55 protein-coding genes and 1 pseudogene (1 of these 56 cut by a window edge) are annotated in these 55,368 nt (G+C 63.2%); 36 read left to right on the top strand and 20 right to left on the bottom strand.

The features are described 5' to 3' along the window. Nucleotides 1-278: 278 nt before the first annotated feature. Nucleotides 279-1,112 (top strand): hypothetical protein, encoded by an 834-nt coding sequence (locus tag HMPREF2604_RS04425; RefSeq protein WP_246818369.1) that lies wholly within the window; start codon nt 279-281, stop codon nt 1,110-1,112. 35 nt (nt 1,113-1,147) lie between these two features. Here the strand turns inward: HMPREF2604_RS04425 and HMPREF2604_RS04420 are convergent, their stop codons facing one another. After that, on the bottom strand, nt 1,148-2,200 hold the full coding sequence (locus tag HMPREF2604_RS04420; RefSeq protein WP_083299169.1) for a pseudouridine synthase: 1,053 nt from the start codon (nt 2,198-2,200) through the stop codon (nt 1,148-1,150). On the opposite strand from HMPREF2604_RS04420, the gene HMPREF2604_RS14050 reads away from it, so the two are divergent. The 4 genes from HMPREF2604_RS14050 to HMPREF2604_RS04405 all read left to right on the top strand — a co-directional run bounded on the left by HMPREF2604_RS14050 (nt 2,136) and on the right by HMPREF2604_RS04405 (nt 4,297). Further along, a complete protein-coding gene (locus HMPREF2604_RS14050; protein ID WP_167595824.1) occupies nt 2,136-2,282 on the top strand; it encodes a hypothetical protein in 147 nt (48 codons plus the stop codon). The two genes, HMPREF2604_RS04420 and HMPREF2604_RS14050, sit on opposite strands and share 65 nt — an antisense overlap. Nucleotides 2,283-2,322: 40 nt before the next feature. Next, nucleotides 2,323-3,219 carry a universal stress protein gene (locus HMPREF2604_RS04415; RefSeq protein ID WP_070563504.1) on the top strand — a complete coding sequence of 299 codons (897 nt, stop codon included), beginning with the start codon at nt 2,323-2,325 and terminating at the stop codon, nt 3,217-3,219. 140 nt (nt 3,220-3,359) lie between these two features. After that, complete coding sequence (locus HMPREF2604_RS04410) at nt 3,360-3,620, top strand: GlsB/YeaQ/YmgE family stress response membrane protein (RefSeq protein ID WP_010188457.1); 261 nt, start codon at nt 3,360-3,362, stop codon at nt 3,618-3,620. A 68-nt stretch (nt 3,621-3,688) separates the two neighbouring features. Next, a complete protein-coding gene (locus HMPREF2604_RS04405) occupies nt 3,689-4,297 on the top strand; it encodes a TetR/AcrR family transcriptional regulator (RefSeq protein WP_070563501.1) in 609 nt (202 codons plus the stop codon). On the opposite strand, the gene yidC is transcribed toward HMPREF2604_RS04405, so the two are convergent. After that, nucleotides 4,254-5,240, bottom strand: a complete 987-nt coding sequence (yidC, locus tag HMPREF2604_RS04400; RefSeq protein WP_070532600.1) for a membrane protein insertase YidC — start codon at nt 5,238-5,240, stop codon at nt 4,254-4,256. The two genes, HMPREF2604_RS04405 and yidC, sit on opposite strands and share 44 nt — an antisense overlap. Before the next feature lie 65 nt (nt 5,241-5,305). Between yidC and HMPREF2604_RS04395 the strand changes: the two genes are divergently transcribed. Together HMPREF2604_RS04395 and HMPREF2604_RS14045 are read left to right on the top strand one after the other, a co-directional pair. Further along, entirely contained in the window at nt 5,306-6,064 is a 759-nt protein-coding gene (locus HMPREF2604_RS04395; RefSeq protein WP_070563498.1) for a class E sortase, read from the top strand. Continuing rightward, nucleotides 6,064-6,216: a hypothetical protein gene (locus tag HMPREF2604_RS14045; RefSeq protein WP_168162985.1), complete on the top strand. Its 153-nt coding sequence runs from the start codon at nt 6,064-6,066 to the stop codon at nt 6,214-6,216. The genes HMPREF2604_RS04395 and HMPREF2604_RS14045 overlap by 1 nt, the downstream gene beginning before the upstream one ends. A 55-nt stretch (nt 6,217-6,271) precedes the next feature. On the opposite strand, the gene HMPREF2604_RS04390 is transcribed toward HMPREF2604_RS14045, so the two are convergent. After that, the gene (locus HMPREF2604_RS04390; RefSeq protein ID WP_070563495.1) at nt 6,272-6,826 is read right to left on the bottom strand and encodes a DUF2020 domain-containing protein; all 555 of its coding nucleotides are present in this window, start codon (nt 6,824-6,826) and stop codon (nt 6,272-6,274) included. On the opposite strand from HMPREF2604_RS04390, the gene HMPREF2604_RS04385 reads away from it, so the two are divergent. Together HMPREF2604_RS04385 and HMPREF2604_RS04380 are read left to right on the top strand one after the other, a co-directional pair. Beyond that, nucleotides 6,825-7,997, top strand: coding sequence for a sensor histidine kinase (locus tag HMPREF2604_RS04385; protein ID WP_070563491.1), 1,173 nt, complete (start codon nt 6,825-6,827; stop codon nt 7,995-7,997). The genes HMPREF2604_RS04390 and HMPREF2604_RS04385 overlap by 2 nt on opposite strands. A gap of 36 nt (nt 7,998-8,033) precedes the next feature. Continuing rightward, the gene (locus HMPREF2604_RS04380) at nt 8,034-8,672 is read left to right on the top strand and encodes a LuxR C-terminal-related transcriptional regulator (RefSeq protein ID WP_010188464.1); all 639 of its coding nucleotides are present in this window, start codon (nt 8,034-8,036) and stop codon (nt 8,670-8,672) included. Here the strand turns inward: HMPREF2604_RS04380 and HMPREF2604_RS04375 are convergent. Both HMPREF2604_RS04375 and HMPREF2604_RS04370 read right to left on the bottom strand, forming a co-directional pair. After that, the gene (locus tag HMPREF2604_RS04375) at nt 8,669-8,986 is read right to left on the bottom strand and encodes a histone-like nucleoid-structuring protein Lsr2 (protein ID WP_070563488.1); all 318 of its coding nucleotides are present in this window, start codon (nt 8,984-8,986) and stop codon (nt 8,669-8,671) included. The genes HMPREF2604_RS04380 and HMPREF2604_RS04375 overlap by 4 nt on opposite strands. A 195-nt stretch (nt 8,987-9,181) precedes the next feature. Then, nucleotides 9,182-9,814, bottom strand: a complete 633-nt coding sequence (locus HMPREF2604_RS04370) for a DUF6474 family protein (RefSeq protein ID WP_070523907.1) — start codon at nt 9,812-9,814, stop codon at nt 9,182-9,184. A gap of 75 nt (nt 9,815-9,889) precedes the next feature. On the opposite strand from HMPREF2604_RS04370, the gene HMPREF2604_RS04365 reads away from it, so the two are divergent. Continuing rightward, nucleotides 9,890-11,326, top strand: coding sequence for a TM0106 family RecB-like putative nuclease (locus tag HMPREF2604_RS04365; RefSeq protein WP_210384663.1), 1,437 nt, complete (start codon nt 9,890-9,892; stop codon nt 11,324-11,326). Between the two features lie 120 nt (nt 11,327-11,446). Here the strand turns inward: HMPREF2604_RS04365 and HMPREF2604_RS04360 are convergent, their stop codons facing one another. Further along, nucleotides 11,447-12,739 carry a copper oxidase gene (locus tag HMPREF2604_RS04360; RefSeq protein WP_070563485.1) on the bottom strand — a complete coding sequence of 431 codons (1,293 nt, stop codon included), beginning with the start codon at nt 12,737-12,739 and terminating at the stop codon, nt 11,447-11,449. An 11-nt stretch (nt 12,740-12,750) separates the two neighbouring features. Further along, the gene (locus HMPREF2604_RS04355; RefSeq protein ID WP_070563483.1) at nt 12,751-13,902 is read right to left on the bottom strand and encodes an MFS transporter; all 1,152 of its coding nucleotides are present in this window, start codon (nt 13,900-13,902) and stop codon (nt 12,751-12,753) included. 70 nt (nt 13,903-13,972) lie between these two features. On the opposite strand from HMPREF2604_RS04355, the gene HMPREF2604_RS04350 reads away from it, so the two are divergent. Further along, nucleotides 13,973-14,845 (top strand): LysR substrate-binding domain-containing protein, encoded by an 873-nt coding sequence (locus HMPREF2604_RS04350; protein WP_070563481.1) that lies wholly within the window; start codon nt 13,973-13,975, stop codon nt 14,843-14,845. Here HMPREF2604_RS04350 and HMPREF2604_RS04345 read toward each other — a convergent pair. From HMPREF2604_RS04345 to HMPREF2604_RS04330, 4 genes are all read right to left on the bottom strand, one after another. Then, nucleotides 14,842-15,816 (bottom strand): ArsA family ATPase, encoded by a 975-nt coding sequence (locus HMPREF2604_RS04345; RefSeq protein WP_070563479.1) that lies wholly within the window; start codon nt 15,814-15,816, stop codon nt 14,842-14,844. The two genes, HMPREF2604_RS04350 and HMPREF2604_RS04345, sit on opposite strands and share 4 nt — an antisense overlap. Then, nucleotides 15,807-16,064, bottom strand: coding sequence for a cory-CC-star protein (locus HMPREF2604_RS04340; protein WP_046647629.1), 258 nt, complete (start codon nt 16,062-16,064; stop codon nt 15,807-15,809). Before HMPREF2604_RS04340 ends, HMPREF2604_RS04345 begins: the two co-directional genes overlap by 10 nt. Beyond that, entirely contained in the window at nt 16,054-17,760 is a 1,707-nt protein-coding gene (locus HMPREF2604_RS04335) for a carbon starvation CstA family protein (RefSeq protein ID WP_070563477.1), read from the bottom strand. Before HMPREF2604_RS04335 ends, HMPREF2604_RS04340 begins: the two co-directional genes overlap by 11 nt. A gap of 247 nt (nt 17,761-18,007) precedes the next feature. Beyond that, nucleotides 18,008-18,610, bottom strand: coding sequence for a superoxide dismutase (locus tag HMPREF2604_RS04330; RefSeq protein ID WP_070523894.1), 603 nt, complete (start codon nt 18,608-18,610; stop codon nt 18,008-18,010). Nucleotides 18,611-18,775: 165 nt separating this feature from the next. Here HMPREF2604_RS04330 and msrA point away from each other — a divergent pair, with 165 nt between their 5' ends. After that, the gene (gene msrA / locus HMPREF2604_RS04325; RefSeq protein ID WP_070563475.1) at nt 18,776-19,426 is read left to right on the top strand and encodes a peptide-methionine (S)-S-oxide reductase MsrA; all 651 of its coding nucleotides are present in this window, start codon (nt 18,776-18,778) and stop codon (nt 19,424-19,426) included. A 24-nt stretch (nt 19,427-19,450) separates the two neighbouring features. Here msrA and HMPREF2604_RS04320 read toward each other — a convergent pair whose 3' ends face one another. Continuing rightward, on the bottom strand, nt 19,451-21,292 hold the full coding sequence (locus tag HMPREF2604_RS04320; protein WP_070563473.1) for an alpha/beta-hydrolase family protein: 1,842 nt from the start codon (nt 21,290-21,292) through the stop codon (nt 19,451-19,453). 140 nt (nt 21,293-21,432) lie between these two features. Here HMPREF2604_RS04320 and HMPREF2604_RS04315 point away from each other — a divergent pair, with 140 nt between their 5' ends. From HMPREF2604_RS04315 to HMPREF2604_RS04305, 3 genes are read left to right on the top strand one after another with little or no spacing between them, the layout of a single operon-like run. Then, nucleotides 21,433-22,380, top strand: coding sequence for an L-lactate dehydrogenase (locus tag HMPREF2604_RS04315; RefSeq protein ID WP_070523884.1), 948 nt, complete (start codon nt 21,433-21,435; stop codon nt 22,378-22,380). After that, a complete protein-coding gene (locus HMPREF2604_RS04310) occupies nt 22,380-23,084 on the top strand; it encodes a glycerophosphodiester phosphodiesterase family protein (RefSeq protein WP_070523881.1) in 705 nt (234 codons plus the stop codon). Before HMPREF2604_RS04315 ends, HMPREF2604_RS04310 begins: the two co-directional genes overlap by 1 nt. 21 nt (nt 23,085-23,105) lie before the next feature. Next, nucleotides 23,106-24,035, top strand: coding sequence for a DUF5926 family protein (locus HMPREF2604_RS04305; protein WP_070523878.1), 930 nt, complete (start codon nt 23,106-23,108; stop codon nt 24,033-24,035). A gap of 107 nt (nt 24,036-24,142) precedes the next feature. On the opposite strand, the gene HMPREF2604_RS04300 is transcribed toward HMPREF2604_RS04305, so the two are convergent. From HMPREF2604_RS04300 to HMPREF2604_RS04290, 3 genes are all read right to left on the bottom strand, one after another. Further along, nucleotides 24,143-25,432 (bottom strand): LCP family protein, encoded by a 1,290-nt coding sequence (locus HMPREF2604_RS04300; protein ID WP_070563510.1) that lies wholly within the window; start codon nt 25,430-25,432, stop codon nt 24,143-24,145. 207 nt (nt 25,433-25,639) lie between these two features. Then, nucleotides 25,640-26,338, bottom strand: a complete 699-nt coding sequence (locus HMPREF2604_RS04295) for a CPBP family intramembrane glutamic endopeptidase (protein WP_070531794.1) — start codon at nt 26,336-26,338, stop codon at nt 25,640-25,642. Beyond that, entirely contained in the window at nt 26,335-27,480 is a 1,146-nt protein-coding gene (locus HMPREF2604_RS04290) for an amidase (RefSeq protein ID WP_070563470.1), read from the bottom strand. Before HMPREF2604_RS04290 ends, HMPREF2604_RS04295 begins: the two co-directional genes overlap by 4 nt. A gap of 41 nt (nt 27,481-27,521) precedes the next feature. Here HMPREF2604_RS04290 and pheA point away from each other — a divergent pair, with 41 nt between their 5' ends. Then, a complete protein-coding gene (pheA, locus tag HMPREF2604_RS04285; RefSeq protein ID WP_070563468.1) occupies nt 27,522-28,427 on the top strand; it encodes a prephenate dehydratase in 906 nt (301 codons plus the stop codon). Between the two features lie 11 nt (nt 28,428-28,438). Beyond that, complete coding sequence (locus tag HMPREF2604_RS04280; RefSeq protein ID WP_070562211.1) at nt 28,439-29,086, top strand: histidine phosphatase family protein; 648 nt, start codon at nt 28,439-28,441, stop codon at nt 29,084-29,086. A gap of 54 nt (nt 29,087-29,140) precedes the next feature. On the opposite strand, the gene HMPREF2604_RS04275 is transcribed toward HMPREF2604_RS04280, so the two are convergent. The 3 genes from HMPREF2604_RS04275 to HMPREF2604_RS04265 all read right to left on the bottom strand — a co-directional run bounded on the left by HMPREF2604_RS04275 (nt 29,141) and on the right by HMPREF2604_RS04265 (nt 31,453). Next, on the bottom strand, nt 29,141-29,488 hold the full coding sequence (locus tag HMPREF2604_RS04275) for a metallopeptidase family protein (protein WP_070563465.1): 348 nt from the start codon (nt 29,486-29,488) through the stop codon (nt 29,141-29,143). A gap of 30 nt (nt 29,489-29,518) precedes the next feature. Continuing rightward, the gene (locus tag HMPREF2604_RS04270) at nt 29,519-30,649 is read right to left on the bottom strand and encodes a septum formation family protein (RefSeq protein ID WP_070563463.1); all 1,131 of its coding nucleotides are present in this window, start codon (nt 30,647-30,649) and stop codon (nt 29,519-29,521) included. A gap of 72 nt (nt 30,650-30,721) precedes the next feature. After that, nucleotides 30,722-31,453 (bottom strand): GntR family transcriptional regulator, encoded by a 732-nt coding sequence (locus HMPREF2604_RS04265; protein WP_210384662.1) that lies wholly within the window; start codon nt 31,451-31,453, stop codon nt 30,722-30,724. A gap of 66 nt (nt 31,454-31,519) precedes the next feature. Between HMPREF2604_RS04265 and serS the strand changes: the two genes are divergently transcribed. From serS to HMPREF2604_RS04230, 7 genes are all read left to right on the top strand, one after another. Continuing rightward, nucleotides 31,520-32,782 (top strand): serine--tRNA ligase, encoded by a 1,263-nt coding sequence (gene serS, locus HMPREF2604_RS04260; RefSeq protein ID WP_070563457.1) that lies wholly within the window; start codon nt 31,520-31,522, stop codon nt 32,780-32,782. A 94-nt stretch (nt 32,783-32,876) separates the two neighbouring features. Next, entirely contained in the window at nt 32,877-34,571 is a 1,695-nt protein-coding gene (locus tag HMPREF2604_RS04255; RefSeq protein ID WP_070563454.1) for a lysophospholipid acyltransferase family protein, read from the top strand. Nucleotides 34,572-34,903: 332 nt separating this feature from the next. Next, complete coding sequence (locus HMPREF2604_RS04250) at nt 34,904-36,628, top strand: glycerol-3-phosphate dehydrogenase/oxidase (RefSeq protein WP_070563452.1); 1,725 nt, start codon at nt 34,904-34,906, stop codon at nt 36,626-36,628. A 74-nt stretch (nt 36,629-36,702) separates the two neighbouring features. Next, on the top strand, nt 36,703-37,440 hold the full coding sequence (locus HMPREF2604_RS04245; protein ID WP_070531827.1) for an MIP/aquaporin family protein: 738 nt from the start codon (nt 36,703-36,705) through the stop codon (nt 37,438-37,440). A 24-nt stretch (nt 37,441-37,464) separates the two neighbouring features. After that, nucleotides 37,465-39,012, top strand: a complete 1,548-nt coding sequence (gene glpK / locus HMPREF2604_RS04240; RefSeq protein ID WP_070563448.1) for a glycerol kinase GlpK — start codon at nt 37,465-37,467, stop codon at nt 39,010-39,012. A 187-nt stretch (nt 39,013-39,199) separates the two neighbouring features. Then, the gene (locus HMPREF2604_RS04235; protein ID WP_070563445.1) at nt 39,200-40,045 is read left to right on the top strand and encodes a Cof-type HAD-IIB family hydrolase; all 846 of its coding nucleotides are present in this window, start codon (nt 39,200-39,202) and stop codon (nt 40,043-40,045) included. 123 nt (nt 40,046-40,168) lie between these two features. Continuing rightward, entirely contained in the window at nt 40,169-41,269 is a 1,101-nt protein-coding gene (locus HMPREF2604_RS04230; RefSeq protein WP_070563441.1) for an HNH endonuclease signature motif containing protein, read from the top strand. Between the two features lie 164 nt (nt 41,270-41,433). Here HMPREF2604_RS04230 and HMPREF2604_RS04225 read toward each other — a convergent pair whose 3' ends face one another. Continuing rightward, nucleotides 41,434-43,365: an N-acetylmuramoyl-L-alanine amidase gene (locus tag HMPREF2604_RS04225; RefSeq protein WP_070563437.1), complete on the bottom strand. Its 1,932-nt coding sequence runs from the start codon at nt 43,363-43,365 to the stop codon at nt 41,434-41,436. A 168-nt stretch (nt 43,366-43,533) separates the two neighbouring features. Here HMPREF2604_RS04225 and glf point away from each other — a divergent pair, with 168 nt between their 5' ends. The 3 genes from glf (at nt 43,534) to HMPREF2604_RS04210 (ending at nt 45,707) form a co-directional block, all read left to right on the top strand. Next, nucleotides 43,534-44,730 (top strand): UDP-galactopyranose mutase, encoded by a 1,197-nt coding sequence (gene glf / locus HMPREF2604_RS04220; RefSeq protein ID WP_070563434.1) that lies wholly within the window; start codon nt 43,534-43,536, stop codon nt 44,728-44,730. An 81-nt stretch (nt 44,731-44,811) separates the two neighbouring features. Next, nucleotides 44,812-45,048, top strand: coding sequence for a hypothetical protein (locus tag HMPREF2604_RS04215; protein WP_046647607.1), 237 nt, complete (start codon nt 44,812-44,814; stop codon nt 45,046-45,048). 50 nt (nt 45,049-45,098) lie between these two features. Continuing rightward, complete coding sequence (locus HMPREF2604_RS04210; RefSeq protein WP_046647606.1) at nt 45,099-45,707, top strand: three-helix bundle dimerization domain-containing protein; 609 nt, start codon at nt 45,099-45,101, stop codon at nt 45,705-45,707. A gap of 2 nt (nt 45,708-45,709) precedes the next feature. Here HMPREF2604_RS04210 and HMPREF2604_RS04205 read toward each other — a convergent pair. Next, a pseudogene (locus tag HMPREF2604_RS04205) lies at nt 45,710-46,096 on the bottom strand (IS110 family transposase); the annotation flags it as partial. A gap of 628 nt (nt 46,097-46,724) precedes the next feature. On the opposite strand from HMPREF2604_RS04205, the gene HMPREF2604_RS04200 reads away from it, so the two are divergent. From HMPREF2604_RS04200 to HMPREF2604_RS04160, 9 genes are all read left to right on the top strand, one after another. Further along, nucleotides 46,725-47,228, top strand: a complete 504-nt coding sequence (locus HMPREF2604_RS04200) for an ECF transporter S component (protein ID WP_230307979.1) — start codon at nt 46,725-46,727, stop codon at nt 47,226-47,228. 107 nt (nt 47,229-47,335) lie between these two features. After that, nucleotides 47,336-49,582 carry an ATP-binding cassette domain-containing protein gene (locus HMPREF2604_RS04195; RefSeq protein WP_246818368.1) on the top strand — a complete coding sequence of 749 codons (2,247 nt, stop codon included), beginning with the start codon at nt 47,336-47,338 and terminating at the stop codon, nt 49,580-49,582. Nucleotides 49,583-49,748: 166 nt separating this feature from the next. Next, nucleotides 49,749-50,288: a hypothetical protein gene (locus HMPREF2604_RS14275; protein ID WP_246818367.1), complete on the top strand. Its 540-nt coding sequence runs from the start codon at nt 49,749-49,751 to the stop codon at nt 50,286-50,288. Continuing rightward, nucleotides 50,272-51,315: an ABC transporter ATP-binding protein gene (locus HMPREF2604_RS04185; protein ID WP_070563426.1), complete on the top strand. Its 1,044-nt coding sequence runs from the start codon at nt 50,272-50,274 to the stop codon at nt 51,313-51,315. Before HMPREF2604_RS14275 ends, HMPREF2604_RS04185 begins: the two co-directional genes overlap by 17 nt. Next, nucleotides 51,312-52,064, top strand: a complete 753-nt coding sequence (locus HMPREF2604_RS04180; RefSeq protein ID WP_070517740.1) for an ABC transporter permease — start codon at nt 51,312-51,314, stop codon at nt 52,062-52,064. Before HMPREF2604_RS04185 ends, HMPREF2604_RS04180 begins: the two co-directional genes overlap by 4 nt. After that, nucleotides 52,061-52,798, top strand: coding sequence for an ABC transporter permease (locus tag HMPREF2604_RS04175; protein WP_070523826.1), 738 nt, complete (start codon nt 52,061-52,063; stop codon nt 52,796-52,798). Before HMPREF2604_RS04180 ends, HMPREF2604_RS04175 begins: the two co-directional genes overlap by 4 nt. 73 nt (nt 52,799-52,871) lie before the next feature. Next, complete coding sequence (locus HMPREF2604_RS04170) at nt 52,872-53,555, top strand: class I SAM-dependent methyltransferase (RefSeq protein ID WP_070523823.1); 684 nt, start codon at nt 52,872-52,874, stop codon at nt 53,553-53,555. After that, complete coding sequence (locus tag HMPREF2604_RS04165; protein ID WP_070531852.1) at nt 53,552-55,330, top strand: ABC transporter ATP-binding protein; 1,779 nt, start codon at nt 53,552-53,554, stop codon at nt 55,328-55,330. The genes HMPREF2604_RS04170 and HMPREF2604_RS04165 overlap by 4 nt, the downstream gene beginning before the upstream one ends. Then, nucleotides 55,327-55,368, top strand: the start of a protein-coding gene (locus HMPREF2604_RS04160) for an ABC transporter ATP-binding protein (protein ID WP_070517736.1). 1,692 nt of this gene lie beyond the right edge of the window; only the first 42 of its 1,734 coding nucleotides appear in the window; it begins with the start codon at nt 55,327-55,329; its stop codon lies beyond the right edge, outside the window. The genes HMPREF2604_RS04165 and HMPREF2604_RS04160 overlap by 4 nt, the downstream gene beginning before the upstream one ends.

Here is a 55,368-nt window from a genome sequence, read left to right as displayed (position 1 = left end):
CACCAAACAACAAACAACAACTCAATACAACGACAAGGACCGTTGAAGCACGATTGCTTCAACGGTCTCTTTTTCGTTTTGCCAGCACTACCGGCATGCGTTACCACGTCTGCACTTCCAGGTCTGAACAAATAGCTTTTTAGTGACCGAGTCATGAGGGCCCTCCTCGGCACCACGTCTGTCGATGCTGGGGTGAAGTTGTTCTGTTCGTCTTCCTTGGCAGGGTCAGTTACAGTAGAGGCTGTGGTTATTGGTGTTGTTCGCGCAGACTGTCAAAGTTGGGGGCGTTGCGTTTGACCGACAAGTTTGACCTGTGGGAACTTCCCTATGAGGGAAAGACCGTCTATGTCCTGCTTGCAGCACGGGGCAAAGTTTCTGCTCTGGCGGACTCAGAAAGTGCTGAAAGTCTTGCTACCTCGGATGAGATTCAGACGCGGGTTTCGCAGTGTCCTACACCCCGTGGATTGATGGATAAGGTGCCGGCTGCATGTCTGATACGTGAGGGACAGGTTGTCTCTCGGGTGAAAGATATTGAGCATTCTTTGGTCTTGAGGGAGAAGCCGGCCCCAGGGTGGGAAGAGGACGGTCTGAGCCACTTCTTTGCGGGCAAGACTGTAGATGTCTTTGAGCCCGATAGTCGTTCAGCGCGGGTAAGACTCGGTGATGACCTTAAGCGGATCGACTTTCTTCCGGTTGCCAACGAGTCAGCACGGAAGAGGCGCGTTGACTTAGCCACACATCCCCACCGCGCGGGCGCGTGGGAACTCAGTAAGAAGTTCGCATTGGCGGCGCTGTCCTTTGTTCTTTTGCTTTTCGGGCCGGCGATTCGTGACCGACTAGAACCAGTGATTGAACCCGTGGCTAAGCGCGTTTCGGACCTGCATAGCCGGGGTGAGTTTTACGGCATGGTGTTTGAGTTCTTCCAGATTGACCATGTGATTGATTTTGCGGCGTCGCTGTTCAGTCCGATTGGCGCTGTCGTCGTTCCGGTCGCTGGCTTGGTGGTGGCCTACGTTGCCGGGTGGAAGGGCGCGCGGGACACGGGCACCTGGTGGGAGGCGGCCGGGCGTCCGCTTGGAAATGAACGCGAGATCCCGGCCTTCGAAAGGTAGGTCGAAGGCCATTGACAATGGTTAAATGTTCCTAATTACGGGCTCAATAAATGGTGGGTTCCAAGCGGTAGTTGAGAGGAGAATTCTCGGGGTCTGGCTGTGAATGGATCAACAAAAGAAATGTGTGTCGCCGTCAGGTGCATGGGAATCCGCATGTCTTCGGCCTCTGCAGGGAAAATGACCGGGTATATGGGGTCACCAATAATAGGGATGCCCGCCTGAAGCATGTGTAGCCGGAGCTGATGAGTCTTGCCGGTCTGTGGCTTGAGAGTGTACTTCGCTATCTCGGGAAGTGAACCGTGGATGGCTTCGTACGGTGCCTTATCTACTGGTTCCACGCCGCCGACCTCGGTGATGGCGTTGACTTCGCCCTCGACGATGCGACCTTGCAATTCCCCTGGGGTCTTCTCCATACGGGAGCGCCAGACGGTGCCGGGGGAGACGTCGGCAAGCGGGGCGATGGCTTCGTAAGTCTTGGTGACGCGGCGCTCGGCGAAGAGCGTTTGGTAGGCGCCCCGAACGGTGCGGTCCTTGGTGAAGACGAGTATGCCCGAGGTAAGCCGGTCCAGGCGATGCGCGGGGGAAAGCTCGTTGTTGCCTGTCATTCGGCGAAGGCGAACGGTGGCAGTCTCCGTGATGTGGCGGGCGCGAGGCATCGTAGCCATGAAGGGCGGCTTGTCGACGACCAAGAGGTGCTCGTCTTCGTGCAGGATTGGGATGTCGTATGGGACGGGTGTTTCGGGAGCCGGCATGCGGTAGAAGTACACCATCGCGTTGGTGGCGAGGGTGCTGTCGGGACTAAGCGGGGTGCCGTCTTGGGATACAACCTCGTTCGCTGTGAAGCGGGCTTGGAGGGCCGCGTCGTTATCGTCGGGGTGGCGGTGACGTTGGGTCACGATGAGGTCGTGCACAAAGTCCCACGCGGTGATGGGGCCTTCGACAACGCGGGCGTGAGTGGGGTTTAGTCCATCGCGGATAGGAAGTGGTGTTGCGCCACGCCCTTTTTGCGATATTCTTTGCCCCATGGATTTCAACTCTATTCTCGCGCCCGTCATCGATTTCTTCTCTAATGGTATCGGTGCCGTCATTCGTGATATTGCTGTGGCTGCCTACAACATTCTTTTCCCAGCGAATGCTGATGCCGCTACCGCCCCACAGGTCGGCCAGTAGGTATTAGACTGGAGGTGTAAGCACTTCGAAAGGAAAGGTCATGGCAAAGGAAGACATTGTCGTCGTCGCCGTTGATGGTTCGGAAGCGTCGAAGAACGCCGTCCGCTGGGCTGCAAATACTGCGGTGAAACGGGGTATCCCGCTACGTATCGCATCGAGTTACACGATGCCGCAGTTCCTCTACGCCGAAGGCATGGTCCCGCCGAAGGAGCTTTTTGATGACCTCCAGGCGGAGACCCTAGAGAAGATCGAGGAGGCCCGCGCCGAGGCTCACAAGATTGCCCCGGATCTGAAGATCGGCCACACCGTGGCTGAGGGCTCCCCTATCGACATGCTGCTGGAGATGTCCAAGGACGTCACCATGATTGTCATGGGCTCCCGCGGCATGGGCGGCCTGTCCGGCATGGTCATGGGCTCGGTATCTGCATCTGTGGTCTCCCACGCATCTTGCCCGGTGGTCGTGGTCCGTGAGGATAACCACGTCACCGAATCCACGAAGTACGGTCCCGTTGTTATCGGTGTCGATGGCTCCGAGGTCTCCCAGAAGGCAACGGACTACGCCTTCAAGGAAGCAGATGCCCGCGGCGCAGAGCTGATTGCCGTTCACACTTGGATGGACATGCAGGTTCAGGCTTCCCTGGCCGGCCTCTCGGCAGCCCAGGCTGAATGGGCTGAGGTGGAGAAGGAGCAGGCGGAGCTGCTGACTGAACGCCTCGCGGAGTTCCAGGAGAAGTACCCGGAAGTGCAGGTTAAGAAGGTTATCGCCCGTGACCGCCCGGTCCGTGCGCTGTCGGAGGCCTCCGAAGGTGCGCAGCTGCTCGTTGTGGGCTCCCACGGTCGCGGTGGCTTCAAGGGCATGCTCTTGGGTTCTACCTCCCGCGCGCTGCTGCAGTCCGCGCCGTGCCCGATGATGGTGGTTCGCCCAGACTCGGAGTAACTATCGCATAACCTCGCTATAACGATTCGGGACCATCCAGTGGATATGTGGTGGGCCCGGGTCGTTTTGGTGTTTTAACGCGTACGGTGGGAGGGTACGTAGATAAACGCTATTTACTGTTATTCAAAGGAGTGAGTGTCATGGGACTCGGTCTCGGTTTCTTTGGTTCGATTGTTGTTGGCATCATTGCCGGCTGGCTCGCTGAGAAGATTATGAAGCGTGACCAGGGGCTGTTCACCAACCTCATCGTTGGTGTTATCGGCGGCCTCATCGGTGGCGGATTGCTAGCGCTCTTCAACAAGAGCGTCGGCGATAGCTGGTTCCTGATGATCATTACGGCAACGGTCGGTGCATGTATCTTGCTGTGGATCGTGGGAGCCATTACGGGCCGCAAGAAGTAAAAATTCGCATACATACCGGTTTGTCTATATTGTATAGATGAACCGGTTTTGTCATGTAAGGAGAAGAAATGGCCGAAAAGAAGTCGCGTCGCAACCGCCCGAGCCCGCGCAGCCGACTACTTGAATCCGCCACGCGGCTCTTTACCACCGAGGGCATCCGCGTCATCGGCATCGACCGTATCCTGCGCGAGGCCGACGTGGCCAAGGCCTCGCTCTACTCCCTTTTTGGCTCCAAGGATGCCCTCGTTATCGCCTACGTTGAGGCCCTCGATGAGGAATACCGCGCTGATTGGCAGAGGCGCACCGAGGACGCGACCGATCCGGAGAGCAAAATCCTGGCCTTCTTCGATAAGGCCATTGAGGAACAGCCCTCCATGGAGTTCCGGGGCTCGCACTTCCTCAACGCGGCCGGTGAATACCCGCGTCCAGAGACGGATGCCGAGCGGGGCATCGTGGCCGCCTGTGTGGAACACCGCACGTGGATTCATTCCACAATCACAGCGTTGCTCAACGCCAAGAACGGCTACCCCTCAGAGGAGCAGGCGAGCCAAATTCTCATCTTCCTCGATGGCGGCCTTGCCGGCGCTCGCCTTACCCGCGACGTCGCTCCACTAGTAACCGCGAAGCAGCTGGCTATTCAGCTTCTCTCGGCGCCTCCTGCTGACTATTCGATTTAACAATTTTGCGTGCCTCCGCCACGATGGCCGAGTGGCGTTTGCGGGCAGCAGCAACCTCCTCTTTGTGGGCAGGGTCTTCCTTAAGGCGCTGTTTAGCGGCTTTCTTCTCTTTCTTCTTTTCCTTAGCCCGCCACCGCCGGATGCTGTCGCGCCGCTGTTCGTGGACGGCCTCCGGTAGGGGATAGCGACGGTGCAGGATCAATTCATATACCAAGGTCTGTAGCAGGGTAAAGAGGTAGGAGCAGCCCCAGTAGAAGATGATGGTCACGGGGATGGGGCCATGCCAAGCCACTTTCCACAGCATCCAGGGGATGAGAACCACCATGAGCGCCATGAACCACAGCAAGCGGCGCGGAATCTTCTGATCGAAGACCGTGGTAAGAAAGCCACGGTAGAGCGTGATGAGCGTGTTGAGGGAGGTGAACACGAGTGCCGCCACGAGCATCGGTAGGACCAAGTCGTGATGCTCGCGCGCGAAATCGGTGAGGGGGACGCCGAAGACGGTGGAGGTGCGGAAGGAGGAGACGTCGCCAAGCGTGAGCATCCCCACCGGTTCATTCGCGGAGCCTGACACCCGAAGAACCACCTGGTAGAGGCCAATGAAAGCCGGGATGATGAGGAAGGCGGGGAAACAACCCACCAGCGGATTGTGCTGGAAGCGCTCCTTGAGCTCGCGTTGCTGGGTGAGGATGTCGACAGCCTCATCGACCGAATCGGCCTGCGTGAGGTGTTCATTGAGTTCGGTCATCTCCGGGCGCATGAGGGCGCCGATGCGGCCCTGTTTCACGGAGAGCCAATTCAGCGGAGCGATGATGCCGCGGACCGTGAGCACGAGGAAGACGATGGTGAGGATCCACGCCATCGAGCCGTCAAGGAAGGAACCAAAAAGCAAGTGCCACAGTTTCATGATTCCGGAGACCGGGTACATGAAGATGTTGATCATCGCCTACTCCTCTTTCTGCAGGGTGATGGGGCACTTACACGTTACCGGGAGGCTAAGGTATGGGTATGCCCCACCCCACCGCGCGCACTCGGCCGACCGTAGGGACCGTCATCGGTGAGCTTATGCTGACGGCCGGCGTGCTTCTGCTTCTCTTTGCCTTTTATGAGTCCTATTGGACAAACATCGAGTCTGGTCACAAGCAGGACCAAGCCAACGAGACGCTGCAGGAAGAATGGCACAACCCACGCGGAGCGGGCCATGCCCCGAAGCTCGGTGAGGCCTTTGCGCGCCTTTATATCCCGGCCTTCGGCTCGGACTTCGCGTTCGCGGTTCTCGAAGGAACCGACGAAGACGATTTGTTGCGCGGGCCGGGGCACTATACCGACACGCAGATGCCTGGTGAGCCGGGCAATTTCGCGGTAGCCGGGCACCGTGTGGGCAAGGGCGCTCCCTTCAATGACCTGGGAAACCTGCAGGCTTGCGATGCCATCGTCATCGAAACCGCGACGGACTGGATTACCTACCGCGTGCTGCCTATCGAGGGGGCTGCGGGGGACTGCTTCAGCCCAGAGCAGCAAGCCAAGCCGGAATACCAGGCTGTACAGGGGCGCCATATCACCCTGCCGGGTGATGTGAGCGTGCTCCAGCCTGTTCCCGGGATGGAAGGGGCTGACCCCAGCGAATCCCTGCTCACCCTCACCACCTGCCACCCGCAGTTCTCCAATGCAGAGCGCATGATCATTCACGCGATGGAGACTGACCGGGAGGCTAAAGCACCCGGAGCAGATAACAATGCCCGCCCCGCCGTCTTGGAGGAGAACTAATGTATCGCGCACTCTGGAACCTGTTGCCCGGCCCCACCGTGGTCAAGGCGGTGTTGGCGCTGGCCCTCGCCGTGGGGGTTTTCTTCCTGCTCATGGAGGTGATTTTCCCCTGGGTAGCGGCGCAGATGCCCTATAATGACGTCGCCGTTTAGGCGTTAGTCGCTGTTTAGACCATTAAATGCTTAGGTCGTTACTGTGCTTAGGTCGTTACAGACCTAAGCGGTTGATTGCTTCCTGCGCTATGAGCTGGGGCTTGAGAGTCTGCAGCTGGTTTGACCACACCACCACGGCGTGGTTGTCCTTCTGGACGGCAAAGACCGAGTGATCCTCAAAGACGCCGCGCCCGCCGGACCACCCATCGAATTCGGCGAGCTCCGTATCCTCAACCGGTGCGGCCCAATCCACGACCGCGCGCGCCTCGTCGACGCTGGGCATCTGCCGGACTAGGACGGTAACCTGTGGTTCCTCGGGGTAGGACCAGAACACGCAGGCGGGGGTGCTAAAGCGCTTGTCGACGCCCCACCGGGTCATCCTCTGCCCATTCGTATCGGCCACCCACTGCGTGTCCAGGTAGGGGCAGTCTTCCCAGTCACTGACCTCGGCGGTAGCGTCCGTGGGCAGGCCATCGCCTGAGTTTGTGTCGGACGCGGGGCTGGCGGCCTCGGTGCTGGGGGCGGGGTCGGCTGCATCCGAACACCCCACCGCGGCAAAGCCTATGCCGATCAGGCAAGCGGCGAGTGGGGGAAGTAGGCTGTGGCGCATGACGTCCACACTAGACCAGCGCTCGGTTGAATCGGATGCACTGCGCAACGGTATCCACGTCCTGACGGCGACGCTGCTGGTGGTGGCGATATTTATGACGGTGCGCCTGCCGCTGTGGCAGGGCGTGCTCAACCTGCTGCTGTTGGTCTCCTTCGCGGTGGTGTACTTCGGGGGCTCGGCCTATATGGAGGCTCTGCCGCGCATCGCGCGCTATGGCTGGATGGTTATCCTCACGGTCTTGTGGTTAGCGGATATAGCGGTGGCGCCCGCGGCCATCTACCTCGTGTTCTCTCTGTACTTTGTCTACCTCTATGTGCTGGAGATGATCCCCGGCATCATCTGCGTGCTCGCGGCCACGGCGGTGACCATCCTGGTGCAAGTACCGGGCGGGCTCTCCTTCGGCGGCATCATGGGCCCGGCGGTATCGGCCTTGGTGACGATTGCTATTACCTATGCGTTCCGGGCGTTGAGCCGCATGAACCAGGAGTTGATGAAGACCCGGTCCCAGCTCGTGGAGTCCGAGCGCACGGCCGGCATGACCGCTGAGCGCCAGCGCATCGCCCACGAAATCCACGACACGCTGGCACAAGGTTTGTCCTCCATTCAGATGCTCCTGCATGCCGCTGACCGCGATCTCGCACAGGAGGATATCCCCAAGGCGCAGGAACGCATCGAACTGGCTCGGCGAACAGCGGCGGATAACCTCCACGAAGCGCGCGCCATGATTGCGGCGTTGCAGCCGGCGGCGTTGTCCGAAACCTCCTTGGGGGCGGCAATGACAAGGATGGCTGAGAATTTTGCGGCGACCGGTGGGCTCGACGTCTCAGTGGACGTAGAAGGCGATGCGCAACAGCTACCCATGAAGGTGGAAGCAGCGTTGCTGCGGATTGCGCAGGGAGCGGTGGGGAACGTCGTCAAGCATGCCCACGCCACGAAGGCTCGGGTGACCGTGACGTATGCGCCGGACGAGGTGCGCGTGGATGTGGTGGATAACGGCCAGGGCTTTGATGTGGAAGCGGTGGAAAATAAACCGGCGGGGCTGGGCCACATTGGTCTATCCGCCATGCGCCGGCGCGCGGCGGAACTCGGCGGCGAGGTCGTGGTTGAATCCACGCCGGGAACTGGCACGGCGGTCTCAGTTAGTGTGCCCTTAAACAACGATGTAGATTAGGAAATTGTCCACACCGTACCAATGAGGAGGAAGCCCGTGATTAGGGTCTTGCTTGCCGACGACCATGAGATCGTGCGCCTAGGTTTACGCTCGGTGCTCGAGGGGGCTGAGGACATCGAGGTTGTGGGCGAAGTCGCTACGGCCGAAGCCGCTGTGTCCGCAGCCCAAGCGGGTGGCATCGATGTTCTCCTCATGGACCTGCGTTTTGGTGCGGGGATCGAGGGCACGCGCGTCATGGGTGGCGCGGAAGCGACCGCCGCTATCCGCTACTCCATGGAGAATCCCCCCAAGGTGCTCGTGGTGACCAATTACGACACCGACGCGGATATCCTCGGCGCAATTGAGGCGGGCGCGGTGGGCTACCTGCTCAAGGACGCGCCGCCGGTAGAGCTGCTCGCGGCGGTGCGCTCGGCGGCGGAAGGTGATTCGGCGCTCTCGCCCGTGGTTGCTGACAAACTGATGACCCGCGTGCGTACGCCGCGCACCTCGCTCACCCCGCGCGAGCTCGAGGTGCTGAAGCTGGTCGCGGCGGGTTCCTCAAACCGTGAGATCGGGGTGGAGCTGATGCTGTCGGAGGCGACGGTGAAGTCTCACCTGGTCCACATCTATGACAAATTGGGCGTGCGCTCCCGTACCTCCGCCGTGGCGGCAGCACGCGAGCAGGGCGTTCTTTAGAGGTTGTTGGCGTCGCGGTACGCCAAGATGACGTCGTTGGGGATCTTGCCGCGCTCGGCCACCTCGTAGCCGTGCTTGGCGGCCCATGCGCGGACATCGGCCGGCTTGTAGCGGCGAGTGTCCTTCTTGACCGGGTGGCGGGCAGCCTTCACGAAGGGCTCCATGGCGGCGTGGAACTTGTCGGCATTCTCCTGCGAGACGTCGAGGAGGTAATCCTTACCGTCAACGCTGAAGCGGATAACGATCACTTCATCTTCGTTGAGGGGCGAATTATCAATATCGTCAAAAAACTGGGTGATTTCGCGGCGTGCCATGTTTCTCCATTCGAGTTCTAAACTGATTCTCCCGCTATTAACTATAGAACGAAAACAAATTCCGTGACAGCGTTAATATGCATTGCCAAAAAGGGGTTTTGAGCGCGAAAGAATAAGCCTTCGGGTCGCTTATCCTCCACCGTCTAAAAGCGGGGAAGGCAGCGGCCCGAAGGCGTAGAGAATCCGTGCGAGCGGCTATGCGCGCAGCTTGGACTGGATCTCGTCGTTGAGCGAGTCGATCTCACCGGAGATGGAGCGGTGCGCGCGCTGGCGCTGCTGATCGGTCATGTACTCGGCATTGTCGATCGCAGAATCAAGCTCGTTGAGGCGCTCCTTGACGTCGCGCTTGAAACCGGCGGGAAGCTGCGCATCCTTCAGCGAATTGCGGATACCGGCGGTGCGGGCCTTGAGCGGTGCGCCGTGGCCGGAGAAGGAGGCCAGCTGCTCGGCGCTGACGCCGGCCTTCTGCGCGCGCTTCTTCTCAACCTCGCGCTGGGCAACGGTGATGCCGCGGTAAAGGAGAGGCAAAAGAAGGGGTGCTGCGGTGCGCAGGGCGCCGGCATAACGCTTGACATTGTTCTTATTAAAGCGGCCTTCCTTAATGCGCTCGAGTTCCTTCTTGGCCATCTTGTATTCGTGCTTGCGGCGCTTCTTTAGGCCCTTTTCCTCGGACTTGATAAGCGCCTTTTCCTGACGGGCCAATAGCTTTTGCTGGCGGTGCTTGGCCTTATCCGCGGCCTTTACCTCTGCCTTTGCGCGGGTTTTGGCAGCCTTGATCTCGGCGCGGGCCTCACGGCGGGCCTTGCGGATCTTCTTCATAATGCCCATTGAAACGTCCTTAAACAATCTATCTTTAGGGTCTCGCTACAACTCTAGCAAGGTGGTCTACTAAGCTCACCTGCTGTGAAGGATGTGCTCGTCGCCACGGACCTCGTGGGCTGCCGTTATCGCTTGGTGCAGCGCCGCGCGCATCCCGAGATCCCGCGCACCGCGGTGAGCCAAGCTCGGGCGGAGCGCCACGCCGCGGCTATCGATGCCGCGCTCGCTCGCCTTCCCAAGAAGGGGCCTGGCCGTTTCCGCCGGATCGATCTGGAGGGGGATGATTTCGAGCGGGCGCTTGCCACGCTGGAGGCCCTAGCTCACGGTTACACACACATCACCAACGCCGTCTTTTCCACGTCGGAGTGGATGGTGCGCGTGGAGCTTCTGGTTCGGGATGGTGATAAGTACAGCCCCGTTATCGTCTCGGATCACCGCGTGGCCCGCCCACACGAGGGTGCGCGAACGCTGGTTGTCCCCACGCATCGCTTGGGGCTGAGTGAGCCGCTGCCGGCGAAATACAAGATTAAGCATCACGCCGTCGATGGCTACCGTTTAGCCTTGGCCGCGCGGGGTTTGGAGGACGTCGGTCTGAATTCTGGCAGGGGTGCGGCGATTGGACAGGACCGCAGCCAAGCTTTTGTCACGGATACCTCGCGCTTCGGCATCGATGAGGCGCTCGTACAGCCGCTTCCCGCTGGGCCGCGCCGCGTCAAGGAGTGCGCCTCCTGCCGCTTTTGGCCCTTGTGTAAGCAAGAGCTGGAGGCCCGGGATGATATCTCCCTCTTCCTGCCGGGCGACCGCGCTAACCCCTACCGCGAGCGCGGCATCACGACGGTGCAGGGGCTTATCGACGCCTCCCTCGGCGCCCCCTCCGCCCTTGCTGCTGCGTGGCGTGAGGGCGTCCCTTTGCTGCGGCGCGGCCGCATCAGCGTTCCCCGCGCAGATGTGGAAGTCGACGTCGATATGGAGGCCTACCTGGATCAAGGTGCTTACCTGTGGGGCGCGCTCCTGGACGGCGAGTACCACCCCTTTGTGACCTGGGATCCGCTGGGAGGGCGGTCCGAGGCGGAGAATTTCGCCGAGTTTTGGGAGTGGCTCATGGGGGTGCGCGCTGACGCGCATGCGGCGGGCAAGACCTTCGCGGCCTATTGCTACTCCGCCCACGGCGAAAACCATTGGATGCGCAGGTCCGCCCAGCGCTTTTCCTCTCCGAACCTGGAGGAGGTCGAGGAATTCATCTCCTCAGAGGAATGGGTCGACATGTTCGTCCATGTCAAGCGCAGTTTCGCTGGCACTGCGGGCCTGGGGCTGAAAACCGTGGCGCCCGTCGCTGGCTTTGAATGGCCGGAAGAGTTCGACGGCGAGGAATCCGTCAATGCCCGCCGCGCAGCCCTCGCCGGTGACGCGGACGCGCGTGCGCAGATTCTGCGCTATAACGCCGGCGATGTGCGCGCTACCCACGTGGTCCGCGAGTGGATGTCTCACGGCGCGCCGGGAGTGCCATCCCTCGAGCCCTAGATTCTCTCTGCCTTCCCGTGTGCAAGTCCCCAGACCTCGATCCCGCAACCTGCAGGGCGTCGCCAAGCGCTTGCCGACGCCCCACCACCCCGCAGCGTTGCGGGTTTCAGGTCTGGGGATCTACAGGATGAGGCTGAGTCCGCCGAGGATGATGAGCACCGCAAGGGCCACCCACACCTGGTCCCAGTCCGTGGTGGTCATGGGTGCTGGGCCTTCGGCCTTCTTGAGCAGCACGGCTTTCTGAGCCTTGACCGCGCGAGCGGTAAGTACGGGGATGATGGCCATGGAACCAAGACAGAGCAGGGAGGCGGCAACCATGGTGAGGGAACTGGAGGTGGCCAGCCACAGGGCAAGCCCGCCGTTGATGAAGACCGAGCGCCCCAGCCCCCAGCGGTTGTATTCGCGCAGGCCAGCCCGCACCGCTGAAGGGCCGCCGCCCATCGTGGTGGGCAGCATATAGCCCATGACGCCGATGAGCAGTTGGGCGCCAAACCCTACGACGAGCGCGAGCATGGGAATCTGTGGCTCGCTGGAGAAGAAGTGCTGGGTGGTGTAATACACCAGGCTGCCGAGCAGCCAGAAGCAGGAAAAGAGCACAGAAAGCGCCGGGAAGGTGATGCGCCCGCGTGGCTCTCGGAACACGGTGAGGGCATTGAGCAGCCAGCTCTGCAGGCTGAGCACCCAGCCGACGCAGTAGACGATCAGGCCCGCTTGCGGTACATTCCACGCGCTGCCGATCACGGTGGTCACCACGCCCAGCGCCAGCAGCGTGAAGCTCAGGCTCATGTGTGGGTTGATTCCCTTGGTGCGCCAGATAGATGGGAACAAGATGGTGAGTGAACCGGCGGCTGCGAGGCCGACGAAACCGCCGATGTTGGCGGCAACGTGTGCAATGAGCAGGCGCGGATGGGAGGGGTGTGTGGCGAGGAATGCACCAAGAGTAGCGCCCACGGCAAGGAAGAAGGCCGAGGCCACATAAGCTGCGACGACGGGGCGGAATCGTTTGGATTCCGCGCGGCGCCACAAAGCAAAGAGGGCCAAACCATGCCAGGACACCGCAAGAGCGACAAGCGTGGCGCCTATCTGTGTGAGCACCCAGTGGTGGCCCCAATATTCACTGAGGATTTGGCCCGCGAGGGTGAGGATAACGCCGGCATTCTGCAGATAAATCCGCGCGAGCTGGCGAGGGCGGGCCGACATCGGAACTTTGAGCTGCACGAATTTTTCGGTGAGGTGCTGGGACCACACCACGATGCTGTTGCTGAGGATGCCGAGCGTGAAAAGGTGGATGAGGACCCACCGGTAATTCGGGATAAAGGTATGGATTGCGCCCGCGAGGAGAAAGACCATCATCCACAGGCTGACCGGGCGGGATGCTTTCCTGTGCCATGTGCGCGGTGACCATTTGTCCATAAAACACGATTTTATCCGGTTTTTCTCACAACCCAACTCAACACCGCGATGCCCGCGGCGAGGGCGGTGTAGACGGCGATGAAGCCGGTCCACGACAGGGAATCAAAGAGCACGCCGGCCAGTGCACCCAGGATGGAACTGCCCAAGTAGTAGAAGAAGACATAGAGGCTGGAGGCCTCCGCGCGGTCGTGAGTAGCGATATGCCCCACCCACCCCGAGGCCGTGGAGTGCGCGGCAAAGAAGCCGATGGTGAATAACACGATGCCGAGCAGGGTGGGGATTAAAGAGCCCATGCATAGCGCGATGCCCACGGCAAAAAGCAGGCACGATAGGAGCAGCGTGTTGGCGTGGCCTACTTGTGAGACCAGCCGGCCGGCGCGCGCCGAGGACCACGTGCCGGTGAGGTAGAAGAGGAAGACCAAGCCAGCCAAACCGGGCGCGAGGTGGAAGTGGTTGATGAGCCTAAATGCCAGGAAGTTATAGAGGGACACGAAGGTGCCCATGGCCACGAAGGCCACGATGAATAAGGGGATGAGGCGGGTATCCCGGGCATGGCGGAAGATGGCTCGCAGCTCCGAGCGGAAGTGGATTTCCTTGCGCGTGAAATTCTGCTGGTAGGGCAGCAAAATAGCGGCGATGATGGCGAGGATGAGTGTGACCAAGCTGGAGCCGGCCAGGGCCCAGCGCCAGGAGGTGAGCTCGAGAAGCCCGGTGGGGATGAGGCGGCCAGTCAGCCCACCGATGGTGGTGCCGGCGATGTACAGCCCCATTGCCCGGGCGACGTAGGAGCTTTCGAGCTCCTCCGAAATCCAGGCCATGGCGGTAGCGGGTGCGCCGGCGATGACCGCTCCCTGGAGCGCGCGGGTGGCGATGAGGATCTCTGGATTGGGGGCAAGCGGCACGAGCATGCCGATGAGCGTGGCCGCGATGGTGGAAACAAGCAGCAGTTTTCCGCGACCGATGCGCTCGGAGATGATGGACACGGGGATGACACAAATGGCCAGCGCACCGGTGGCCGCGGAGATGGTCATGGCGGCTTCGGTGGGGGACATGCCCATGTCCTCCACCAAGGTGGGCAGCATGGCTTGGGTGGGGTAGAGGCAAGAAAAAATTGCCAGGCCCACGAAGAGCATGGCAATGGTGGCGCGCTGCGTTCTGGTCATGCATCAAGCATGGTCTAGCACGGATTATGTGTAAAATGTCCGAAAGTTACTTAAAGCATGCGAGGTGTGCATGAATCTGGAAGATGTGCGCGGCGTGGTCGCCGTGGCGGACCATGGACTCGTCGGCGCGGCTGCCGACGCCCTCGGGCTCTCCCAATCCGCGCTGACCCGCCGCGTGCAGCGCATCGAGGCGGAGGTGGGGGCCAGCCTCTTCGAGCGCAGCGGCCGGCGCCTGCGGCTGAATGCCCGCGGCCAGGCATTCGTGGAACACGCTCGGCGGATGTTGATGTCCGAAGCTGCCGCGCGCGATGCCGTTTCCCGCCTCATGGATCCGGAGCGCGGCACCGTGCGCCTTGATTTCATGCATTCCTTGGGCACGTGGATGGTCCCGGAGCTGCTCAAGGCCTATCGAGCTCAGCATCCCCACGTGGATATCCGTCTGCACCAGGGTGCGGCGCGCGAGCTCGTGGAGAGGGTAGCCGCCGGTGAGTCCGACTTGGCGTTGGTCGGCCCCCGTCCTACCGACCCCGGCCCGCTAGGGTGGCACCAGCTCAAACTGCAACGCCTAGGTCTAGCGGTTCCGGAAGGCCATTGGGCCGCAGGGCGAGACGGGGTGCGCATGGAAGACTTCCGCGATGAACCCTTCATTGGCATGCTGCCGGGCTATGGAACGCGCATGCTGCTCGACACCCTAGCGAGCGAGGCCGGCTTCACCCCGCGCCTCGTCTTCGAATCCATGGAGCTCACCACCGTGGCGGGCCTCGTGGCCGCCGGGCTGGGATCGGCTCTGTTGCCGCTCGATGACCCCTACCTCAAAGCCCGCAACCCCGTGCCCCTGCAGCCCGCGGCTTACCGCGAGCTAGGGTTGGTGTGGCGCGAAGGCGATGATGCCCCGCCGGTCGAGCATTTTAAGGACTTCGTCGTGGCACGCAGCGCCGACTAGATATCGAAGGGAAGCTCGGCGGCCAGAGCTGCGAGCGCCTCCGGGGTGGAGACCTCGTGGGGCAGCCAGGGGATGGTGTGCACCGGTTGGCCCGGCAGCTTCTCCGCGAGCAACTCGAGGGCCGCGTCCTCCGAAGCGCGGCGCTGCTGAAGGAACTGCTCTGCGCTGTCCGGGGTGCGGCGGTTGACCAGCAGCCCACCGCAGTGCACGCCATGGGAACTCAGGTCCGCGAAGAACTCGGCGGTTTCCAGCACCGGGGTGCGATCAGCGGTGAGGACGAGGAAGAAGGACGTGGTGGTTTCGTCGGAAAGCACGGCGCGCAAACGCTCGAAGCGGCGGCGGCGCTTGAGCAGCGTGGAGCGGATCTCCTGGTTGCGGCGGTCCACCGGATCCTGCGAGCTGGCGGATACCGCCTTCTCCGCCGAGGTCATGCCGCGCACCACCGCGCCAAACCTATCCGACGTTTCGCGCCGGGCCAGAAGCCCATCGGTATAGGCCGCCATGATTTCCGGCAGCGCCATGAGCCGCGAGGTGTGGCCGGAAGGAGCGGTGTCGACAATGATGTGCTCACACTCCCCGACGTCCTGCTGCTCTTCGATGAGTTCCGCTATGCGCTCCAGCATCGCCGCCTCGTGCGTGCCGGGCGAGTGCCGCGCGAGGTCCAGGTGCCGGTCGACCTCGCGGTGGAGGCGCTCCGGCATGAAGCTGCGCATCTGCTTGCCGACGCCCCTCAGGTGCTCCTCCGTTGCCCGCGCCGGGTCGATCTCGATGACGTTTAAATGGGGGCGGACGTTCGTGGGGACGTCGCCAAGCTCGGCGCCAAAGATGTGCCCCAGGTTGTGCGCCGGGTCCGTGGATACCAGCAGCACGCGTTTACCTTGTTGGGAGAGGCGCAGCGCGGTGGCGGTGGCCAGCGTGGTCTTGCCCACCCCGCCCTTGCCGCCGAAGAACATGATGGGGGCTAACAACATGAGATTCCATTCAAGGGTGAGCGCTCCATGCCCATGCGCGTGTGCCAGGCGTGGAAGTCTTCATACATCAGCGGCAGTAACTCCAAGGTGTAATAGCTAGCGGGATTCGGCAGGCCGAGAGCCTCCGAGAGGATAAGCAGCATGAAGAGATCATCTTCCTCCTGCTGTGCCTTGGCAAAGGAACGCCGATAGGGCGCGGAATAGAACTCGTCGAGACCGCGCCCGAAGGCTTTGAGTTTATCGAGCATTGACCGGCAGGGGAGGTTCGATGTCTTCGTCCTTCCACACCACCTGCGGGGCCTTGCGCGCGCGGGAGATGGCGGCGATGGACTCGGCGATAACCCAGATAGCGGCGACGATGATGACGGCATCGATGACGAGGAGGAGCCAGTTTCCGGCCTGGAACAGCGTCTTGAGCTGCAGCACCGCAGCCCACAGGGACATGATGGTGACGAAGACCAGCGGGATCAGCACCGGCCAGGTCGGGCGGCGCAGCTGGGTGAGGATGACCACGATGATGGACAGCGTGAGGCCGGCCATGAGCTGGTTGGTCGTGCCGAAGAGCGGCCAGATGAGCATGCCGCCGGAGCCGTCAACGCCGGTGGAGAAGGTCAGGCCCAATGCGCAGCCGACGGCGATAATGGTGGCAGCCAGACCGCTGAGCTTGATGCCCATGAGTTCGGCGGCCTCCGAGACCACCATGCGCTGCAGACGCACGCCGGAATCCATCGTCGTTGCCGCAAAGAGAACAGCCATGGTGGCCAGGATGGTGGCGGAGAGTGAGGTGGGGATGCCCAAACCTTCGTTCATGAGGGCACCGCCGCCCTGCACGAAGGCATCGACGCCTCCGGCATTCCATTCGTTGTAGACGGCCTCCCAATCGGCGGCTGTCTTGAAGCCGGCCGTGGTGGCCACGATGGTGCCGAGTGCGAGGAGGCCCTCACCCACGGCGCCGAAGTAGCCGACGAAACGGGCGTCGGTTTCCTTGTCCAGCTGCTTGGAGGAGGTGCCGGAGCTCACCACGCCGTGGAAGCCGGAGACAGCGCCGCAGGCAATGGTGACGAAGAGCAGTGGGAAGATTCCAGGCGTGTTGTCCGGGACGTGATCCGAGACGGTGGGCGCAACGATTTCTGGGCGGGTGACGAGGAAGGAACCGTAGAGGATAATGAGGCCCACGAAGAGCTGCAGGCCATTGATGTAGTCACGCGGCTGCAACAGGACCCACACCGGAAGCAGGGAGGCGATAAAGGCGTAGACGAAGAGCAGGATGATCCACACGCCGCGGTCCGGGATGCCCAGGACGGTTTCCGGCAGGGCCAGCGGGACGCGGTCACCGATGATCATCAGCGCGTACAAAGCGGCGACGCCCACGATGGAGACGATGGTCAGGTTCCAGCGAAAACGGTAGATAGCCTGGCCGATGAGCAAAGCGACGAGGATGGCGCCCCACGTGGGGATGACGGCGGTTGGTGTGGAAATCAGCAGGTTGGAGATGACCACGGCGAAGGCCGCGTTGACCATGAGCAGCAGCAGGAAGATGACGACGAGGAAGAGCGCGCGCCCGCGGGCGCCGATATAGCGCCCAGAGAGCGTGCCGATGGACTGTCCGCGGTGGCGCTGGGAAGCCCACAGCGCGCCCAAGTCATGCATGCCGGCGAAGAAGACCGTGCCCAGCGTGACCCAGAGGAAGGCTGGCAGCCAGCCCCAGATCACGGCGACGGCGGGGCCGATGATGGGTGCTGCGCCCGCAACCGAGGTGAAGTGGTGGCCCCACAGCACGTACTTGTTGGTGGGGACGTAGTCGACGCCATCCTCCATGGTGTGGGCCGGCGTGGAAAAGCTATCGGAGAGCTGATACACCTTCGAGGCAAGAAAGCGCGAGTACAGCAGGTAGCCCGCCAGCATCATGGCGAGTCCGATAAAGACGAGAAGAAGTGAGTTCACAAAACCACCTGAAGAGAGTCAGTTGAGATGTCACATTCATATGTGCGGTGGTGTGAATTATGCCATAGCAGTTTTGTGAAAGGGGGTTTAATTTCTAAATCCCTATAGGGAAGGGTGGGGCAGAAGGGGTGTAGTCCATCGCCGCTTATGGTCTGTAGGTGGATGAAAACGCGAAACCGCGCCGGGCCTCAACGAAGAGGTCCCAGCGCGGGTTGAAGCTACGTGGCCTTAAAGGAGGCCGTCGTGCTTACTTGGTAGCAGCAGCGTAACGCTCGGCAACGTCGTCCCAGTTGAAGACGTTCCATACGGCCTTAACGTAGTCAGCCTTCACGTTCTTGTACTGGAGGTAGAAGGCGTGCTCCCACATATCCAGCATCAGCAGCGGGGTGAAGTTCACGGAGATGTTGCCCTGCTGATCGGTGAGCTGCTCAATAACCAGGCGACCAGCAACGTGGTCATAGCCCAGCACTGCCCAACCGGAGCCCTGCAGGCCGGTGGCAACGGCGGAGAAGTGAGCCTTGAACTTCTCGAAGGAACCGAAGTCACGGTTAATAGCCTCAGCCAGCTCGCCGGTGGGCTCGCCGCCGCCGTTCGGGGAGAGGTTCTTCCAGAAGATGGAGTGGTTGGTGTGGCCACCCAGGTTGAAGGCCAGGTTCTTGGACAGAGCGCGGATGGCGTCAGCATTAGCCTCGCCGTTGCGCTGCTCCTCCAGAGCCTCGAGCGCAGCGTTAGCGCCAGCAACGTAGCCAGCGTGGTGCTTGGAGTGGTGCAGCTCCATGATCTCAGCGGAGATGTGCGGCTCCAGGGCATCGTATGCGTAGTCGAGTTCCGGAAGTTCGTAAACAGCCATTTGTTTCATCCTTTCTTTGGGGTACGAGGCCCCATGGTAGGGCCCGGATGAGAATTTGGCCACAATAATTTTTCTATGGGAGTCGCCGTGAACAAAAACCTGGATTGCGGGCAGTGCGGCGGAGTATAAGAGGGAGGACAACGCTAAGTGTAAGGAGAACCCAGCATGTTTCTTTTCAAGCCAGAACCCACGCTGGTGGCAGCTAAGGACGCTCTTCCCGGGCGCGCGGAGCCTGTTCTTGAGAACCCGCAGCCCCACGCGGTCCTGGGCACTCCGATTACCGGCCCATGGAAAGAGGAGCAGAAATCCCTCATCATTGCCATCGGTTGTTTCTGGGGAGCCGAGAAGATGTTCTGGGAGACCGAAGGCGTGGAGGCAACCTCCGTGGGCTATGCGGGCGGCACCACGCCAAACCCCACCTACTACGAGGTCTGCCGCGGGCTGACCAACCATGCGGAGTCTGTGCAGATTACCTATGATCCACAGCGCGTGAGCCTGCGCGACCTTGTGGTTAAGGCCTTGGAAGCTCACGACCCCACCCAGGGCTTCCGCCAGGGCAACGACGTGGGCACGCAATACCGCTCGGCCTTCTACCCAGAGACTGAGGAGGAACGCGCCGAGATTCAACAGCTCGTGGATTCCTACGCGGGCAAGCTTGCCGACGCCGGCTTCGGCGCCACCACCACCGAAGTCACCCTCCTCAGTGAGACGGACTCAGGCCAGTACTACCTGGCTGAGGACGAGCACCAGCAGTACCTGCACAAGGTACCCAATGGCTACTGCCCGCACCACAGCACCGGTGTGAAGTGCGGCTAGAGCTGCTTACGGACGTGAGTCCGGCTAGAGCTGTTTGCGCACGTGCGTGCGGAAATCGGAAGGTTTATTGAGCTGGTCGCGCTCCACGAAGACCCGCATGCGCTCGGCTAATTCCGGGGTGAGTTGAGTGCGCGTTTGGGATCCAAGGACGGAATCCCAGTACCAGAAGGTCTCCTCGAAGTAGTTGTGCCCGTGGCCGCCGGGCACGTTGAGGGAGTTGATCTGGTCCAGGGCCACCTGCCAGAAGGTAATGAACGGGTGCCAACGCAGATTCTTAAAGGTATCCGCGTACAGGGTCTGCGGGGTGGGCTCGTGGATCCAGTTGGGGCGGGCGTAGATGAGCTTGCTGTCCCACCACACGATGGCATCGGAAGCATGTTGCCCCACCGCCACGCGCGGGCGTTCCCAGCGGCCATAAGGTTCGCCGAATGCGTCGTGCTCCATGTGGGCGGGAACGGCGGCGAAGCGGAGGTGCCGGCCGCCGTCGATAAGCGGCAGGCGTTCCAGGGAACCGCGTTCGCGGTGCAGGCGCCGCATGAAGCTGGTCATCCGCGGGGGTCCGGTGAATACCGCACCATCGCAGGCGGCGAGGAGTTCCTCGAGCGTCTCAAAGTTCTCCACGATGGCATAGCAGCCTAGGGACTCGCCGCTGAAATACAGCTTGGGGCGGTTGTCCTCGGGGAGGAGCTCGAGGCGGGCATGGACGGCCGCGATGAGCTCGCGCGCAAAGGTGCGGGAGAGGTTCTTGTCCACCAGGTAGGAAAACATGGAAGGCAAGTAGTCGAATTGCAGGGCCACGGTGGCGCAATTGCCCCGCGTGAGGAATTCGTAGCCGCTGACCGCATAGTTATTGATCCACCCTGAGCCGGAGGGCATTTGCAACACGATCGTGTCGCGGTGAAACGCGCCCGTGCGGTCCATCTCCGCCACCGCGTGGCGTGCGGCGGCGTGCGGGCCGCGGCCGCGAATGAGTCCGATATAGATGCGAATTGGCTCGTGGGCGCGCTCGAAGTGCATGACCTCCTTGATGTCCTGGGCGCGCGGGCCGCGGTCAAGAAACGCTCTGCCCTGTGAGCCGACGGCCGTCCAAGGCTCATGGGACCACGGGCTGCCAGAACGCTCCGGCTCCCACGGCATGGCGGAGCCCGGATATACCAGCTTGTTGAGCGCCAGGCCTTGGACGGAGGCCTTGCGGAGCAGGCGACGCCACACCATCCGGTCGCTGACCAGGGCGGTGGCGAAGCCGACCGCGCCGCCGGCTAGCGGCCAGGCAATCCACCTGGGCAGCCAGCGCTGGACCTGGAGGGACAGCTGAGTGACGGTGAGCTGGGCTGCCTCCCCCACAACGAGCAAGGCGCCGTAGCCTGCCGTGCCCACGGCCATGCCCAGTGCTGCGGACTGCGGGCCGCGGTCATTGAGCTTTCCCACGAGCCGGGCTTGCTCCGTCTGATTGCGCAGGGAGCGTATGCCTGCGATGAGCGTGCCAACCCCCAGTGCGTAGTAGGAATAGCGCCGAGTGGTGGGGCCGACGCGGTCCTGGGGGCGGCGGCCAGCGTGGTGCAGCGCGCGCTTGGCAGCGAAGGCCGCGGTGGTCGCGGCGAGGTGTCCAGCGCCTTGGCCGATGGCCACGTTGGCGGCGGTGACCCACCACGGGCGGGGCAAAAGGGAAGGGGAGACGGCTGCCCACGTTGCGACTTCGGCGCCGAAGAGCCCGGGCCACATGTTTTGTGGCAGGCGCCGCCGGCCAGTCATGCGCATGCCGGGCGTGAGATCGCTGATGATCTCCAAGGAAAAGATTGCAGCCTGAAGGCCCGTGCGGGCGGTTCTGAGTGCGATGCGGCGCGCAAGTTGACGCATGCTGGCCATTGAACCAGCTTTAGGTGCGACGTGCAGCGCAGCCTCCATAGATGTCCGATCGGACATGAAAATGTGAGATCGGACTACTGGGTCTGTGAATTCGGGCGCATAACGAGCAAAATTCGGACATTGGGGGCACAATAGGAGGCATGGGAAATCATGTTGGAAACAAAGTAGTACTCATCGGAGCTGGCGACGTTGGAGTTGCTTACGCCTACGCTCTGGTCAACCAGGGAACTGTTGACCACCTGGCCATCATCGACATCGACGAAAAGAAGCTCGAGGGCAACGTCATGGACCTCAACCATGGTGTTGTCTGGGCCCCGTCCCGCACCCGCGTGACCAAGGGCACCTACGAAGACTGCAAGGACGCCTCCATGGTCGTCATCTGCGCCGGCGCCGCTCAGAAGCCCGGCGAGACCCGCCTGCAGCTCGTGGACAAGAACGTCAAGATCATGAACTCCATCGTGGGTGACGTCATGAAGAACGGCTTCGACGGCATCTTCCTGGTCGCCTCCAACCCGGTGGACCTGCTGACCTACGCGGTGTGGAAGGCCTCCGGCTTCCCGCACGAGCGCGTCATCGGCTCCGGCACCGTCCTGGACTCGGCCCGCTACCGCTACATGCTCTCTGAGATGGATGACGTGGCACCGACCTCCGTCCACGCCTACATCATCGGCGAGCACGGTGACTCCGAGCTGCCGGTCGTCTCCTCCGCCAACATCGCTGGTGTCTCCCTGTCCCATCGTTCTGAGAAGGACCCGGGCTACAACGAGCGCATCGAGAAGATCTTCGAGGACACCCGCGACGCCGCCTACCACATCATCGACGCCAAGGGCTCCACCTCCTACGGCATCGGCATGGCCCTGGCCCGTATCACCCGCGCGGTCATCCAGAACCAGGCCGTCGCACTTCCTGTCTCCGCTTACCTGCAGGGTGAGTACGGCCACGAGGATGTCTTCATCGGCACCCCGGCCATCGTTGACCGCTCCGGCGTCAACCGTGTTATCGAGCTGGCCCTCGATGACCACGAGAAGGAGCGCTTCGAGAACTCCTTCAACACGCTCAACACCATCAAGGAAGAAATCTTCGGCTAGTGAAGATTGTCGCCCACAGGGGATACTCCGGGAAATATCCGGAGCTATCCCCTCTTGCCTTTGAAAAAGCGCTCGAGCTTCCCATTCACGGCATCGAGTGCGATATCCGCCTGAGCAGCGACGGCAAGGTGGTGGTTCACCACGATCCCACGCTGGACCGCACCACGAATGGCTCAGGCCGAGTGTCTCGCATGACATGGGAGGAGCTGCGCCGCCTCAAGATCGGTGGTGGCCAGCGCATGCTGCTTCTCGACGAGCTCCTCGAGATGCTCGGCGATAAGAAGCATCACCTCTACATCGAGACCAAGCATCCCTCGGGGCAGGGCGACATCCTAGAAGAACAGATGGTGCTGCGGTTGCGCTACGCAGGGCTTGTCGACGACCCCCGGATCCACATGATTTCCTTTTCCCACCGGGCCATCCGTCGAATGGCGGCGCTCGCCCCGCATATCGACCGCATCTACTTGCGCCGCGATTGGGAGCGCCATTTCAACCGCCCAGATATCTTGTTATCGCAGCCCACGGGCCTGGGCATGTCGCTGTTGCGCGGCAAGCTCCAACCAGGTGCCATTGGTGCGCATGGTCTGCCCACGTACATGTGGACCATCGATAAACCTGAGGATATGAAGTGGGCGTGGGCCAATGGGGTGGATATTCTCGCCACGAACCAGCCGGAAGTGGCCCTGCATGCCATTGAGCTGTAATGAACAGGTAAGTTGTTCAGTATGGCCAAGAAGAAAAAGAAGAACGAACAGCTGCCGGAGGGCATGTCCCGCCGCCAAGCTAAGCTCGCTGCCCGCGCCGCCGAGCGCGCTGCCCTGGAAAAGGACCCCCGCCCCTTCGGTGGGCTCGCCGCTGAGGCTAGCCTCGTCGCCCTGCAGGAATTCGTTCCTTCCGCAACGGCGAAGCTGTCTGTGAAAGGCTTTGACAAGGACGTTTACGTCTCCACCGTGCTGCCCGGTGCTACCGCGGCACTCATCCGTGATGAGGAGTCCGGCGGCGAGGCCTTCGTGGGCCTGCAGGTGCAGTCCCACACGCATAACCCGGGCCGTGACCTGGCTTTCGCCCTGAATTGGGTGAAGAACAACGCGCCGGGTTCCACTCTCGAGTCCACCGCTGCTGATGGCTCCCAGCCGGAGCTCAAGGAGCTGCTTGAGGAGGACGCCGAGCTCGAGATCAACGTCTACCAGGACTTCGCGTGGTGGATGCCGGAAGGCGCGCAGGTTCCTCCGCAGATGGCGCAGGCCCTGCAGCGTGCTAACGATTCCGTCATCGAGTCCTACCAGGTGGGCCAGGAGGCCGAAGGCTTCGTGGGTACCGCCTTCTGGGCTAATGCCGGCGGCGGCAAGGCGCACATCCGCTGGGTCCGCCCCTGCGATGACGAGAATGCTTTCCTTAACGCCCTCGCGCGCATCGCCGCTCGCGGTGAGCTCAACCTGGGAGAGAACACCAAGTTTGCCGGTGTCTTCCGTACCCACGGCCTCATCGCTCCGGTCTTCGACCTCGATCCGGAGGTTGCGCACGATTCCTACGAGGCAGAGTTGTCTCGCGTGAACAAAGCTCTGGAGGAGGAGATCTCCAACGACGCTAACCTCGACGCCGATGAGCGCAAGCAGCTGCAGAACATTAAGTCCCGCCAGGTAACGCTGCGCTAGTATCTCGGTGCCTTCGCCCCCCGAGGCGCGGGTACGAAACGATCAAATAAGGCTCCGAAACCATGTGGTTTTGGAGCCTTATTTGATCGAAACGACCGGCCGAAGCCTTATCGCATGGAGTCCCAGAGCGCTTGGGCCTCGGCGTCATCCCAGAGGACGACGTTGCCCACGACCGTGTCCTCGAAGCCGCCGATGGGAACCGTCTTCGTCTCCACGCCCGAGGCCATGGATAGCGCCACGCGGGCGAGGTGCCAGACGTGGTCCTTCTCGTTGACAATGAAGGAGTCTGCGGTGTGGTTGACCAAGGAGACGGCCTTGAAGGGGTTGCCGATGGTGGAGAAAGACGTTGCCTTATCCAGCAGTGCGGCGAAGAATTCGCGCTGGCGCTCCACGCGGTCCAAGTCACCCATCGCGGTGGCGCGGGTGCGCACGTAGCCGAGCGCATCCGGCCCGCGGAGCTTCTGGCAGCCCGCTTGGAGGTCGATGCCGGCAAGCGGATCGTTGATGGGCTCCTTAACGCAGATATCCACGCCGCCCACGGAATCCACGACGTTGGCCAAGCCGCCCATGCCGATCTCCGCATAGTGGTCGATGTGGAGGCCGGTGGCTTGCTCTACGGTTTGGGTCAGCAGCTGCGGGCCGCCGTAGGTAAAGGCTGCGTTGACCTTGTCCATGCCGAAGCCGGGAACGTCGACGTAGCTATCGCGCGGAATGGAGACCAACTGGGCCTTTCCGGATGCGGGAATGTGCAGCAGCATGATGGTATCGGTGCGGCCGACGCCCACATCGCCACCGGTGCCTAGCTCCGCCTGCTGCTCTTCAGTGAGCCCCTGGCGCGAGTCCGAACCTACGAGCAGCCAGTTTGTACCAGAGGTCTGAGCTACCTGCTCGGTGGGTAGGGCATCGATGCGCGTTAAACGCGAATCCGTCCACAGGGTAAAAGCCACCATGAAGACGAGGGCGATGACGACGAGCCAGCCCAGGCAACCGAAAGCCTGCTTGGCTGGGTTTACTTTCTTGCGGCGGCTGTGCGGGCGACCTTCGGCACGCCGGCGGGTGGGGGCTTGCGGAGCGTAGCTACGCGGTGGGGCATCCGGGGTGTACCGATTGGTGCGGGCAGCAGACTGTTGCGAAGGCGCGCTCCGGCGGGGCGCTGGGCGCGCAGGGGAGCGCTGGGCCATGTAGGCGTCGACGTCGAAGCGGGTCTCCTCCGGCCGGGAGCGCCGCGCGCTGGGGCGCTGAGCGCGGGAGGATGAATGCGCAGGATTAGCTTGCTGCGCGGATGGACGGCGGCGCACCGGGCGGCCATAGCGATCGCGCAAGGGCTGCCCGTCGGCACCAAGGACGAACTCGCCTGCGTCATCACCGGCTGCGTGTGAGCCGCGCGGGCTGGCCATGTTCCGGGGGCGGGAAGGGCCTGCAGAGCTAGCGGAGCCCGCGCGGCGAGGCGTGCCGTGGGGCTCGCCGGCACGGCGGGCTTCGCGCTCTGGATCGCGTCCTTGGTAGGTCATGGGGAACACTGTACCGCGAAACAACTTCTGCCCCACCTATCACACAGGGGGACGGTAGCTGTCTTTTCGCTGTGGCTTGCTGATAGCTCTTATTTAAGCGCCGAAGAGGAGGGCGTAGCCAACGAAAGCGATGGCGTCGATCAGAAAGTGCGCGATGACCAACGGCCACACCTTGCCCGTGCGGTGGAAGTACCAGCCATAGACCACGCCCATGATGATATTGCCGAAGCCCGCGGAAACACCCTGGTAAAGGTGATAAGAGCCGCGCAGGATGGAGGAAGCCGCCAGCGTTGCGGGCAGGGCCCACCCAGACTGCTTAAGCCTGGTCATGAGCCAATACACCACCACGAGCTCCTCCGCCCAGGCATTAGCAAAGGACTTGATGAGCAGCACGGGAATCTCAATCCACGTATCGAAAGCTCCCGGGACGACCTCCTTGGTCCAGCCGAAGTGCAGCGCTATGTAATACAGCGCCAGACCCGGCAGACCGATTACCGCCGCCAACGCCGCGCCATGCAGGCCATCCCGCCACTGCGGGCGGGGTGGAGAAGAAATCAAGTACAGAGCAAGCGCTCCCCACGCGAAGAGCACCGCGGCACTGCACAGCTGGAAGGCGAGGTCGAGCAACGTAGTCGCTGACTGCGAAGCGTTGATGGTGACCGATTGCTCATTGAGCGGCGCCGGGTTGAGCAGAGAATCGGTCAGACGCAACGCGGCGCGCACACCCGAAATACCAAAGGTGATGGTGAGGACGATGAGTATTTCCGCCCGCAGGCGTGAGCGCGCGCTCATGGGTGAAGCACCTGGGCGAGGCCGAGAAGGGAGGCATCATCAAGCGTGAGCGAGCCCAAGTGCACGCCCACCGGCGGATGATCGCGCACCGGCCAAGGCACGCAGATGGCAGGCAGCTGCGCCACGTTGAACAGCGAGCCCCACGGTGACCACCGCGTTTGCTCATCAAAGTTGGCCTGGTGATCCAGCGCCAGGAAATGCCCGCGCCGCGGCGGATCGAAAGCCAGCATGGGACTCAAAATGGCATCCACGTCCCATTCCTGGGCCAGCATCTCCGGCAGCTGAGCGGCATGGGCGCGGGCCGCGGCGAATTCGGAATCCGTGACGCGGCGGCCCTTCGCGCGAATCCACTCCGCGTAGCCCTCCGCAAAGTCGAGGCCCGCCAATCTCCGGGTGAAGATGTGCTGGAAGGCCTCAAAGGTGCGGGCAGCTTGAGGGTAGGCAGAGATGGCGACGGTTTCGAAGCCGGCGCCTTCAAAGGAGGCGGTGGCCTCCGCGACCGCACGCAGCATGTGCGGGGCCACCTCGGCTTGAGCGAAAAGGGGATCCGTCAGCACGCCAATGCGGGCGCGCCGGGCACGCGGACGAAGGCCATGCAGCGCGGCGGTATCGGCGATGCTGCGCGTGATGAACCCCTGCACCGAGAGGTCCTCGCCGCCGGGCTTAAAGCCCACGACCCCGCAGGCAGCGGCCGGCACGCGGATGGAACCGCCACCATCGGAAGCATGCGCGGCGCGCAGCAATCCACGCGCCACCTGGACCGCTGCCCCGCCGGAGGAACCGCCCGGCGTATGGCCGGGGTAGAGAGGATTATCCGGGTGGGGCAGGCCGACAGGTTCGGTGTCGACGCGCAGGCCCAGCTCGGGCGCGGCGGATTTGCCGACGACTTGCGCGCCGGCGTCGATAAGCTCCTGCACGAAAGGATCGGTCTCCTCCGCCACGTAGGTGCGCTCGGCATGGCCGAGAGTGGTGGGCATGCCAGCGACGTCGTTGAGATCCTTGGCCGAGAGAATCCACCCGCTCAAGCGCCCGTGTGCCTGTGGCCGGCGCTCGAGATCGAGATACGTGAAGCCGTGCTCAGCAGGGCTCAGGCCCGCTAGATCCTCGCGCAGCTTGTCCAGTGTGAACTCGGTTCTCTCCATGGCGGCTCAGTCTAGTAGTTGAGTGGGATAAAGTTGCTGCCATGAGCACCACCATCGCATTCCTCGGGCCCGCCGGAACCTTCACAGAAGCGGCGATGCAGCATTTTGCCGCTGACTTTGACTCCCCCGAGGGCCTTCCGGTGAGCTCGCCGGCCGAGGCGCTGGCGGCGGTGCGCTCCGGTGCGGCGGACTATGCCTGCGTGGCCATTGAGAACTCCGTGGACGGACCCGTCACGGCTACTTTTGACGCGCTTGCCGACGGCTCCCGGGTCCAGATCTACCGCGAGGTGGACCTGCCGGTGTCCTTCTCCATTCTGGTGCGCCCCGGCAGTTCCGACCGCACAACCTTCTCCACGCATCCTGTGGCCTACCAGCAGGTACGCGGTTGGTTGGAGCAGAACCTGCCGGACGTGGAGTATGTTCCGGCGGCGTCGAATGGCGCGGCGGCGCAGGCCGTGGCGCGCGGGGAGGTGGACATTGCGGCTGCCCCTGCCCGGGCAGCGGAGGTCTTCGGGCTGGACTCGATTGCGGAGAATGTCGCGGACGTTGCCGGGGCCACGACCCGCTTCGTCCTGGTGGGGCCAGCCGGAAAACCGACCGAGCGGACCGGCAACGACAGGACGTCGGTCATCTTCACCTTGCCCAACGAGCCCGGCTCCCTCGTCGGCGCTCTCCAAGAATTCGCGCACCGCGGGGTGGATCTTTCCCGCATCGAGTCCCGCCCGCTGCGCACCGTCTTCGGTAACTACCGCTTCCACGCCGACCTCATCGGGCACATCGAGGACCAACCGGTGGCGGAGGCTTTGCGGGCGCTGTGGTTGCGTGCGGAGAACGTCGTTTTTGTCGGCTCCTGGCCTTCCGCGGTAAAACTCGGGGAGGGCCCACGGGATTTGGCGCGGCTGAAAGAGGCCGATGACTGGGTAGCGCAGGCGCGCACCGGCCAATAGTGTGGTGAAGCATGACCGGAAGAATCATCCTCCTGCGCCACGGCCAGACCTATTCCAATATTGATCGCATCATGGATACCCGCCCGCCGGGTGCCGAGCTCACCGAGCGCGGCCGCGGCCAGGCGGAAGATGTCGGCCGCGAGTTGGCGGAGCTGTGCGCGGGCCGCCGCGTGCGCTTTGTGTGTTCTATTGCCCTGCGCGCCCAGCAGACGGCGATGCTGGCCGCCCGCACATACGGCGAGGCAGCCGATGAGCGCGGCGTTCCGGTGGAGGTTCGCGTGGGCCTGCACGAGGTCTTCGCCGGCGAACATGAAATGAGCGGCAGCGAGGATACCCACCGCGAGTACATGGTGGCGCTGCGCGGCTGGGTCGACGGCGACCCGGAAGCCCGAATGCCGGGCGGTGAAAGCTACGTGGACGTGTTGGGGCGCTACCAGCCGGTGCTGGAGGATCTCGCTGCTGAGCTGGAGGATGATGAAGACATCGTCGTCGTCAGCCACGGCGCTGCCATTCGTGTGGTGACGACGCACGCCTGCGGCGTGGACCCCGATTTTGCCTACACCGGGTACATGCCCAACTGCCGCTTTACCCTCATGGAGCCCCAGGGCCAGCCCTTTGGCCAGTGGGTGCTGAGGCGCTGGGCGGATACCGAAGTTTAGTTCATTGCGGCCATGGTAGGTTTCGTTGCGGCAACGTAGGCGCCCGTTGGGCGCCTACCCCCAGCCGAGCTCATGGAGGCGGTCCTCCTCGAAACCAAAGTAGTGCCCGACCTCGTGGAAGACGGTCACCATGACTTCGTGGGCGAGCTCTTCCTCCGAGTTGCTTATCGCCTGCAAAGGCTGCCGGTAGATCGAGATGGTGTCTGGCAGGTGGCCGGTGTGCGAGGCCGTGCGGTGGGTGAGCATCACGCCCTCGTAAAGCCCAAGAAGGTTGGGGTTATCCGGGTGCTCTTCCTCGACGAGGATGACCAGGTTGCGCATCTGATCGACGAAGCGATCCGGGATCTTGTCCAGGGCCTCGCCGACTAATTCCTCGAAGCGTTCCTCGCTGACCTCGTACATGTGCTTACTCCCTGTTGAGTGGACGGGGGTTTATTGGGCCGGTGCCACGGCTTCAGGCGCGGCGGGATCGGCGTTCTGCCCGGCCGGCTGGGCATTCTCGCTGCCCTGCTGGGAGTTCTGCTCGGCTGGCTGGGCATTCGGGTCGCGCAATGGGTTGCGCTTCGGCTGCTCCGTGGGCGGGGCGCCATTAATGCTCAGGGCCTCACGGCCGCCCGTGGCAGAGCCGGTGATCTCGGAGAAGTGGCCATCCTTGATATGGATCAGGGAACAATTCACCGAGCGGGAGCCGCCCTCCCACGATTCGCGGCTCATCGCGCCCCAGAAAGGCTGCAGCGTGGATTGGTAGAGGTTCTCCTCGCCGCCCAGGTAATCCATGGCGTTTTGGGTACACGTTTCGGAGAGGAATTTATCCATCTCTTCATCGCTGGGGTAAGCATCGGGGAATTTCTCTGCCAGGCTGATGGCGGACACGGTCTCCATCTGGTGCGGTTCCTGGCACGGCACGGTGCTGACCACCTGTTTGTCATCCACCTTGCGGCACTCGCCGGGCTTGGCGACGACCGCCTGGTCCACCTCGCTGACCTTGCCCGTGGACTCCTGCGGTACGCCGTTGGCGTCGGTAGTCTGCAGGCCGCACAGGAGGGTGCGGTCACCCTGATCCCAGGAACCAGCCGGCGGAAGGATGGAAGCAATGTCGTAGCGTCCGTTGGGATCCCATTTGCCGTTGAGGTAGCTCACCGTGGGGGCCTCGCACAGCTCGTCGCGCAGAGCGTTTTGCCGCGTGACGTCTGGGCGCTTGGCGTTGGGGCCGAACTCGCTGGTGGGGTAGGCGCTGAGATCCTCTCGGGCGGAGACCTCGAAGCGGTGCGGTTTATCGCAGCTGGTCTGCTCAAAACCGGTGGCAGTGCCGTCCGGGGCGATATCCCACGTCACGCACGAGCCCGCGGAGGCGGTGGTGAAGGATGCGGCTTCGCCTTCGGAGGAATCAGCGGCCTGGCGACCGTCGGCGCTGGGGGAAGCGGAGTCATGTGCGGCCGAATCGGTGCCAGTTTGCCCGCCGCTGAAGAGACCGTAGAACGCCAAGAAGACGGCCGCGGCTACGGCAGCAACGAGGACGACGCGGATGGCGGAGGCGGAGCGCCACGCAGATGAAGTGCTCATAGAACTCTTCATACTACCCCCTCAACGGCCCAGGCTTCTAGCCCGCCCAAGGCTAAGGCGGCGGGAGAATCACTAGATGCGCGAGCGGGAGACGTGTGTTGTGAGCCGGTAGCGGTCAGTGCGGTAGACCGAGGAACACCATTCAACCGGGCGGTCCCCGGAGCGGGCGAGGCGGGGGATGTGCAGGAGCGGGGTGCCCGGTGAGACGTCGAGAAGCTCGGCGATGTCCTCCTCAGCTGCCACGGCGGTGACGGTTTGTTCGGCCTCGGTGATGGGGACCTTGAAGGTGTTATCCAAAATCGAGTAGACGGAGTTGTAGATGTCATTTTCCAGCAGCGTGGGCGCGAAGGCAGAGTTATACCAGCCATCATCGATGGAATAAGGCTCGCCATCGCCCAAGCGCAGGCGCCGCAGGTGGGTATGGGAAACCGAGGCTTCCGTACCGAAAAAGGCGCAGACTTCACCGGGGGCGGCGCTGCGTTCACCCAGCAGGATGCGCGAGGAGGCCTGTACTTTCTGATAGCCCATCTCATCAGAAAAGGAGGCCAAATGAAGCCGGGAGACCAGCGGGTTGGGGGCCACGAAGGTGCCTTTTCCTCGCACGCGGCGCAGGCGGCCTTCAGCTACTAGGTCACCGATGGCGCGGCGCACGGTGATGCGGGAAACGCCGTATGTTTCCTCGAGGATGCGCTCGCCCGGAAGGATGTCACCGGGTTTGAGGGTGGTTCGGCAGAGCTCGGAAAGAATATCCCGCAGCTGAGCGTGCTTGGGCACGGGGCCGTCGGTAATGATGTGAGGTGCCATGTTATCCATGATAATCCGCTGGTTATTACCAGCGCAAAGGTATGGCCGTGCGCTAAACTATCCGGCGTGATTGATCTCAAGTTTCTTCGCGAAAATCCCGATGTCGTCCGCGCCTCCCAGGTAACCCGTGGGGAGGACCCCGCTTTGGTGGACCAGCTGCTCTCCGCCGATGAACAGCGCCGCGCGGCCATTGTGAAGGCAGACCAGCTGCGCTCGGAGCAGAAGGCCTTTGGCAAGAAGATTGGCCAGGCCTCCCCGGAGGAGCGCCCCGCGCTGCTGGAGGGCTCCAACGAGCTGAAGGAGAAGGTCAAGGCGGCCGGCGAGGAAGCGGCCGCAGCCGAGGCCAAGGTGACGGAGCTGCAGTACCAGCTCTCCAACGTGGTGGAGGGTGCCCCGGCGGGCGGTGAGGATGACTTCATCGTGCTCGAGGAGGTCGGCGAGAAGCCGCAGTTCGACTTCGAACCGAAGGATCACCTGGAATTGGGTGAAACGCTGGGGCTTATCGACGTCAAGCGGGGCGCCAAAGTCGGTGGCGCACGTTTCTACTACCTCACCGGCGATGGAGCCTTCCTGCAGCTGGGCATGCTGATGTTGGCTGCGCAGAAGGCCCGCGAGGCCGGTTTCCAGCTCATGATCCCGCCGGTGCTCGTGCGCCCGGACGTCATGCAAGGCACCGGCTTCCTGGGCCAGCACTCGGATGAGATCTACTACCTGCCGGCGGATGATCTCTACCTGGTTGGTACCTCCGAGGTGGCTCTGGCCGGCTACCACAAGGAAGAAATCATCGACCTGTCGAAGGGGCCGCTGCAGTATGCGGGCTGGTCCTCCTGCTTCCGCCGCGAGGCGGGTTCTCACGGCAAGGACACCCGCGGAATCCTGCGCGTGCACCAGTTCGACAAGCTGGAGATGTTTGTCTACTGCAAGCCGGAAGACGCCGAGGAGATGCACCAAAAACTCCTGAAGATGGAAAAGGACATGCTTGCGGCGATGGAGCTTCCCTACCGCACCATCGATATTGCGGGTGGGGACCTGGGCTCCTCCGCGGCGCGCAAGTTTGATAACGAGGCGTGGGTGCCGACTCAGGAGACCTACCGCGAGCTCACCTCGACCTCGAACTGCACCACCTTCCAGGCCCGCCGCCTGTCCACGCGCTACCGCGATGAGAACGGCAAGACCCAGTACGCCGCTACGCTCAACGGCACCCTGGCTACCACCCGCTGGCTCGTGGCCATTCTGGAGAACCACCAGCAGGCGGACGGCTCCGTCGTGGTTCCGGAGGCACTGCGCCCATTCGTGGGCAAGGACGTTCTGTACCCCGTAAACTCCTAGAAGAACGCGGCGCGCGGCGGCTCGCGCGCCGCTTACTTTTGTCCCCTCCTTGCTGCCTTCCGCCGGCGGCGAGGTCTTAAGCATTTGGAGCACTATGAGCGCTGTGGCTAACTTCCTCTACCGGCAGATCACGCACATCGGGCGCGGGGTGACTATTGCTCAGGGGCTCAAGATGCGCTTGTCCGGGGAGGAGAATATCCCGGATAAGGGCGGGGCCGTCATCGTGTGCAATCACACCGGCTACATGGATTTTCTCTTTGGGGCTTTCCTGGCGTATCGCAAGCGCCGCTTGGTGCGCTACCTGGCTAAGGCTTCTATCTTTAAGACACCGGTGGCAGGACAACTTTTTCGGCTGATGGGCCATGTGCCGGTGGACCGCATCGATGGTGGGGCGTCGATTGTGAAGGGCATTGAGCTGGCCAAGAGCGGGGAGCTCGTTGGGGTGTTCGCGGAAGGAACGATCTCCCGCAGCTTTGAGATTCGCAGCATGCGCAATGGCGCGGCGCGGATTGCTCATGGCGCGGGTGTGCCGATTATTCCGCAGGTTATCTTTGGCTCCCAGCGCCTGTGGACGAAGGGGCAGAAGAAGCACCTGGGCCGCACGAAGACGCCTGTGCTGATTAAGGCCTTGGAGCCTTATTACACGACGGGTGACTTTGACGCGGACATCGCTGAGGTGCGCCGCCGGATGCAGGAGGCCCTGGAGGGCCTGTGGGCCGACTATGAAGCGGAGTTTGGCCCGATGCCGGCCGGCGAGTTCTGGGTGCCGGCACGCAAGGGCGGCGGCGCCCCGACATTGGAGGAGGCAGAGGCCCAGGACTCCGAGGTGGAGAGTGAGCGCTACCGCGTGCGCCGGCTGCGCGATGATCTGACAAGCCTTAAGGACCGCGTCTCCGAGGCCACGGTGGAGCTCATGCGGGATCGGATGGCACTGATGAAGCCGGGCAGTAACGAGGAAACCGCTACTGCAGAAGCTGGAGCCGACGCCGCAGAGAAGAATCGCCCGCGTACTGCGCCGGAAACCCTCGAGTGGATCAAGGAGAACCTCAACTCGGTGGTTGAGGAAGCCATGCGCGGCGTCGGGGAAGGCCGCGACAAGGTCACGGAGGTCATGGCGCAACTGAAATCCGACGTGATGGAAGCCCAGGCCTCGATGACGGCGAGCAGCAAGGAGATTTTCGCCGGATCCGTGGTGGAGCAGGGCTTGCTGTCTGCAGCGGCGCAATCGCGCATCATTGTTTCCCGCCTGCCTCACCGGGTGAAGGCTGAATACTCTGAAGCGCCGCGGGTTATTGCGGCGGATCAGAGTGCGTTGAGCATGGAGAACGGCGAGATTTCGAAGCGGCTCCAGGAGGCGCTTGTACAACTGCACCCGCAGGTTGAGGAAGTGATCGTGATTTCGCCGCATGGCGAGGTGCTGGACGCTGCGGCTTTTGGGGATCTCCCCCAAACCTGCTGGCGCATTGCCTGCGCGGACGGGGCCGAAGGGGTGCAGTTCAACGATGCTCCTGGCGGCGCAGTGGTGACCGCGTCTTCGCCTGCGGAGGGGTTGGCAGCCGTGGTGAAGAAGATTGGCGCCGAGCCCAAGGCTCTCTTGTTCTTTGCCAACGAGCCAGGGGATGAGACCTTTGCGGAGGGTGGGGAAGGCGTCGCTGTGCATATGGTGGCGCTGGAGACCGCCCCCATTGAGGTGATTAAGGCTGCCCGTGCGGTGACGTATTCCTCGGAGCGTTATGGCATGGCTGAGGTGTTGGAGGCGATGGCGCGCCTGCAACGAGAGAAGGAATAGGTCCTTATATCCCTGGACTTGTGGAGAGTTCGTGACGCCCGTTAACACCCCCGGAAGGGGGTGTTATTTTATTTTGTTATCCTATGAAGCTTCTTGAAAATGCCAGCTTACGGCAACGAAACCTACGTGTGAGTAGTGTCTCCGGAGAGAAATCCAGGTGATATATAGCATTGGCTTTGGGAGAAAACTTCTTCCTCATCCGCCTCTCGGGCAGGTAGCCGAGGCATCGGTGAGCAGGGCGCTCGTGGTGGATGAGCACACTATGCTGCGCATTCCGTCAACTGGACAGGACTTTCTGACGCCGTGCAGCGAGAGAGGAGACTCAGTCAACAATGAGCACGACGAGTATTACAAGCTTCAACCCTGAGTATTTTGAAAAGACCTGGAACGACTACTCCACCGAGGATTATGACGTCGTCATCATCGGCGGAGGTTCCGTAGGCGCCGGCGCCGCCGTGGATGCGGCCACTCGTGGCCTGAAGACGGCTGTGCTCGAGGCCCGCGACTTCGCCGCTGGCACCTCGTCGCGCTCCTCCAAGATGTTCCACGGTGGCCTGCGCTACCTGGCCATGTTTGATTTCCGCCTGGTGGCGGAGTCCCTCAAGGAGCGCGAGCTCAACATGTCCACTCTTGCACCGCACCTGGTGAAGCCGCTGAAGTTCATCTTCCCGCTGACCCACCGCGGCTGGGAGCGCGTCATGATGTTTGGCGGCTTTACCCTCTATGACCTCATGGGTGGCGCCAAGAGCGTTCCGATGCAGAAGCACCTCACCCGTAAGGGCGTGCTGAAAGTGACCCCGGGCCTCAAGGAGGACGCCGTCGTCGGTGGCGTGCGCTACTACGACACGCTTGTCGACGACGCCCGCCACACCATGACCGTCCTGCGCACCGCCGCCGAATACGGGGCCAACGTGCGTACCGGCACTGAGGTGATTGGCTTTGAGAAGGACGCCCGCGGACGCGTCACCGCTGCGAAGGTCCGCGACCTGGAAACCGGCCGCGAGGCCACCGTCAAAGGCAAGGTTTTCATCAACGCGACCGGCGTGTGGAACGACAAGATTCAGCAGATGGCCGGCGTCGAAGGAAAGTTCACGGTTCATGCCTCCAAGGGCGTGCACATCGTGGTTCCGAAGGATGCCCTCGACGCGGAAGCCGCGCTGTGCTTCGTCACCGAAAAGTCCGTGCTCTTCGTCATCCCGTGGGGCGAATACTGGATCATCGGTACCACCGACACCGATTGGGAAAAGGGCCTATCCCTGCCGGATCCGGCCCCGACCAAGGCGGATATTGACTACATCCTGGACCAGGTCAACCAGCGCGTGCGCAACAAGATCACCCGCGATGACATCGTCGGCGTGTACTCCGGCCTGCGCCCGCTGCTGTCCGGCAAGTCCGATTCCACCACCAACCTTTCCCGCAACCACGCCGTGGCCCGCGTGGCACCGGGCATGGTCTCCGTCGCCGGCGGCAAGTACACCACCTACCGCGTCATTGGTAAGGACGCCGTGGACCTGGCCGTGAAGGAGCTGGGTTCCAAGGTGTCCGAGTCCGTTACCGAGCGCACCCCGATTCTGGGCGCGGATGGTTACCACGCGCTGGCCAACCAGGTACCGGCGCTGGCTCGCCGCTATAACCTCAGCGAAGACCGCATCGAGCACCTGCTCGGCCGCTATGGCTCGCTGATCGGCGAGGTGCTCGCCCCGGCTGCTGAGGACGCTACGCTTCTCGAGCCGGTTCCAGGCGCCGAGAGCTACATCTGGGCAGAGGTGCGCTACGCCGTGACCCACGAGGGCGCCCTGCACATCGACGACATCGTGACCCGTCGTCTGCGCGTGGCCATCGAGTTCGCCGACCGCGGCGTTGCCGCTGCGCAGCCGATCGCTGAATTCGTTGCCCCGCTGCTGGGCTGGGATCAGGCCGATATTGAGCGCGAAGTCTCCCACTTCACCAAGCACACCGAGGCAGAGCTCGCCGCCGAGGCAGCGCTGACCGACCGTGAGGCAAATGACATCCTCGAGCGCGCAGGAAGCGCACGAGCCACCAAGGAAGAAGCCTAAAAGTCACGGGGCCCAGCGAGCGGTGGATATCCCTCGCTGGGCCCTTGGCCTAGGCAGATAAGAAAGGACATCTAATGACCGGAATGGATGCATTCCTGTGGGAGTTCATCGGCACTGCGCTGCTGCTCCTGCTCGGTAACGGCGTATGCGCTGTTGTTAACCTTCGAACCTCGGGCGCACGCGGTTCGGATTGGATCGTCATCGCTATGGGCTGGGGCCTCGCGGTGTTCATCGGCGCTAGTGTTGCCGACCCCACCGGTGGCCACCTCAACCCGGCGGTCACCATCATGCTGGCCGTGAATGGTTCCCTCGAATGGAGCCTCGTTCCCTACTACCTGCTGGGGCAGATTCTCGGCGCCATGCTTGGTGCATTCCTTGCCTGGGCTACCTTTAAGCAGCTTTTCGACGCCAACAACCTCGACGAAGCCGGCAACGTCACCGGCGCGAACAAGAACACCGGGGGCATCTTCTTTACCAAGCCCGCGCACCCGAATAACGGGTGGAACGCGGTTACCGAGTTCATTGCTACCTGCGTGCTGCTCATGTTCATCGCATTCGGCCCAACCGGAGGAGAGCTGGGCCCGCTGAGCTACTTCGGTGTTGCCTTCGTCATCGTCTCTATTGGTCTGTCCCTCGGCACCGCCACCGGCTACGCGATTAACCCGGTCCGTGACCTTGGCCCCCGCATCATGTACGCCTTCGTCCTTCCCATTAAGGACAAGGGAGACGCCAACTGGGGCTATGCATGGGTCCCGGTAGTTGCACCGATGCTGGCGGCCGTCGCCGTTGGCCTGTTGTCCATGGTTCTTTAAACCAACCCCGACAAGGAGAAAACAATGTCTACCAAGAGCTACGTAGCAGCAATTGATCAAGGAACCACGTCTACCCGCTGCATTATTTTCAACCACGACGGCGAACAGGTGTCCGTCGGCCAGCTCGAGCACGAGCAGATCTTCCCGGAGAAGGGCTGGGTCGAGCATGACCCGGAGGAAATCTGGAGCAACACCCGCCGCGCGGTGGGTGAGGCTTTGGCCAACGGCGATATCAACGTCGAAGACATCGCCGCCCTCGGTATTACTAACCAGCGTGAGACCACCGTTGTGTGGGACAAGAACACGGGCAAGCCGGTGTACAACGCCATTGTCTGGCAGGACACCCGCACCACCGAGATTTGTAAGGAACTCGCCGGCGACGAGGGCGCGGACAAGTGGCGCCGCCGCACCGGCCTCATTATCAACTCCTACCCGGCCGGTCCGAAGGTGAAGTGGATCCTCGATAACGTCGAGGGCACGCGCGAGCGCGCTGAAAAGGGCGAGCTGCTCTTCGGCACCATCGATACCTGGCTGCTGTGGAACCTCACCGGCGGTGCGGACGGTGACAACGGCCAGGAGGCCCTGCACGCCACCGACGTCACCAATGCCTCGCGCACGTTGCTCATGGACATCGAGAAGCTCGAGTGGGACGAGGAACTGTGCAAGGAGATGGGCATCCCGACGTCCATGCTCCCGGAGATCCGCCCGTCCCTGGGTGACTTCCGAACCGTGCGCGAGCGCGGCTCGCTGGCCGGCGTGCCGATTCGCGCCATTTTGGGTGACCAGCAGGCCGCCATGTTCGGCCAGGGCTGTTTCCGCCCGGGTTCTGCGAAGAACACTTACGGCACCGGCCTGTTCCTCCTGCTCAACACCGGTACCACCCCGAAGTTCTCTGAGAACGGCCTGCTCACCACCGTGTGCTTCCAGCGCGAGGGCGAGCGTCCTGTCTACGCGCTCGAGGGTTCCGTCTCCATGGGTGGTTCCTTGGTGCAGTGGCTGCGTGACAACCTGCAGATCATCCCGAACTCCGCCTCCATCGAGAACATGGCGCGTGAGGTTAAGGACAACGGCGGCGTCTACATCGTGCCGGCCTTCTCTGGACTCTTCGCTCCGTACTGGCGCCCGGATGCCCGCGGTGTCATCGTGGGCTTGACCCGCTACGCCAATCGCAAGCACCTGGCCCGCGCGGTCCTGGAGTCCACCGCGTACCAGACCCGTGACGTCGCTGACGCCATGGTTGCTGATTCCGGTGTGGAGATCACCGAGCTGCGAGTCGACGGCGGCATGACCATGAACGAGCTACTCATGCAATTCCAGGCAGACATGCTCGGCGTGGAGGTTCACCGCCCGAAGAACGTGGAGACCACCGCCACCGGTGCGGCCTTTGCCGCCGGCTTGGACTCCGGCTTCTGGGATGACCTCAGCGTGCTGGGCTCCCAGCAGGGAGACTTCAAGGTCTGGAAGCCACAGCGCGAGAAGGAAGAAGTCGAGGCTCTCTACCGCGACTGGAAGCGCGCCATCAAGCGTTCCTTGAACTGGGAAGACGTTGATGATGATGACGTTATCGCCTAAGAGCTAACCAGGCGTCTTTGCACGAAGACGCGGCCGTCACGAGCATTATCGTGGCGGCCGCTTTCGTCGTTTTAGGTGTGACGGATTGCGGCGGGGTGCAACGCGGTGGCGGGGTTTTAGCGCTGTGGTGGTTACTCGCGTTGCGGGCACGCCATTGAGCGTGTCGCCCTGACGTAGACTCGGGGCTATGGCCAGTGACGTATTTTCGGACCGCGCTCCGCGCCTCATCATTAGTGATATCGACGGCACCTTATTGGACCGGAACCACCGAGTTCCCCGTCGAAACCGCGAAGCAGTGGCCCGCGCGGTAGCTGCGGGCAGCGCGTTCGTCTTGGCAACTGGCCGGCCCTTCCGCTGGATCATGCCCGTGCTGGAGCAGCTGACCGTGCGCCCAGTGTGCGTGACATCAAATGGCGCGGTGATTTATGACTCGGCGGAAGACCGCGTGCTTTCCGCCCACGAGCTCTCGCCGCAGGCCCTCGCGGAAATCGTGGAGGTGGCGACCAAGGTACTCGAGCCCCATGGCGGCGTTGGCTTCGGTGCGGAACGCACGGGAGGCTCGGTTATGGATCCGGTTGAGGAACTCTTCGTCGTTGAGTCGCACTATTCGGAGAACGCACTCTTCGAAGGCTTTGGGCTGGTCAGCGTGGGGGAGTTGGTGTCTCGTCCGGCGGTCAAACTGTTGATCCGCAATACGGCGTTCTCCGCGCCGGAGCTCTACGAGCTTATTGCTCCGCACATCGATCCCGAGCTTGCCCACGTGACTTACTCAATGTCCGAGGGCATCCTCGAGGTCGCGGCCCCCAACGTGACGAAGCGCCGTGGAATTAAGTGGTTGGCCGAGCACCATGGTATTGCTCGCGAGGAGATCATCGCATTCGGTGATATGCCCAATGACATCGAGATGCTCGAGTGGGCCGGGTGCGGTGTTGCCATGGAAAACGCTCACCCGGATGTCGCGGCGGCCGCAGATACGGTGACGCTAGCGCACCACCAAGCAGGCGTGGCAAAGGTCCTCGAGCGCTGGTTCTAGCACTGCTGTACCCCGCTTTGCTGTGGCCGTGAAACCCCGCGCTACCGGCCCTATTTGTGGCGGAACCTGAGGGTTTTCTGCCTCCGGTTGCGGGGTGGGTGGTGGTGTTTTAATCTTTGTCGCATGGGGGATTTGGAGACTTATTTCTCCTATCGCAGGTCGGGGTTGGAGCTTGTGGGGCTTGCGGTAGGCAGTGTGGATGATTTATGCGCGCGTGGTGCATCAAGGGCTGATGCTGCGGAGTTGGCTGGGTTGTATGGGGTGTATTTTGGGCCGACGCGTTTTACAGGTAAACAGCGCCAAGCGCGTGCGGCTGCTGCTTCTCACAGGCATGATGTGGCGACGTTGAGTTTGATTGAGTCCTATACCGCTAAGGTGAAAAAAGAGTTGGATGCGTGGAATCTGCGTGTCCGCTTGGCGGGGACTCCAGCAGACCGTATCCCGAAGGTGGCGAGGGAGAGGTTGAAGCAGTTGCGGCCGCGGCGGGTGCCTGAACCTGGGGTGAGGTTGACGTATCGGGCGTCGGGTCCGCATTCGTTGACGATTACTGATTCAGCGTTGCGCATTAGTGAGATGCGCGGGACATTGGAGTCGATTAATCCGGCTGATTTGTTGGATGCGGCAGGGCAGGGGTTCTTTAATAAGGCGCATGGCGGTTCTAAGCCTGCGGTGGCTACCAATGTGGTGGTGACCTTGGATGAGTTGGAACGGATTGTGCGGGGTGAGGGCGATGATATTGAGCTAGTACTCACCAATGGTGGGCGGATGACTGGCCGGGAGTTTGTCACTTATAAGTTTGCTGAGGTTGGGTATGTGACGTTGGTGCATCCAACGATTGGGCCGGTGTGGTTGCACAGGGTGCGGCGTTTGGCTGGGTTTGAGCAGCGGATTATGGCCAGTGCGGAGCATCCGACGTGTGCGCGTGAGGGGTGTAATAAGCCGGCTGATTATTGTCAGGTGCATCATTTAGTGCCGTGGAAGGCGGGTGGGGCGACGGATCCACCGAATTTGACGATGTTGTGTGCTTATCACAACGGCATCAATGATGATGATCCGGATAAGCCGACGGGTGCTGGTTATGTCTTCAGGCTGCGGGGTGGGGTGGATTATGTGCCACCGTGGGCGGAGCCGATTACTTCCCAGCCGGCGTATCAGGCAGCGCAAGCGGCGTTGAAGCAGCAGGTCACTGGGGGCGTCTTGGGCGGAGCGCCACCGGATATTTAAACCCTCAACAATGCCGAAGCGGAAGCCACCGGGTGGCTCCCGCCACATCGGCGATCCCACACGCTCACGCTAGGCGACGGCCCACCTCGTCGAAGCGTGACTGAAAGCAATGAGTGACACAACGGCGGCACCCCTAGCTAAACGCGGCTAGGGGTGTTTGGGGATTAGTCCGTGAAGACCTGAATCTGCTCAGTCTCCGGGTTGTAGACAATGGATCCGCCCTGGAACTGCACGCGGACTTCCTTGCCGAGGCCGGTGGGGACTTCGTCGGACGTCGGCAAGCCGAGCGTTGCCGAGTTGTTGCCAGACGCCCATTCCTTGGCGATGCGTCCCACGAGTGCGTGCGTACCAGTGTCCTCAGAGCTCAGCACGATGCCGTTCTGGAAGAGCTGGTAAATGATGCCGGCCGACTCATCCGGCCCGCCAACCGCCAAGCCCAGCGCTGGGCCGAAGGCGTTAAGGACCGCCGTCCACGTTTGCTTCAAACCCTCGTTCTTGCTCAGGGACAGCACCTTGGTCACGATGCCCGGGATCTGCTCCACCGGCAGGCCATTGACGGTCTGGTCCATGTCAATCTGCTGGTCCGAGCGGGCATACATGATGGCGAAGAGCGTGCCGGCCAGGCCTACCAGTGCTGTTACGGTGCTCATCGGGATTTCAGTATCGCCCAGCGAGGATGTTGCCTCCTGGGCCGGTGCGGGGGCAGACGGCGCAGCCGTGCTCGGCGTGGAGTCAGGGGTGTCTGGTGTGGTCGTATCCTCGCTGTCCCAGTCCGTCGACGTTGAACCAGACGCGCCCGACTTGATGGCCATGTACTTCTTGTGCGCCGCCGCGCGGATCTTCGGCCATTGGGCAATGGTGTATTGCCCCGGGCACGCGGTGTAGTGCACATCGCTGTGGCCGAAGAGGCCATAGACGGGGGCTGAAGCACCCGCCGGGTAGCGCGAGCCGCCGAAGCCCTCCGAGCGAAGGGAGACGCGGGAGGTCGGATCGACACCGGAAATGGCGCCCTTCCAGCCGGCAAGGTCGGTGACAGATTCCAAGAGGGCTTCCGTCGGCTGCGCAGTCTCGTAGTTGCCGATCATGGAGATACCCCACGTGTTCTTGTTAAAACCGCCGATGTGCGCACCCTGCACAGCTTTAGCGAGCCCGCCGTAGCGGCCCTCGTAGATGGTGCCGTACTTATCCACCAGCGCGTTGTATCCGATATCGCACCAACCTAAATTCTGGGCGTGGTACTGGTAAGCAGCGCGCACCTGCGCGGCTGCTTGCGCGCGGGTGTAGTTATTGGAACCCGCGGTGTGGTGCAGCGCGATGGCCTTCACACCGTCGTCGTAGTCGGCGCCCTTGCAGCGGATATTCTCATTCGCGCCCCAGCCGGCGCGCGAAACCACGCGCGGCATGCCATCGGTCTCAGCGGTTGGCTCAATGCCCTCGCCCTCCTGGGCGTTGCCGTCCATGAAGACAGCCTCGAGGCCTTCGACGTCGCTGTTGGCCGGAAGCTCTTCGGTCTCGGCAACGGGGGCGATGTCGCCGACGTTGAAGGGGGCGTCGTCAAGCGCGGCGTCCTCAACGGGGGACTCGGTGAGTTTCTCATCCAAGTTCGACCCGGTCACCAGGTCCACGTTGTTGATGGAGACCTGCACGTCGTTGGTATCTCCCACGAAGATGAGCTCGGTGCCGTTCGTGGCGTTGGGGTCATCGTTGTTGTAGGACATCGAGTCCATGTCGTACCACTCGGACCAGGACCCGTCCGGCTGCTTCGCGCGGACGAAGGCCGCGACATCGCGCGTGCCCTTCCACGTGATGGCGAAGGAGGAGAAGGTCTCATCGCGGTGGAATTGCTTGACGGCGCGCGGGCCTTCGCCCTCGCCCTGGGCTGCGATGGCCGGGTCATCCACGACGACCGTTTCGCCAGAGCCGAAGGTTTCGGAGGCCGAGCTCACTTCGATGGGGCCGCTGCCCGCTTCCTGGGTCTGGATGAGGGTTTGGCCGCCCACGGCTGCGGCAGCGACCACAGCGATCGAGGTGACCGTGGCGATAACCGGCGTTGACCACGTCGATTTCGCGGGAACAAGACGACGTTTGAGGTGCACTGTTACTCCCTAGGATGGTGGCGCCACAAGGTTAAGAGAAGCGCAAAAAGTTAACTAACGGGACAGATGCTACGTCAGGTGTTGGAGTGGCAGAAGGTGTGACACGCGAGTTTCCTCGCTTGGGTGTCACCCGCCGTTTGCACGTGTTGCTGCCTTAAGCTGGTGGCCATGACTGCATATGACCTCATCGTTGTTGGATCTGGATTCTTTGGCCTGACCGTGGCCGAGCGCGCAGCCTCCCAGCTGGGCAAGAAGGTGCTCATCGTCGAGCGCCGCGAGCACCTAGGCGGCAACGCCTACTCGGAGGCCGAGCCGGAGACCGGCATCGAGGTTCACAAGTACGGCGCGCACCTCTTCCACACTTCGAATAAGCGCGTGTGGGAGTACTGCAACCAGTTCACCGACTTCACCGACTACCAGCACCGCGTCTTCGCCATGCACGACGGCACGGCCTACCAGTTCCCCATGGGCCTGGGCCTGATTAACCAGTTCTTCGGCCGCTATTACTCCCCGGATGAGGCGCGTGAGCTCATCAAGGAGCAGGCCGGCGAGTTCGCCGTAGATGAGGCGCAGAACCTGGAGGAGAAGGCCATCGCGCTCATTGGCCGCCCGCTCTACGAGGCTTTCATCCGTGATTACACGGCCAAGCAGTGGCAGACCGACCCGAAGGAGCTGCCGGCCGGCAACATCACGCGCCTGCCGGTGCGCTATACCTTCAACAACCGCTACTTCAACGACACCTACGAGGGCCTGCCCGTCGACGGCTACGCGGCCTGGCTGGAGAAGATGGCGGAGCACGAGCTTATCGACGTCCGTCTCAACACCGACTGGTTTGACGTGCGCGAGGAGGTGCGGGGGGCGTCGCCAAGCGCGCCGGTGGTCTACACCGGCCCACTGGATCGCTACTTCGATTTCGCCGAGGGTGAGCTGGGCTGGCGCACGCTGGACTTCGACCTGGAGGTGTTGGAGACCGGTGACTTCCAGGGCACCCCGGTGATGAACTACAACGATGCGGACGTGGACTACACCCGCATCCACGAGTTCCGCCACTTCCACCCGGAGCGCGCCGATAAGTACCCCAAGGACAAGACGGTCATTATGAAGGAGTACTCGCGCTTTGCCGAGAAGGGCGATGAGCCGTACTACCCGATCAACACCCCGGAGGACCGCTCCAAGCTGGAGGCCTACCGCAAGCTCGCCGCCGCTGAGGCCCGCGAGAACCAGGTTCTCTTCGGCGGCCGCCTGGGCACCTACCAGTACCTGGACATGCACATGGCTATCGCGTCCGCGCTGAGCATGTTCGACAACAAGCTGGCCCCCTATTTCCGTGATGGCCAAGCCATCACGCAGGAGCGCGGCCACTAAGCCGCGGCGCTGCCCCGGCTGCTCCCGATAGTGCAGCGTGGCGCGCTATGCTGAGACACCTCGATGGAAGGAGGTGACGGCATGGCCCAGCGCAAGAAGAAGCGTGCAGACCGCAGCATGTGGAAGATGTCCCCGGAGCGGCTCGAGGAACACCTCAAGCTGCGCAGTCGCGCAACGCGCATTCCCGATAAGAAGAAGGAACAATCCAGGAAGGCCTGCCGGAACACCCGGCAGGCCTTTGGCCTTTCTTTGGGAGGTTTCGCCAGCGCACGGGGCCGGGACGCCGCACATAAAACTTGTCGGACGCTCAACGATTGATTAAAGTTAACAGCAGGTTAACAATAGGCGAACAGAAAGTGAGTTTAGAGATGACTTCCCCGAATGCCCGCCGTTTCGATACGTTGCGCCAAGACTTGCACGCAGATTATGGCCACGAGTACACCGCGCAGGAGATTGATTCCTTCCTCGACGCCACCATTGAGCGCCACGAGGCCGGCGCAACCTTAGAAGAGTTCATCCCCGTGATGGTGGAGCGCGAGGTCCGCGAGCACTTCGGCACCCACCGCATCCACGTGCGTTTCGCCGCAGGAGCTGACCACGCGCTGGCGCAGGCTGCCGTAGCGCTGACGAAGAAGTACGCCGGCGAGGCCCTGCTTGTCGACGCCGCCGTAGCCCACCCCGAAAACGACCCCGACTCCCACATGGCCCACGTGCTCCAAGAGCGCGGCATGGCGGAGCACCCGGACCGCTACCTCGAGGACCTGCGTCTGGTGACCATCCCGGATTACATCGTGTACTTGGGCCGCGAGATCCCGCGCGACGAGGCCGGCAAGGACATCAAGATTTGGGACATCGCCACCGCCGAGACCGTGGAGGAGACCCGCGAGCTGGCCGATGACCTCGGCGCCCGCGTGCTCTACATGCTCAACCGCCTGGGAATCGAGCCCATCTCGGAGGATGCCGCTGTCACGGCCTAAATCAGCTGGATAAAGACTTCCTCAACGCGGTCGACACTGCGCAGGGAATCTGGAAGGTTAAGGCCGGCATGGGCGATGACGTAGGCGTCGCGTACATCGGTCTTGGAGTTGCCGACGTGGATGCGAGAGAGCTGTCGCATCGCAAGCCCTGGTAGATAGCGAACATCTGCCCCCATGTCTTGGGCGACTGCGACGGTCAACCGGCCGATGTTGTTGGGAATAACAAGGACCGAGGCGTTGTCGGCGAGGAATTGGCCGAAGAGCTTGCGTAGCGAGCCTTCATGCTGATTGATGCGTTTGGACAGGACTTGCCTGCCTTGGGGATCGAGGACGCAGGCGTGGTGGAAGTATTTGCCGACGTCTACGCCAATGACGAAGTCATAGGCCATGGGTGTATGCCTCCTAGCGATGAATGAGAAGTTGGACTATTTAAGCTTCATCGCTGGGGTTGTCGGACATGCTTGCGCTGGCATCCACATTACTGTGAGACCTCATACCACCTGGGCTGGGTCAGGTTCCTATTAGCAGTTTGAGTATGTCACTGTCTTCGGCGGCATCACCCCCGGATCATTTTCAGACAGGGGCGGGAATAAGCCATACCGAAGCCAGCGACTAGTTCCACTGTCCTTTCAGACGGAGGGAACGGAAATAAACATAACCAGCCCAATCGGGTGGACAGGTTATGAATCTTCGGTGCCCTGAGGTGGAACTGCTAACAACGTAATGGGGGGAAGCGGGGGCAAAGTCAATAATTCGAGTCTGGCATAAGTGGCTAAGGATTGCCTAACCTAATACTGTTTCAAGTTATGTTCCTGATCGGGAATCGGCAACGGAAGCGAGGCGGCGACGATGAACAGAAAACGTGGATCGACCAGAGAACCCCTCTCCGGAGGGGGAGTCGGGGACGCGGGCCCGGACGGGACGGGCGACGGCGACGCGGTGGCGTCGCAGACGGACGACGGGCGGTTGGTACACGTCGCACCGGTCGCAGCGGGTGGCCGACCATCCACCCGCGATATGCTCGTCGCCGCCGCGATCGGCGTCGCGGGGTCTCTCGTCGTCGTGCCCCTGACCTACCTGCAGGTGTTCGCCGGCATCGCCCACGTTTATCTCGTCGCGGCGACGCTCGGGTTGTGGTTCCTGCAGTGCGTCGTTCCCCTCATCGTCGTCCGCAAGCCTGGCGCGAGCCTCATCGCGTGCCTTGCCATGGGCGTCGTGTCCGCGGCGACCACCCCGTTCGGCGTCGCCGCGATCGGGGCGCTGATCATGGAAGGATTGCTCATCGAGCTTCCATTCATGGTCACCCTGTACCGGCGGTGGACGCGTACCCAGTTCGTGGCGTCGGCGATGTTGTTCTCCGCGCTGATGGGAACGATGGCCCCGCGCGCAGTTGGCGTCGACTCGCCGACCACGCCCATGACCCTGATCAGCTTCGCCGTAGCCTTGGCCTCGAGCTTGGTGTTTTTGGTCCTGGGCTTTGCCGTCGCAAAGGGGCTTCGCAGCCGCGGGGTCACCCGGTGACCGGCGGAGCACCCGCGTGCGCCGGTGCGACACGCGGGACGGCCCCGGCCCGGTTACGGGTTAGGGGCGCGGGCGTGCGGCACGCCGATGGGCGATGGGCACCCGACATGGTGGATCTCTCCTTCGATTTCGGCACGATCAACGCCATCACGGGACCCGTGGGATGCGGAAAGACAAGCCTGGCCCACCTCATCGCTGGACTGATTCCCTCGCACATCCCCATCGACCATGCCGGATTCGTGCACATCGTCGATGCCGACGGCACCGAACGCCCCGTGGACGGGGACCGGGTCACCTTCGTCGGGCAAGACCCGGCGACGCAGGTGCTCACGCTCCGAGTCGTCGATGACGTGGCCATGGCCCTCGAGTTTTCCCTCGTGGAAGCCGGTATCGTCGCCAAGCGATCAGCCGAGGCTCTATCGGAGCTCGGGCTGTCAGAGCTCGCGGAGAAGGATCCGTGGGCTTTGTCGGGCGGGCAACGCCAGCGGATGGCCATCGCTGGTGCGGTGGCCAGGGCGCCGGAGGTCATGATCTTCGACGAGCCCGCCGCCCACGTCGACGAGGACGGTCGGCGGGCGCTGTTCGCCGCCATCCGTGATTTGCGGGCCCCGGGGCGCGTCATCCTGCTCATCGAGCACGACCTCCGTCCGTTCGACGGGTGGGTCGACACGGTGACAATCCTCGATGCGGACGGGAGCGTCGCCGCGCACGGAGCGCCGGAGGGTATCGCGGTGAAGGGCATTGCGACGTCGGCCGCGACCGCCGGAGCGCCGGAAGCCAGTACGCCGGGCACGGGGGCACCGGACCGTCTCAGTCCGGACCGGCGGCGAAGGCCCCGGGGAGCCGGGGATGGCGCCGATCCGGAATCGGAGGCGGACGCCGTTCCACTGCTGGCCTTGACCGGAGCCCATGTGGCCCGGGGCAGGGAGCGGATCCTGAACGGGGCCGATCTGACACTGGAACGGGGCGAGATTCATGCCCTAGTCGGTGCCAACGGAGTCGGTAAGTCCACCTTGCTGGCGGTGCTGTCGGGCCAGATGAAGGCGGGAGCGGACCTCCGGATTGACGGCGCGTCCGCCCGGCGCGTCCCCGACGCCTTCGCGTCGTTGGCGTTCCAGAACCCCGAGCACCAGTTCACCCGCGCGACCGTCGCCGCGGAAATCGACTCCGCGCTGGCCGGCACGGACCCGCACGGACCACTCGGCGCCGATGAGCTGTGGAAACTGCGGGAAGCCTTGTGCCCCCGGGCACTTGACCCCGTCTCGCCGTTCGTCCTGTCGGGCGGACAGAAAAGACGGTTGGGCATCTTCCTGGCGGTGGCGGCCAATCGCCGTTTGCTGCTTCTCGACGAGCCGTTGGCGCATCTGGATTCGCCGAGCTCGCGCATCGTACTGGATGCCCTAGCGGAATACGCAGGGGCCGGCGGAACCGTTGTGTTCACGTGCCACGACCGCCGTGCTGCGCGAACGTGGGCGGATCGGGCGAGCATCGTCGCCGAAGGGAAGGTCGCCTGGTCCGGTCCCGCAGCCGACGTGCCGGCTTCCCCGGAGTCGTCCCGGCGGGATCGCGCACTGCCCGCGGCCGGCGCACGGACGTCCTTGGACGAAAGCCCCTGGACCAGTGGATCCGCCGCTCGAAGGCGCGCGGGGTTGAACGCCATCACGATTGTCGCGGCGGTGATGCTCGTCCTCGTCGCCGGGCTGCTCTCCGGCGGAGACGCCGTTCTCGCTCTGACGGGGGTCGCGTTCCTCGCACTCGCTGCGATCGCGGAACGCGACGTTCGGGCGACGGCGGGGAAGGTCCTCCTCGTCCTGTTGATCGGGGTGTTCTTCGGCCTGCTCGGGTGGCGCTCCGAGTTCTACGGCAGTGGGGATCCGGCGGAGGCTGTCCGCCACGGCATCCATCACGGACTGCTACTGACGGCCGTGTTTGCGGGGACGGTCCTGGTCTCCGCGTGTATGCGCGTCGAGGAGCTTTTCGACGCCATGGTGCAACGCCTCCGGGTGCCCTACACATGGTGCACCATAGCGATTTCCGGGGTGAGCATCGCGGCGTTCCTGCGCAGCGAAATCCCCCAGCTGACATGGGCGATTAGATTGCGCTCGATGCGACCGGGGCAGTCTTTCCGCTCCGGCTTCATTCGCGCGACGACGCCCGCGCGCATCGCCTTTCCCCTGTTCGTCAGCGCCGTGCGCTGCGCCGAAAAGCTGTCCCTGACCCTGGTGATGCGCAACTTCGGCCGCCATCCGCGACGTACCTTCCGCACCGATCACCCCTGGCGAGTGCGTGACGGTTTCGCGGCTGCAGCGTCCGCCGCGGCCTTCGTTGCCGCCCTGGTGTCCGCAGTGACTTGACGGGCACCCGGAACCGGCGGGCCCCGAGCCCGCGAGCGTTTCCGAGCCTGTACGGAGACGCGCCCCACCCAGTTGCTTCAACCCTTCAGACACATCCTCCGGGTCGCGCCATGCGGGCCCGGTCCGCCCGGCACCGGCATGGCGCCGGCAACCGAAAGAGGTACCAGTGAACACGATCCGGACCATCAGCGACGTGCTTCGGGACAAGGCCGATGAGACGAAGAAGGGGATCACCTTCGTCGAGAATCGGCGGGACGTCCTCGTCCCGTACGGCCGGGTCCATGCGGAGGCGGTGGCGGCTGCGACTCGGTTGGCTGAAGCCGGCATCGGCCCCGGCGATCGCGTGATCTTCCAAGTTTCGGAGAACCGCGGGCTCATCCGGGCGTTCTGGGGCTGCGTCTACGCCGGCGCGGGCGATGCGGGGCCGGCGGCCGAGACGACCGTAGTCCGGGCGACCGGCCCAGGTTCCTACAAAATGACCGCGGCGATTGCTGCCGCCACCGTTGCGTCGGTCGCGGGGAAGCCGGTCGCGCCGGGGTGCCGGGATCTCGTCGGCCACCCCGGCTCCTCGAACCGGTCCTCGCCTTCGCCCGCGATGCGGGCATCCATATCGAAACGCCGCATGACAACCCGACCACGGGGCCACTGCCGGCAGCGGCCCACTGCGACACCAAAGAAAAGGAGAAACGATGACAGATCAAGCTGAACGGGGTGCGGCGATCGTCGTCCGCGACCTCACGAAGAGCTACCCGATTGCGGGCAAAGCCGGCACCGCGCCCGAAGGCGGGGCAGGTGCTCCGCCGGACGGCGGGCGCAAGGGAAAGCGCGGCGCCCGGATGCGCAAGCATGTGCTCGACGGCGTGAGTTTCACCGTGCCCGCCGGGTCGATCGTGTCGTTCCTCGGCCACAACGGCGCAGGCAAGACCACCCTCATCCGAATCCTGTCGACGCTCATTACCGCAGACTCCGGCGAGGTGAGCATCTTCTCGCGCGATGTGAAAGAGGATCCGGCGGGCGTGCGCGCCGACATTGCCACCACCGGCCAATTCGCGGCGATCGACGAGAACCTCACCGGCCGGGAGAACCTGGAGTTCTTCGGGCGGCTGCGCGGACTCGACCGCGCCGACGCGGCCGCCCGCGCGACGGAACTGCTCGCGCAATTCTCGCTCGCAGACAGTGCTTCGACGTTGGCGTCGGCCTATTCGGGTGGCATGCGGCGCCGTCTCGACATCGCCGCGTCGCTGTGCGTCGTGCCCAGGCTGCTGTTCCTCGACGAACCCACGACGGGGCTGGACCCGGTCAGCCGCGAAGAGCTGTGGGGCTTCATCCGGCAACTGCGGGACGACGGAATGACCCTGGTGCTGACCACCCAGTACCTGGAAGAGGCGGAGGCACTGGCCGACCACGTCCATCTGCTCAAGGACCGCCGCATCGTCGCCAGCGGAACGCCGGAGGAATTGCGCCGCGACTTCGGGTCGCACGTGCTCCGCGTGTCCTTTGCCACCACCGCCGAGGCGGAGGCGTTCGCCCGCTGCCTCGGAGGAACGTGCCTGGACGGCGCCCGCGTCGCGGGGAAGTCGGTGTCCCTCGACGTCGACCCCGGACCGCAGGTCCTCGAGGCGGTGGCGCAGGCGATGGAGGCCTCGGACGCGTTGCCGGATTCGCTGAGCGTGTCGCCGCCCACCCTCAACGAGGTATTCATATCGATGAACGCAGGGGGTGCGGCGCGATGAGTGCGACGTCGGTCGCGGCGTTCCTCCGTCGGGATCTGCTGCTGTTGCGACGCAACACCGCGTCGCTGATCTCCATGTTCGTCGTTCCTCCCCTCTTCCTGCTGTGCCTGTACGCGGTGTTTGGGTACTCGGCAGGGCAATCCGGCTTCGGGTACCTGCGTTTCGTGCTCGGCGGCTGCCTGTTCCAGGCGGCGATGTTCACCGCCGCGGCGTCGGCGATGGCGGTGGGACAGGACGTCGAATCCGGGCTCGTTGACCGCGTGCGCGTGCTGCCCGGGGCCACAGGCGGCTATGTCGCCGGCAGGCTCGCCACCGATGTGCTGCGGATGTCCGCGTCGATCGCGGCGCTGCTGGTCGTCGCGTGGTCCTGCGGCCTCGACATGGCTCTCGGTGACGTCGCGTGGACAGTCCTGTGGTCACTGCTCGCCGCCGCGGTCCTGTCCCTGGTCACGGACGGGGTGATCCTGATGGTGCCCGCCCCGGTGTCGACAGCCTCATCGATCCAGGCGCTGGAAATGCTGCTGCTCATGTTCTCCACCGCGTTCATTCCGGCGACCGCTTTGGACGGCTCCCTGCGCGACGTCGTACGTCACATGCCGTTTTCGCCGATCATCGAGGTGATCAGGGCGGCGTCCCCGGATGCCTTCCCGGATAGTGCCGGGGAAGAGGCAGCCCTGTGGCTCGGTGTCGCGGCGGTCGCCGGAATCGTCTTGTTCATCCGCCGGTTCACCTCGAGGAGCGAATCATGATCGGCCCCATCTTCGTGCATCTGCGGCGCATTGCCCACATTTGGCTGCGGCGCCCCGACTTCTGGTTCATGACGTTCATTGCTCCGCTCGTGTACCTGTTCATCGTCAACCGCATGTTCGGTAGCCTGGTCAGGCAGCTCACCGGAGAGTTCGAACTCCCGAACGCGGTCATCCTGGTCGTGACGACGTGGGCGTTCATCTTGGCCATCACGGGATCGTCCACTGTGTTCGTTGAACGCAGCAATGGCCTCCACGAGCGGTTGATCACCATGCCGGCGCCGTACGCGGCCGTGCCGGTCGCACGGATCATCGCTGAGTTCATCCGGATCATGGCGATGTCGGTCGTCGTCGCGGCGGTGGCCGCCTTGCTTTCCGACAGCCCCCCTGAGGCGTCCTGGTGGTGGAGGATCGCGGTGACCGGCGCGATGGTTGCCGCGGCGGCCGCATGCACCGGCACGTACATCGCGTTCTCCATCACCAGCCCCCAGGGCTCCGTGGCCCTCATCCCGTTAATCATCGTTGCGATGTTCGTCAACACGGTGCTCATGCCCGCCGACCACTTCCGTCCCCTCCTGCGCGGAATCGCCGGGCACACCCCCGTATCCGCGGCCGGCGAGGCCGTCAACGGCACCGGGGCTGCGGGTCTGGTGGTCTGCGCGGCCTGGTTCTTTGGTATCGCCGTGCTCGCGGCGTGGGGCATCGCCGTGAAAACGAGGCCGGGGGAGTCTGCATGACGGCCCGCGAATCCGAGCATCTAACCCGAAACCGCCGCGTGGACGCGGCCCACACACCCGGAGACAGAACCAGATGAAGTCGATCGCCCAGATCGTCCAGAACAACCGCAGGCTCCTCGCGGCCTACGAGGACAAGGTCGAGCCGAGGTTCCTAAGCCGCTATGCGCGCGAACCGATGGACGCCGCCGCCGTGTACCGGAAGCTCCGTGCGCTGGATCCCGGGCCGGATGCGCCGGCCCGGGTCCTCGACCTCGGTTGCGGAACCGGGTGGCTCGCCCGCACGCTCGCCGCTGAGTCTCGCTATCGCAGGGCGAACATCGTCGGCTACGACCTGTCGCCCAATGCGATCCGCATCGCCCGCGAACGCGCCGCCGCCGACGGGCTCGGGGCCCGGACGGAATTCCACGTTGCCGACATCCTCACGCCGCTCGCGGGAGAGCCCGGCGGGGCCTGTGAAATCTGGGTGTGCGGCGCGCTCCACCAAATGAAGGATGCGGGAGCCGCGCTCGGCAGGGTCTCCGGGCTGCTCGCCGACGGCGGCATCGCTTACGTGCAGACGTTCGTCGAGGATCCCGACGTGAACGAGCGGGTCGACATGGCCGTCATGGCGAAGATGGGCCACCGGGTGTTCCGGGGCAGCGAGCTCGAGGACCTCGCCGAAGCCAACGGGCTGAAGCTGGACGGAGCCTCACGCGCCGGCATGGTGTATTTCTGCACTCTCGCGAAGAAAAGCGTGATCGGGGAGGCGGGGAAGTGAGCGCCGTGGACGGGACCGTCGGCCCGTGGTCGCTGCTCGCCCCGATCCGGACCCGGATGCGTGCGGTGGTCGCGTTGTCCGTCCTGTCGTCGGTGGCTACCGTCGCTTCGCTGGTCGGCATCATCGACATCGCGATGACGTACCCGGAGGCCCCGGTGCATCGGACGTGGTTGGCCGTGGCTGTCATCGTCGTCGCCGCGACGGTGCGAATGGCTGCAGACGGCGCCGCCGGCATGCTCTCGCACCGGGCGGATAACGACCTGCAGCTCCACCTCCGGCGCCGGTTGGTTGCCCATATCCGGAAGCTGCCGCTGGGCTGGCTGGACGCCCGGCGCTCGTCGGGGATCATCGGGTCGGTTGAGAAGGACGTCGCGGCCGTCCACCAGCTCATGGGCCACACCGTCGGCGAGACCGTGGTGGCGGTGCTGGTTCCCCTGCTTTCCCTCATCGCGCTCGTCGCGGTCGATTGGCGGATCGCGGCGGTGGCGGTCGTCCCAGTGCTGGTCACCTTCGCCCTGATGGGCATGATGATTTCGCGCGGAGCCGATCTTCAGCGCGACTACGAGCGAGCCTCTGAAAAAGTGACGGCTGCGGTCATCGAGTTGGTGCGCGGCATCCCTGTGATGAAGTCCTTCGGACGCGCCAACCAGGGCGCGGGCCGCTACGATGCCGCGGCGTCGTCGTTCGTCCGCGCGTGGTCCGCCTGGTCCCGGCAGTCGAACATCTATCTCGGGCTCATCGACGTGGTGACGTCCCCGATCACGGTCCTCGCAGTGGTGTGCGGCGCCGGCCTCGCTTTGAGGGACACCGCGGGCGGCAAACCCGAGGGTCTCGTCGCCGGGCTGGTTCTCGGCCTTGGACTCTCCGCGGCGATCGTGCGGGTGGCCATGAACTCCGAACCCATCATCGCGGGGCTCGCCGCTCTGAAGTCCATTGCGAAGGTGCTGAGCACGCCGCCGATCGCCGAGCCCGCCGATCCGGTGCCCGCGCGCGGGGGCGCGCTCGAGGTTCGGAACCTGGTCTTCTCCTACGGGGATGGGCCGCGGGTCCTCGACGGGATGTCCGCGACGTTCGAACCGGGGACCCTCACGGCGCTGGTGGGGTCCTCCGGTTCCGGAAAGTCCACCGTCGCCCGGCTGTTGGCACGTTTCCACGACCCTGTCGAAGGCTCGGTGCTGCTGGGCGGCGACGATCTTCGCGACATCGCCGTGCGCGACGTGCACCGTTCGGTGTCGGTGGTGTTCCAGGATCCGCAGTTGCTCACGCTGCCCTTGCGGGAGAACATCCGGCTGGCCAGGAGAGACGCCACCGACGGCGAAATCATGGCGGCCGCGAAGCTCGCGAACCTCGATACGGTCATCGCGGCGCTGCCGAAGGGCCTGGATTCGGTGGTCAACGTCGACGTGACCTTTTCCGGTGGTGAGGCGCAGCGCGTGGCCATCGCGAGGTCGATTGTCACGGACGCGCCGGTGCTCATCTTCGACGAGGCAACCGCTTACGCGGATCCGGCTTCCGAGGCCCTCATTCAGTCCGCAATCGAGCGTTTGGCTCGTTCGCGGACGGTGATCGTGATTGCGCACAGATTGAGCACGATCCGCAACGCCGACCGCATCCTCGTTCTCGATGGGGGAGCGGTCGCGGAGGCGGGCACCCACGACGAGTTGCTTGCGCGCGGTGGCCGCTACCGGGATCTGTGGCGCGCGTTCGCGCTCGACGACGAACCATCCGCCCCGCGGGGCACTGAAGCAGACGATGAAAAGGCAGGGAACCGATGATCCGGGACTTGTGGTCGATGACGGATCGGCGCTCGAAG

The sequence above is a fragment of the Corynebacterium sp. HMSC055A01 genome (assembly GCF_001809405.1).
Classification (GTDB): Bacteria; Actinomycetota; Actinomycetes; order Mycobacteriales; family Mycobacteriaceae; genus Corynebacterium; species Corynebacterium hesseae.
This window is presented reverse-complemented; position numbering and strand designations above follow the sequence as displayed.

Bases quoted from the DNA above. Each gene is read 5' to 3' on its own strand.
- HMPREF2604_RS04275 (WP_070563465.1), bottom strand. From the start codon at position 29,488: ATGTACGAGGTCAGCGAGGAACGCTTCGAGGAATTAGTCGGCGAGGCC.
- HMPREF2604_RS04420 (WP_083299169.1), bottom strand. From the start codon at position 2,200: ATGACGGCACCGATACCATTAGAGAAGAAATCGATGACGGGCGCGAGA.
- HMPREF2604_RS04315 (WP_070523884.1), top strand. From the start codon at position 21,433: ATGGGAAATCATGTTGGAAACAAAGTAGTACTCATCGGAGCTGGCGAC.
- pheA (WP_070563468.1), top strand. From the start codon at position 27,522: ATGAGCACCACCATCGCATTCCTCGGGCCCGCCGGAACCTTCACAGAA.
- HMPREF2604_RS04385 (WP_070563491.1), top strand. From the start codon at position 6,825: ATGACGTCCACACTAGACCAGCGCTCGGTTGAATCGGATGCACTGCGC.
- HMPREF2604_RS14045 (WP_168162985.1), top strand. From the start codon at position 6,064: ATGTATCGCGCACTCTGGAACCTGTTGCCCGGCCCCACCGTGGTCAAG.
- HMPREF2604_RS04235 (WP_070563445.1), top strand. From the start codon at position 39,200: ATGGCCAGTGACGTATTTTCGGACCGCGCTCCGCGCCTCATCATTAGT.
- HMPREF2604_RS04410 (WP_010188457.1), top strand. From the start codon at position 3,360: ATGGGACTCGGTCTCGGTTTCTTTGGTTCGATTGTTGTTGGCATCATT.
- HMPREF2604_RS04210 (WP_046647606.1), top strand. From the start codon at position 45,099: ATGACTTCCCCGAATGCCCGCCGTTTCGATACGTTGCGCCAAGACTTG.
- HMPREF2604_RS04185 (WP_070563426.1), top strand. From the start codon at position 50,272: ATGACAGATCAAGCTGAACGGGGTGCGGCGATCGTCGTCCGCGACCTC.
- HMPREF2604_RS04340 (WP_046647629.1), bottom strand. From the start codon at position 16,064: ATGCTCGATAAACTCAAAGCCTTCGGGCGCGGTCTCGACGAGTTCTAT.
- HMPREF2604_RS04255 (WP_070563454.1), top strand. From the start codon at position 32,877: ATGAGCGCTGTGGCTAACTTCCTCTACCGGCAGATCACGCACATCGGG.
- HMPREF2604_RS04175 (WP_070523826.1), top strand. From the start codon at position 52,061: ATGATCGGCCCCATCTTCGTGCATCTGCGGCGCATTGCCCACATTTGG.
- HMPREF2604_RS04280 (WP_070562211.1), top strand. From the start codon at position 28,439: ATGACCGGAAGAATCATCCTCCTGCGCCACGGCCAGACCTATTCCAAT.
- HMPREF2604_RS04245 (WP_070531827.1), top strand. From the start codon at position 36,703: ATGACCGGAATGGATGCATTCCTGTGGGAGTTCATCGGCACTGCGCTG.
- HMPREF2604_RS04330 (WP_070523894.1), bottom strand. From the start codon at position 18,610: ATGGCTGTTTACGAACTTCCGGAACTCGACTACGCATACGATGCCCTG.
- HMPREF2604_RS04345 (WP_070563479.1), bottom strand. From the start codon at position 15,816: ATGTTGTTAGCCCCCATCATGTTCTTCGGCGGCAAGGGCGGGGTGGGC.
- HMPREF2604_RS04390 (WP_070563495.1), bottom strand. From the start codon at position 6,826: ATGCGCCACAGCCTACTTCCCCCACTCGCCGCTTGCCTGATCGGCATA.
- HMPREF2604_RS04370 (WP_070523907.1), bottom strand. From the start codon at position 9,814: ATGGGCATTATGAAGAAGATCCGCAAGGCCCGCCGTGAGGCCCGCGCC.
- HMPREF2604_RS04250 (WP_070563452.1), top strand. From the start codon at position 34,904: ATGAGCACGACGAGTATTACAAGCTTCAACCCTGAGTATTTTGAAAAG.
- HMPREF2604_RS04405 (WP_070563501.1), top strand. From the start codon at position 3,689: ATGGCCGAAAAGAAGTCGCGTCGCAACCGCCCGAGCCCGCGCAGCCGA.
- HMPREF2604_RS14050 (WP_167595824.1), top strand. From the start codon at position 2,136: ATGGATTTCAACTCTATTCTCGCGCCCGTCATCGATTTCTTCTCTAAT.
- HMPREF2604_RS04355 (WP_070563483.1), bottom strand. From the start codon at position 13,902: ATGACCAGAACGCAGCGCGCCACCATTGCCATGCTCTTCGTGGGCCTG.
- HMPREF2604_RS04200 (WP_230307979.1), top strand. From the start codon at position 46,725: ATGCTCGTCGCCGCCGCGATCGGCGTCGCGGGGTCTCTCGTCGTCGTG.
- HMPREF2604_RS04295 (WP_070531794.1), bottom strand. From the start codon at position 26,338: ATGAGCGCGCGCTCACGCCTGCGGGCGGAAATACTCATCGTCCTCACC.
- glpK (WP_070563448.1), top strand. From the start codon at position 37,465: ATGTCTACCAAGAGCTACGTAGCAGCAATTGATCAAGGAACCACGTCT.
- HMPREF2604_RS04290 (WP_070563470.1), bottom strand. From the start codon at position 27,480: ATGGAGAGAACCGAGTTCACACTGGACAAGCTGCGCGAGGATCTAGCG.
- HMPREF2604_RS04180 (WP_070517740.1), top strand. From the start codon at position 51,312: ATGAGTGCGACGTCGGTCGCGGCGTTCCTCCGTCGGGATCTGCTGCTG.
- HMPREF2604_RS04305 (WP_070523878.1), top strand. From the start codon at position 23,106: ATGGCCAAGAAGAAAAAGAAGAACGAACAGCTGCCGGAGGGCATGTCC.
- HMPREF2604_RS04375 (WP_070563488.1), bottom strand. From the start codon at position 8,986: ATGGCACGCCGCGAAATCACCCAGTTTTTTGACGATATTGATAATTCG.
- HMPREF2604_RS04395 (WP_070563498.1), top strand. From the start codon at position 5,306: ATGCCCCACCCCACCGCGCGCACTCGGCCGACCGTAGGGACCGTCATC.
- HMPREF2604_RS04170 (WP_070523823.1), top strand. From the start codon at position 52,872: ATGAAGTCGATCGCCCAGATCGTCCAGAACAACCGCAGGCTCCTCGCG.
- HMPREF2604_RS04230 (WP_070563441.1), top strand. From the start codon at position 40,169: ATGGGGGATTTGGAGACTTATTTCTCCTATCGCAGGTCGGGGTTGGAG.
- HMPREF2604_RS04350 (WP_070563481.1), top strand. From the start codon at position 13,973: ATGAATCTGGAAGATGTGCGCGGCGTGGTCGCCGTGGCGGACCATGGA.
- glf (WP_070563434.1), top strand. From the start codon at position 43,534: ATGACTGCATATGACCTCATCGTTGTTGGATCTGGATTCTTTGGCCTG.
- HMPREF2604_RS04215 (WP_046647607.1), top strand. From the start codon at position 44,812: ATGGCCCAGCGCAAGAAGAAGCGTGCAGACCGCAGCATGTGGAAGATG.
- HMPREF2604_RS04320 (WP_070563473.1), bottom strand. From the start codon at position 21,292: ATGGCCAGCATGCGTCAACTTGCGCGCCGCATCGCACTCAGAACCGCC.
- msrA (WP_070563475.1), top strand. From the start codon at position 18,776: ATGTTTCTTTTCAAGCCAGAACCCACGCTGGTGGCAGCTAAGGACGCT.
- HMPREF2604_RS04300 (WP_070563510.1), bottom strand. From the start codon at position 25,432: ATGGCCAGCCCGCGCGGCTCACACGCAGCCGGTGATGACGCAGGCGAG.
- HMPREF2604_RS04195 (WP_246818368.1), top strand. From the start codon at position 47,336: ATGGTGGATCTCTCCTTCGATTTCGGCACGATCAACGCCATCACGGGA.
- HMPREF2604_RS04270 (WP_070563463.1), bottom strand. From the start codon at position 30,649: ATGAGCACTTCATCTGCGTGGCGCTCCGCCTCCGCCATCCGCGTCGTC.
- HMPREF2604_RS04360 (WP_070563485.1), bottom strand. From the start codon at position 12,739: ATGGACAAATGGTCACCGCGCACATGGCACAGGAAAGCATCCCGCCCG.
- HMPREF2604_RS04265 (WP_210384662.1), bottom strand. From the start codon at position 31,453: ATGGCACCTCACATCATTACCGACGGCCCCGTGCCCAAGCACGCTCAG.
- HMPREF2604_RS04415 (WP_070563504.1), top strand. From the start codon at position 2,323: ATGGCAAAGGAAGACATTGTCGTCGTCGCCGTTGATGGTTCGGAAGCG.
- yidC (WP_070532600.1), bottom strand. From the start codon at position 5,240: ATGATCAACATCTTCATGTACCCGGTCTCCGGAATCATGAAACTGTGG.